General features: G+C 49.9%; 48 protein-coding genes and 1 riboswitch (1 of these 49 running past the window's edge). Of the genes, 20 read left to right on the top strand and 28 right to left on the bottom strand.

Annotated features, from left to right (window positions below):
- Positions 1 to 297: 297 nt before the first annotated feature.
- The 4 genes from ACTRXD_RS08360 to bamE all read left to right on the top strand — a co-directional run bounded on the left by ACTRXD_RS08360 (position 298) and on the right by bamE (position 3,713).
- Positions 298 to 1,044 (top strand): hypothetical protein, encoded by a 747-nt coding sequence (locus ACTRXD_RS08360; RefSeq protein WP_442431372.1) that lies wholly within the window; start codon positions 298 to 300, stop codon positions 1,042 to 1,044.
- Between the two features lie 194 nt (positions 1,045 to 1,238).
- Entirely contained in the window at positions 1,239 to 1,790 is a 552-nt protein-coding gene (locus ACTRXD_RS08355; RefSeq protein ID WP_442431371.1) for a cytochrome P460 family protein, read from the top strand.
- Positions 1,791 to 2,203: 413 nt separating this feature from the next.
- Positions 2,204 to 3,118: a vitamin K epoxide reductase family protein gene (locus ACTRXD_RS08350; RefSeq protein WP_442431370.1), complete on the top strand. Its 915-nt coding sequence runs from the start codon at positions 2,204 to 2,206 to the stop codon at positions 3,116 to 3,118.
- Between the two features lie 205 nt (positions 3,119 to 3,323).
- Complete coding sequence (gene bamE / locus ACTRXD_RS08345) at positions 3,324 to 3,713, top strand: outer membrane protein assembly factor BamE domain-containing protein (RefSeq protein ID WP_442431369.1); 390 nt, start codon at positions 3,324 to 3,326, stop codon at positions 3,711 to 3,713.
- A gap of 121 nt (positions 3,714 to 3,834) precedes the next feature.
- Here the strand turns inward: bamE and ACTRXD_RS08340 are convergent, their stop codons facing one another.
- Positions 3,835 to 4,491, bottom strand: coding sequence for a hypothetical protein (locus ACTRXD_RS08340; protein ID WP_442431368.1), 657 nt, complete (start codon positions 4,489 to 4,491; stop codon positions 3,835 to 3,837).
- A gap of 867 nt (positions 4,492 to 5,358) precedes the next feature.
- On the opposite strand from ACTRXD_RS08340, the gene ACTRXD_RS08335 reads away from it, so the two are divergent.
- The 3 genes from ACTRXD_RS08335 (at position 5,359) to ACTRXD_RS08325 (ending at position 10,005) form a co-directional block, all read left to right on the top strand.
- Positions 5,359 to 6,633, top strand: a complete 1,275-nt coding sequence (locus tag ACTRXD_RS08335) for a sialidase family protein (protein WP_442431367.1) — start codon at positions 5,359 to 5,361, stop codon at positions 6,631 to 6,633.
- 11 nt (positions 6,634 to 6,644) lie between these two features.
- Complete coding sequence (locus tag ACTRXD_RS08330) at positions 6,645 to 7,166, top strand: TlpA disulfide reductase family protein (protein ID WP_442431366.1); 522 nt, start codon at positions 6,645 to 6,647, stop codon at positions 7,164 to 7,166.
- A gap of 523 nt (positions 7,167 to 7,689) precedes the next feature.
- Positions 7,690 to 10,005: a TonB-dependent receptor family protein gene (locus tag ACTRXD_RS08325; protein WP_442431365.1), complete on the top strand. Its 2,316-nt coding sequence runs from the start codon at positions 7,690 to 7,692 to the stop codon at positions 10,003 to 10,005.
- 223 nt (positions 10,006 to 10,228) lie between these two features.
- On the opposite strand, the gene smbP is transcribed toward ACTRXD_RS08325, so the two are convergent.
- Complete coding sequence (smbP, locus tag ACTRXD_RS08320; protein ID WP_442431364.1) at positions 10,229 to 10,582, bottom strand: small metal-binding protein SmbP; 354 nt, start codon at positions 10,580 to 10,582, stop codon at positions 10,229 to 10,231.
- Between the two features lie 636 nt (positions 10,583 to 11,218).
- Here smbP and ACTRXD_RS08315 point away from each other — a divergent pair.
- The 5 genes from ACTRXD_RS08315 (at position 11,219) to ACTRXD_RS08295 (ending at position 16,058) form a co-directional block, all read left to right on the top strand.
- Positions 11,219 to 11,716 carry a hypothetical protein gene (locus ACTRXD_RS08315; protein ID WP_442431363.1) on the top strand — a complete coding sequence of 166 codons (498 nt, stop codon included), beginning with the start codon at positions 11,219 to 11,221 and terminating at the stop codon, positions 11,714 to 11,716.
- A gap of 281 nt (positions 11,717 to 11,997) precedes the next feature.
- Positions 11,998 to 13,074, top strand: a complete 1,077-nt coding sequence (locus ACTRXD_RS08310; protein ID WP_442431362.1) for a tetratricopeptide repeat protein — start codon at positions 11,998 to 12,000, stop codon at positions 13,072 to 13,074.
- 478 nt (positions 13,075 to 13,552) lie between these two features.
- A complete protein-coding gene (locus ACTRXD_RS08305; protein ID WP_442431361.1) occupies positions 13,553 to 14,872 on the top strand; it encodes a VWA domain-containing protein in 1,320 nt (439 codons plus the stop codon).
- 77 nt (positions 14,873 to 14,949) lie between these two features.
- Positions 14,950 to 15,483: a TadE/TadG family type IV pilus assembly protein gene (locus ACTRXD_RS08300; protein ID WP_442431360.1), complete on the top strand. Its 534-nt coding sequence runs from the start codon at positions 14,950 to 14,952 to the stop codon at positions 15,481 to 15,483.
- Entirely contained in the window at positions 15,480 to 16,058 is a 579-nt protein-coding gene (locus ACTRXD_RS08295; protein ID WP_442431359.1) for a TadE/TadG family type IV pilus assembly protein, read from the top strand. Before ACTRXD_RS08300 ends, ACTRXD_RS08295 begins: the two co-directional genes overlap by 4 nt.
- A gap of 327 nt (positions 16,059 to 16,385) precedes the next feature.
- On the opposite strand, the gene ACTRXD_RS08290 is transcribed toward ACTRXD_RS08295, so the two are convergent.
- Complete coding sequence (locus ACTRXD_RS08290) at positions 16,386 to 17,963, bottom strand: AAA family ATPase (protein WP_442431358.1); 1,578 nt, start codon at positions 17,961 to 17,963, stop codon at positions 16,386 to 16,388.
- A gap of 200 nt (positions 17,964 to 18,163) precedes the next feature.
- Here ACTRXD_RS08290 and ACTRXD_RS08285 point away from each other — a divergent pair, with 200 nt between their 5' ends.
- The 3 genes from ACTRXD_RS08285 to ACTRXD_RS08275 all read left to right on the top strand — a co-directional run bounded on the left by ACTRXD_RS08285 (position 18,164) and on the right by ACTRXD_RS08275 (position 20,202).
- A complete protein-coding gene (locus tag ACTRXD_RS08285) occupies positions 18,164 to 18,769 on the top strand; it encodes a c-type cytochrome (protein ID WP_442431357.1) in 606 nt (201 codons plus the stop codon).
- A gap of 25 nt (positions 18,770 to 18,794) precedes the next feature.
- Entirely contained in the window at positions 18,795 to 19,118 is a 324-nt protein-coding gene (locus tag ACTRXD_RS08280) for a hypothetical protein (protein WP_442431356.1), read from the top strand.
- Between the two features lie 472 nt (positions 19,119 to 19,590).
- Complete coding sequence (locus tag ACTRXD_RS08275) at positions 19,591 to 20,202, top strand: Slp family lipoprotein (RefSeq protein WP_442431355.1); 612 nt, start codon at positions 19,591 to 19,593, stop codon at positions 20,200 to 20,202.
- Between the two features lie 223 nt (positions 20,203 to 20,425).
- Here the strand turns inward: ACTRXD_RS08275 and ACTRXD_RS08270 are convergent, their stop codons facing one another.
- The 4 genes from ACTRXD_RS08270 to ACTRXD_RS08255 all read right to left on the bottom strand — a co-directional run bounded on the left by ACTRXD_RS08270 (position 20,426) and on the right by ACTRXD_RS08255 (position 23,783).
- Positions 20,426 to 21,277 (bottom strand): hypothetical protein, encoded by an 852-nt coding sequence (locus ACTRXD_RS08270; protein ID WP_442431354.1) that lies wholly within the window; start codon positions 21,275 to 21,277, stop codon positions 20,426 to 20,428.
- 432 nt (positions 21,278 to 21,709) lie between these two features.
- Positions 21,710 to 22,195 (bottom strand): response regulator, encoded by a 486-nt coding sequence (locus tag ACTRXD_RS08265; protein ID WP_442431353.1) that lies wholly within the window; start codon positions 22,193 to 22,195, stop codon positions 21,710 to 21,712.
- A 131-nt stretch (positions 22,196 to 22,326) separates the two neighbouring features.
- On the bottom strand, positions 22,327 to 22,995 hold the full coding sequence (locus ACTRXD_RS08260; RefSeq protein ID WP_442431352.1) for a 5' nucleotidase, NT5C type: 669 nt from the start codon (positions 22,993 to 22,995) through the stop codon (positions 22,327 to 22,329).
- A gap of 215 nt (positions 22,996 to 23,210) precedes the next feature.
- A complete protein-coding gene (locus ACTRXD_RS08255; RefSeq protein ID WP_442431351.1) occupies positions 23,211 to 23,783 on the bottom strand; it encodes a S16 family serine protease in 573 nt (190 codons plus the stop codon).
- A 543-nt stretch (positions 23,784 to 24,326) separates the two neighbouring features.
- On the opposite strand from ACTRXD_RS08255, the gene ACTRXD_RS08250 reads away from it, so the two are divergent.
- Complete coding sequence (locus ACTRXD_RS08250; protein WP_442431350.1) at positions 24,327 to 25,601, top strand: HD-GYP domain-containing protein; 1,275 nt, start codon at positions 24,327 to 24,329, stop codon at positions 25,599 to 25,601.
- A gap of 640 nt (positions 25,602 to 26,241) precedes the next feature.
- On the opposite strand, the gene ACTRXD_RS08245 is transcribed toward ACTRXD_RS08250, so the two are convergent.
- From ACTRXD_RS08245 to ACTRXD_RS08215, 7 genes are all read right to left on the bottom strand, one after another.
- Positions 26,242 to 27,201, bottom strand: a complete 960-nt coding sequence (locus ACTRXD_RS08245; protein WP_442431349.1) for an NAD(P)-dependent oxidoreductase — start codon at positions 27,199 to 27,201, stop codon at positions 26,242 to 26,244.
- A gap of 23 nt (positions 27,202 to 27,224) precedes the next feature.
- On the bottom strand, positions 27,225 to 28,754 hold the full coding sequence (locus ACTRXD_RS08240) for an agmatine deiminase family protein (RefSeq protein ID WP_442431348.1): 1,530 nt from the start codon (positions 28,752 to 28,754) through the stop codon (positions 27,225 to 27,227).
- Positions 28,755 to 28,926: 172 nt separating this feature from the next.
- Positions 28,927 to 29,808: a carbon-nitrogen hydrolase gene (locus tag ACTRXD_RS08235; protein WP_442431347.1), complete on the bottom strand. Its 882-nt coding sequence runs from the start codon at positions 29,806 to 29,808 to the stop codon at positions 28,927 to 28,929.
- Between the two features lie 391 nt (positions 29,809 to 30,199).
- Entirely contained in the window at positions 30,200 to 32,722 is a 2,523-nt protein-coding gene (locus ACTRXD_RS08230) for a TIR domain-containing protein (protein ID WP_442431346.1), read from the bottom strand.
- An 800-nt stretch (positions 32,723 to 33,522) separates the two neighbouring features.
- Positions 33,523 to 34,308: a hypothetical protein gene (locus ACTRXD_RS08225; RefSeq protein ID WP_442431345.1), complete on the bottom strand. Its 786-nt coding sequence runs from the start codon at positions 34,306 to 34,308 to the stop codon at positions 33,523 to 33,525.
- A 76-nt stretch (positions 34,309 to 34,384) separates the two neighbouring features.
- Positions 34,385 to 35,842, bottom strand: coding sequence for an alkaline phosphatase D family protein (locus ACTRXD_RS08220; RefSeq protein ID WP_442431344.1), 1,458 nt, complete (start codon positions 35,840 to 35,842; stop codon positions 34,385 to 34,387).
- A gap of 27 nt (positions 35,843 to 35,869) precedes the next feature.
- Positions 35,870 to 37,342, bottom strand: coding sequence for a YhjD/YihY/BrkB family envelope integrity protein (locus tag ACTRXD_RS08215; protein ID WP_442431343.1), 1,473 nt, complete (start codon positions 37,340 to 37,342; stop codon positions 35,870 to 35,872).
- A 158-nt stretch (positions 37,343 to 37,500) separates the two neighbouring features.
- Here ACTRXD_RS08215 and ACTRXD_RS08210 point away from each other — a divergent pair, with 158 nt between their 5' ends.
- From ACTRXD_RS08210 to ACTRXD_RS08200, 3 genes are read left to right on the top strand one after another with little or no spacing between them, the layout of a single operon-like run.
- Entirely contained in the window at positions 37,501 to 38,073 is a 573-nt protein-coding gene (locus tag ACTRXD_RS08210; RefSeq protein ID WP_442431342.1) for a tetratricopeptide repeat protein, read from the top strand.
- Positions 38,074 to 38,127: 54 nt separating this feature from the next.
- On the top strand, positions 38,128 to 39,525 hold the full coding sequence (locus ACTRXD_RS08205) for an HD-GYP domain-containing protein (protein WP_442431341.1): 1,398 nt from the start codon (positions 38,128 to 38,130) through the stop codon (positions 39,523 to 39,525).
- 52 nt (positions 39,526 to 39,577) lie between these two features.
- Positions 39,578 to 42,268, top strand: a complete 2,691-nt coding sequence (locus tag ACTRXD_RS08200) for a PAS domain S-box protein (protein ID WP_442431340.1) — start codon at positions 39,578 to 39,580, stop codon at positions 42,266 to 42,268.
- Between the two features lie 198 nt (positions 42,269 to 42,466).
- On the opposite strand, the gene ACTRXD_RS08195 is transcribed toward ACTRXD_RS08200, so the two are convergent.
- From ACTRXD_RS08195 to ACTRXD_RS08130, 14 genes are all read right to left on the bottom strand, one after another.
- Positions 42,467 to 42,670, bottom strand: coding sequence for a hypothetical protein (locus ACTRXD_RS08195; protein WP_442431339.1), 204 nt, complete (start codon positions 42,668 to 42,670; stop codon positions 42,467 to 42,469).
- Positions 42,671 to 43,200: 530 nt separating this feature from the next.
- Complete coding sequence (locus ACTRXD_RS08190) at positions 43,201 to 44,313, bottom strand: tetratricopeptide repeat protein (RefSeq protein ID WP_442431338.1); 1,113 nt, start codon at positions 44,311 to 44,313, stop codon at positions 43,201 to 43,203.
- A gap of 64 nt (positions 44,314 to 44,377) precedes the next feature.
- Entirely contained in the window at positions 44,378 to 45,331 is a 954-nt protein-coding gene (locus ACTRXD_RS08185; RefSeq protein WP_442431337.1) for a type II secretion system F family protein, read from the bottom strand.
- 9 nt (positions 45,332 to 45,340) lie between these two features.
- Positions 45,341 to 46,318 carry a type II secretion system F family protein gene (locus tag ACTRXD_RS08180; RefSeq protein WP_442431336.1) on the bottom strand — a complete coding sequence of 326 codons (978 nt, stop codon included), beginning with the start codon at positions 46,316 to 46,318 and terminating at the stop codon, positions 45,341 to 45,343.
- A gap of 90 nt (positions 46,319 to 46,408) precedes the next feature.
- The gene (locus tag ACTRXD_RS08175) at positions 46,409 to 47,734 is read right to left on the bottom strand and encodes a CpaF family protein (protein WP_442431335.1); all 1,326 of its coding nucleotides are present in this window, start codon (positions 47,732 to 47,734) and stop codon (positions 46,409 to 46,411) included.
- 36 nt (positions 47,735 to 47,770) lie between these two features.
- Positions 47,771 to 49,024, bottom strand: a complete 1,254-nt coding sequence (locus ACTRXD_RS08170; RefSeq protein ID WP_442431334.1) for an AAA family ATPase — start codon at positions 49,022 to 49,024, stop codon at positions 47,771 to 47,773.
- Position 49,025: 1 nt separating this feature from the next.
- The gene (locus ACTRXD_RS08165; RefSeq protein WP_442431333.1) at positions 49,026 to 49,454 is read right to left on the bottom strand and encodes a hypothetical protein; all 429 of its coding nucleotides are present in this window, start codon (positions 49,452 to 49,454) and stop codon (positions 49,026 to 49,028) included.
- A 26-nt stretch (positions 49,455 to 49,480) separates the two neighbouring features.
- On the bottom strand, positions 49,481 to 50,941 hold the full coding sequence (locus ACTRXD_RS08160; protein WP_442431332.1) for a type II and III secretion system protein family protein: 1,461 nt from the start codon (positions 50,939 to 50,941) through the stop codon (positions 49,481 to 49,483).
- An 84-nt stretch (positions 50,942 to 51,025) separates the two neighbouring features.
- Positions 51,026 to 51,871, bottom strand: a complete 846-nt coding sequence (cpaB, locus tag ACTRXD_RS08155; RefSeq protein WP_442431331.1) for a Flp pilus assembly protein CpaB — start codon at positions 51,869 to 51,871, stop codon at positions 51,026 to 51,028.
- A 179-nt stretch (positions 51,872 to 52,050) separates the two neighbouring features.
- Complete coding sequence (locus tag ACTRXD_RS08150) at positions 52,051 to 52,578, bottom strand: A24 family peptidase (RefSeq protein ID WP_442431330.1); 528 nt, start codon at positions 52,576 to 52,578, stop codon at positions 52,051 to 52,053.
- A 1,556-nt stretch (positions 52,579 to 54,134) separates the two neighbouring features.
- Positions 54,135 to 55,250 (bottom strand): TadG family pilus assembly protein, encoded by a 1,116-nt coding sequence (locus tag ACTRXD_RS08145; protein WP_442431329.1) that lies wholly within the window; start codon positions 55,248 to 55,250, stop codon positions 54,135 to 54,137.
- A gap of 51 nt (positions 55,251 to 55,301) precedes the next feature.
- Entirely contained in the window at positions 55,302 to 55,727 is a 426-nt protein-coding gene (locus tag ACTRXD_RS08140; RefSeq protein ID WP_442431328.1) for a TadE/TadG family type IV pilus assembly protein, read from the bottom strand.
- A 247-nt stretch (positions 55,728 to 55,974) separates the two neighbouring features.
- Positions 55,975 to 56,178: a Flp family type IVb pilin gene (locus ACTRXD_RS08135; protein ID WP_442431327.1), complete on the bottom strand. Its 204-nt coding sequence runs from the start codon at positions 56,176 to 56,178 to the stop codon at positions 55,975 to 55,977.
- 156 nt (positions 56,179 to 56,334) lie between these two features.
- Positions 56,335 to 56,505 carry a Flp family type IVb pilin gene (locus ACTRXD_RS08130; RefSeq protein WP_442431326.1) on the bottom strand — a complete coding sequence of 57 codons (171 nt, stop codon included), beginning with the start codon at positions 56,503 to 56,505 and terminating at the stop codon, positions 56,335 to 56,337.
- 95 nt (positions 56,506 to 56,600) lie between these two features.
- Positions 56,601 to 56,681: riboswitch (cyclic di-GMP riboswitch) on the bottom strand.
- An 823-nt stretch (positions 56,682 to 57,504) separates the two neighbouring features.
- Between ACTRXD_RS08130 and ACTRXD_RS08125 the strand changes: the two genes are divergently transcribed.
- A protein-coding gene (locus ACTRXD_RS08125; protein WP_442431325.1) for a phosphatase PAP2 family protein crosses the window boundary here: on the top strand, positions 57,505 to 57,671 show its 5' end (the start). 841 nt of this gene lie beyond the right edge of the window; only the first 167 of its 1,008 coding nucleotides appear in the window; the start codon lies at positions 57,505 to 57,507; its stop codon lies beyond the right edge, outside the window.

Here is a 57,671-nt window from a genome sequence, read left to right as displayed (position 1 = left end):
CATAGTCTCAATCCAATTGTGTGTCCCGAACAGACGCAGACACGCGCTCGTTCCTTCTATGCGACAGTTGAATATTTCTAATATTTGCCTTTTCAGCAACATATGATTGACAGAAACCCACTTAGGAAAAATAAGGGAGTGTTCAAAAAGGCTCGTCCAGCAAGGCCGCAGCCGCTTGGGCGAGCGTAGCGTACGAAGGAGTACGTGAGCACGGCTAAGCGGCGAGAACACCGCTGGTGGCATTTTTCAACACTCCCTCTATGCACTCTTTGTGGATAGGAATGGAGGCACTCTCACATGTGGTATGGTTACGTTAACTTTTCCCGACTCCCCTTCCGTTTCATGCTTTTGATCGTCCTTCTCATGGTTTGTCCAGGCCACGGGTTCGCGAATTATCAGGACATACTTCCCCTTCGACTAGATCCACGTCCCTTCAGTCCGGCCCTCTGTCAAAACAGCGGCCATGACAAATCCATCAGAATTCAGGTGGCAAAATATCAGGATCTCGTCATTCGCAGGGTTCCCGGACAATGGATTCCTGCCGAATCTCGTGAAGCCAGAATCAAACAGTATGTCCATTTCATCAAATTGCAGGATTTAACCGATGGAGTCGTCACCCAAGGCGCGATTGCCTTTGATCGGAATTATGCCGTGATTTTTACGGCAGAGCACCCCGAAGGCATAGCGCGAAGCAAATTTATGGCCTCACTCCCTACATCACAACAACAAATAGGGGACGCCGCCCTGAATACCTTTTTGCATCTCCGTCAGGTCCTCTACGCGGCCATCGATTCCTGCCGTTCGTATCCACCATTTGTCGTATACGGTACGGACGAAGAAATTGACCTGATTGAAGCGGCCAGGCGGGTATTCGCCAAACGGGTCAATCAATTCAATAATGATCCCACCGCCTTGTCTGCATTCACCTTCCACGAAACCGGGATGGCCGACGGATTTGTCGATCCCGATGCGGGAATGGGCACGAACGTCAGCTACCAGGCGATGAATCCATTAAATTTTTATGTGCCTTCGCAATATCCCTAACCCGAGAAGCTCTGGAAATGAGGCCGCTATACCACACAGACCATCTCGCTGTAGCAACAGGCAGTACCCGTCTGTAGACGGACTAAAGGGTCCATCGTATGCTGGAGCCACCGTGTCAACGTTCGGAATGTGCCTTGTCACAATGTGTCGGTTCCGTCAACCGGGCAAGATATCAACGAAGGAGGGGAAGAAACATGGAGAGAATGAGTATCACGTTTCTGGCTTTGGTGGTTCTAGCGTGTGCATCCACCACCATGCCGATTGCGGCCCAATCCGGCTCCACACCGAAAGACGGTGAATTGGTCTTTCCGGCCGATTACAAATCCTATGCGGCCTTTCTCCATGGGATTCAAAAACCGGACGCCGTCCGCGACCTCTATATCAACCCCACCGGGGCGAGCGCAGAAGCGGGCCAACCCTTCGCCAATGGCAGCATTCTCGTGATGACAATCTACAACGCCAAGAAAAATGCCGAAGGAACACTCGAAAAAGGGGCGGATGGAAATCTGGTGAAGGCGGATTTAGCCAAGGTTTTTGTCATGCAAAAAGGGGCGGGATGGGGAAAAGGCGCCCCGGGGAATCTGAAAAACGGCGACTGGATTTACGCAGCGTTCAAGGCGAATGGCGAACGATTGGATGTCGATTATACAACCTGCCGGGGATGTCATTTGCCCCTGGGAACATCCAAAGACTTTGTGCACCGGTATGATGAATACTTTGAGAAACGAATGCAGGCAGCCCATTAAACAAGCCCGTTCATCATTTCCTGGTTACGGGCAGAACGAATCGGCGTAGAACATCCAGGGACGGACCGGCCTCCAACCTTGGACGAGTAGGGTGAAGGTGGTTTGCGCACCCGCAGCCTCCTAGGCCTTCACCCTACTTCTATGCGCACGCCACCTCTTCCTTTCTCAACACAGTTCAGCAACCCCCAAATAAATTTCGCGGCACATAGTTTCCGCATAGGGCCTCAAAATTCCTCAAAGACCTCAAAATCCCTCTCTTACGTCGGACCTTAAAGCAACAAGCCGTTTGGAGTTTTGATTCTGTGATCAGCAATCCATCGTGGGGAATACCGGCCTGACATTACCTTGGCAAAAGTCTCCCCTACGGTCGGGAGTATTTGATACATTGTCGGGATTTCAATGGCAGGAAACCCATGTTACACTCGCTCCCGAAGCACGCAATGGCAAAATCCAAACGACAGACACAATCAGTCGGCTCTGAAACAGCAAGGAAGCCATCGAACGCTCCGTCTTCCATGTTCTCAGGTTCGAAAGCCCTCCTCGACCTTCTCATCATTATTCTGGCCGGTGCCGGACTATTGTTAACTGCTTACCTGACCTATACGGCCTCGTTCGAGGTTCATCCGGCATTTTGCAGCGAGGGCTCGGGCTGCGACATTGTGCAGAGCAGCCGATGGGCCACCTTTCTGGGTATCCCCATGGCCATGTGGGGCTTCGTGACCTATATGGTGATTGCGGGGCTGGCCTGGTCCGGCCGTGGCAAATCCGGTAGCGGAACGGTATTGATTTACGTGGCGATGAGTGGATTCGCCGTCAGCGCCTACTTGACCATCGTCTCGGTCGTGGAGATCGAAGCCACATGCCCATGGTGCCTGACTTCATTTGCCATCATCACGACAATTCTTGGTCTGGCTCTCGCTCGACGGCCTCCCGATTGGACGAAATCACTGAAAGAGGCAGCCGTGATCGGCCTTGTCATCGTCGGCGGACTTCATTTGCATTATAGCGGGGTGTTCGACGCAGCCGCCGGCCCGGAAGATCCCCAACTTCAAGCTTTAGCCATTCACCTCAATGAAACCGGTGCCAAGTTTTACGGTGCTTATTGGTGCCCACGCTGCCAGGAACAAAAAGCCGAATTTCTTTCGTCCGCCAAACGGCTTCCTTACGTGGAATGTAGTTCTGGAGGACGAGGAAGCGCTCTCACCGCTCCCTGCGTCAAGGCTGACATTAAAAGCTACCCCACGTGGATTATCGGTGAACGCCGGTTGGCCGGCCTCAAGACCCCACAGGAATTGGCACGGGCCTCCGGGTTCGATTGGCAGGAATAAACGATCCGGCTTTGTCTTCCCCTCCATCCCATCAGACCTCCGTTGCTGGCCTCCCCTGTACCCACACCTTTCCGACTCCGGAAATCGTAGATTCCACCGCATCAACCCGTTGGAGCAACCTGATCCCGAGACGTTTCCAGGATTGTGTGCCCATGGGATAGCGGTTCGTAATATAGAGGGATATTCGTCAAAAGGTTCACCGGCGATGACACGGCAACTCTATCAGAAGGTGGTCATGAAACCGGGATGGATCTATGCTTTCCTGCTTCTGAGTATAGTCCTAAGAGGTTGTGGAACGGGTAGCCATATGATCACTCCCGAGCAGCTTGCTCGGATAACCATTGGGATAACAACCCAACAACAGGTACAGAATCACCTTGGAGAACCAAAGGAAAAAATTATTGTCTTCGAAAATGAGAGGGAGTATACAAAGTGGAACTATTTACTCACGACACGGGTTCATGATCTTCAAACCGGTGTCCCACCCATCGGGGTGACGCAAGTTCCGATTACCCGTGCTCACCGCCAAACCACGGAAGTGGGGATTATCTTCGATCAGAACGGCCTCGTCACAGAATTTCGGGAAAGAATGTAGTAGAGCGAGCCATCATCGCTTCTCCCAATAAGACCACCCTTCAGAACCACGATGAGGGAGAACACGCATATGCGAATTCTCCCCCTCACCGCCGTCAATGACGAAACGCCAATGATGCTTCTCAGTCTCGATCACGAAATCCGTGTCTACGCGACTCCCCTTCCCTGAAAAATTTATTTCTATCATCGTCCTGATACCCATGGTGGTCTATGCCTCGATGGTCAAGAACACCTTTGGGGAATGTCTGCGGATCTGCCACACAGGCAAACCGGCTGCCTTGGGGATTTTGCGTTCCAGCCCCGCATACCCATACTTCATCAAAAAATAATGGCCCGGCTTGCGGGTCGCTGAGATCATTGATCTCCCCCCTGACTCTGAACCCATATGCCCCGTCAATCGTGGGTTTGAACCAGGCATTGTACCGATTGTCGGCTCCGAAGGCCTGCTCGGGTTTGGCCAGTCGATGCTCCTGAATGATCGCGGAACCCACGCTTTCTTCCTTTCGAAACTGAACCTGCGCTTCGATATCCACCACGTCTCCATTACTCACGCTGATAGGCTTCCCGTCTGATGTCCGGGTCACAAAAAAATCAAGGGCATTGACGACATCCTCAAATGCCGGTTCGATCCTAAACCCGACGGCTAAGGTATAGGGCCCGACTTCTCTTGGCTCATGAGGATTGGCCATGGCGACCGATTGCACCAGCAATCCCAATGCCATCACGATACACATTCCCGAGCCCACTCCATACCATTTACCAATTTGCGTGCACGGCATACCAGATTCCTCCTCATTGGTGAAGGTGAACATGATTACGAAAATTTTCGAAGATCCAGGCAGAAATATATCCTGTGATCGAAAAACTGGCTACCCAACCATGCTCTTGTCTGCCAATGGTTACACCATGAGTTTTTCACGCGTTGATTTCTCGAACAACAGAATGAGCCACTGACATGGCATCACGAAAGCTTGGAAAGGAAAGAAGATATTGAGAAGCTGTTTTCCCCAGCCGGGTCTGAATGTGCAACTATGCCAAAGGCTTCGAACATGTGTATCAGGAATATTTTCGACTGTTGCACAGATCAGTAAAGATCGGTAGAACAATCTCACCGGATCGGATACATTTTTCCTTGAAGCTGCGAGATCATTCCACTCTTCCAGCGGAACTCGGAGCGGCGTGATTCATCCCTGACCTACCCCGCTCCACTTCAGGGTGAAGGCATTTGGACTTGCAACCTCCTTGGCCTTCACCCTGACTTTTTATTCCAAAATTCATAAATGAATATTTTTTTCTCTCCATGATGCTCGACCTCTTGAATAATCATTTTTCCTGGCATCCATAATGCTTATTGAAAAACTGCTCATTCACCGGGTTCCTCTACTTCCCCATTGGCTGGGGCTTGAGAAATAAATCTGAAGTTTATCACTCAGTGATTTTTCCAGAAACGTTGGTTTAATGGTTCGAATTATTTCATTTAACAAAAAAACTGTAGTATCGATATGCATCCGGTGCGGAGCTGACACACACTCCACATCCTTAAGGTAGCGTAGGCTTTCACTCTTCTGGTAAAAATACACACTCTCACATTTAGGAATGATGAACGTTTTTCTTCTTCCTACATTCGAATATCCGTGGAGGCACCCATGATAAGACCTGTACTTTTTGGAGCCATTTCTCTAGTCCTCTCGATGGGCCTGGGAGGTGAAATATCCGAAGTCATCGGGGCGGAACCCTCTGCTCCGATGCTTCAGGCAGGAGCTAAACACATCATCGACCATCAAGGCATGCAAACCACCGGCCCAGCCGCTCAACTGAATAAAGACGGGACTCTTCACCTCGCCTGGGGCGGAGAAAAGCAGGAAGATCGAGGAGTCTATTATCTCAAGGTTCCACCTCAACAGGAACATTACCCAGAACCCATCAGAGTCAATCTATCCAGTCCACCCGCCACCTCCCTCCACGAACCACCGGCCTTGGCGTTAGGCATCAAAAACGATGTGTACATCACCTGGACAACACCTCACCCCGAAGCCGGCGGTAAATTATTTACCAATCTTCTTCTCCTGAGCCGGTCACTTGATGGGGGGAAAACCTTTCTTCCTCCTGTTCGAATCAACGACGACGACGCCGTCACCGGCCATTCCTTTGACCATTTGACCGTCAGTCCGAATGGTTCCGTCCATATCGCCTGGCTTGATGCCCGGGAAGGGAAAAAAGATCCGGCCACCTATACGGTCTTTTCTCAAGACCAGGGCAAAACCGTTTCACCAAACCTAAAAATTGACGAATCCAGTTGTGTCTGCTGCCGGACCCATATGACTACTGCCTCTGATGGCACCGTCTATCTGGCCTGGCGCAAGGTCTTGACCGGTGCGGTCAGGGAAACGGTGGTGTCTCGTTCCACCGATAACGGGAAATCGTTTTCTCCCCCGGTTATCGTGGGCAATGATCAATGGGTCTACGAGGGCTGTCCCCATCGTCCCGCCACCATGGGAGTCGATCAGCAAGGGCGCCTCTATGTCACCTGGTACACGGAAGGCCCTGATGATACTCCCGGTGTGTATCTAGCCTATTCCGATGACCAAGGAAAAACCTTTACCCCCCGGCGCTTATTGAACATATCGAAAGGCACGTTTCCGGATCATCCTCAACTGGCCGTGAATCAGGCAGGGCATCTACTCGTCTCATGGGAAGAGCAATCTCCGGTACGACGTGAAGTCGTGTTCATCTATTCCCTCGACAGAGGGCAAACATTCAGTGCCCCGAATAAGTTAAATGAGAAAAAAGCCAAAAGTCCGTCCGTGGCACTAAATGATAATGGACAAGCTGTCATTGCCTGGTCGGAGCAAGTGGCTTTCCCGGGATGGAGTACGGTAGTCCAGCCTCTTTCCTTTCCCACCTCGCGGACGGCTCAATAACAGCCAAAACCATGACACCGCTTTCTCTACTGGCTTCAGGGATCCTGGGAATGGCGGTGGCATTGGGAAATCCCTCTTCCACCCCGTGGATTCTTAGCAAATTCGATAGCGGTCAAACTCTCCCTCCTTTCCAGCTCCGCACCCTGCAGGGCGCATCTATTCATTCGGATGAATTAGAAGGACGAGTTCTCATCTTAAATTTTTGGGCCACCTGGTGTGGCCCTTGTAAGGAAGAAATGCCCTCGTTAGAACGTCTTCGTCAAAAGTTCTCTCCAGACCGATTGGCCATACTGGCGGTTACCACCGATATTCGTCCTCGAGAAATCAAAGTATTTTGGCAACAACTCAAGTTGCATTTCGATGTCCTCCTGGATGAACAGGAAGAACTCTCTCAAGCGCTCATGGTCAGAAATCTTCCCACAACGGTGATTGTGGATACTCACGGACATCTGAGCCAACGAATCATGGGGCCCAGAGAATGGGATAGCCCTGAATCCGTCGCGTACATCCACAACCTCCTCAACCCCAAGTAAATGCACCAGCGGCTTCAACCGACTGCTCTCCTGACATCAAGCCTGTTTCTCGCCATGCTCCTGGCATCCACGGCGTGCATGGCCGTGCAAGACCTCTCTCTCGATTCTCCGGAATCCCATCACAGCAATACGAAACCTCTTCATGGGGTTCTTTGCAACTGGGCCTGTCACATCGGAAAACTTTCCTCAACGTCTCCCATCACCTCTCCGTCGTGGCATTCGCCATTCCAGGAATTGGGCGCCGTCCTTTCTTTCTATGCCCAGCCTGGCTTACTCCCTTTTCTTCCGAGCAAATCTGCCAGGGCTCCTCCACACATCCTCTTCTTGTTTTCCTCTTAAATGATTCTCAAGGCTCCGTTGTGGGTTGCGGGAGATTCACGCCTCCTTCCACATACTCATGAATCCTAACCTGGGTCTCACCCGAAAATTCCTTCAGTGAGCCTGATTCTTAGTTGCTGGCCACATGCATAGCCGGTTGGCTCATGCGTGTTCTATTTACCTTTTTTTGTAAGGAGATTACCTCGTGAAACAGTTTCTTTCTGTCTGTTCGTGGAATTGGTCATGGCCAATCTTCGTCCTACTCTTCACCGTACAAACCATTTCCAGCGTCTCCTCTCAAGCCGTTGCTGCATCAAGCGACCCTTCTACGGTGACCCAAGAATCCCTTCTTCAGCAACAACAGGAGTTGGAAGGTGAACTGGATCACATCAACAGCAGGCTAGAAGAAATCAGGGAACAACTTAGGGAATTACATCAAATACCTGCTTCCCAACAAACCGTTGAACAACGCCAGAAACAGACGACCCTCCAGGAAGAGGAAGTGGTGACACTCGAAGAGATGAGTATTGTCAGCACCCGGATTTTAAAACGTCCCGAAGGCCTGACACTATCCTCCACCCCTCAATCGGAAACCGAATCCCAACCGACCCGAACGATGAAAGAATCCATGGAATCTCTTCCCGGCGTGGTACTCCGCCAGGCAAATGGACCCAGAGACTTCAGTATTTCCATTCGAGGATCCGGAATCAAAACGGCCTTCGCCATCCGGGATATCAAAGTCTATGAAGATGGCTTTCAGCAAACGCAGTCGGACGGATTGTCACGGCTCGATATCCAGGACCCGTGGTTCATGAGATCGACCGAAGTGATCCGTGGAGCGGCTTCCTCACTGTATGACAATTATGCCCTAGGTGGAATGGTGCATTTTAAAACCCGACGGGGCAGTGACATCAATGGAGTCGAGGGGTTTTTTGCCGGAGGATCATACGGATATAACAAACAGGCGGGCGCGTTCGGCCAACACTGGAAAAATCTTGATGTATCGTTATTTGCCAGTAACGCCGCTGAAAACGGGTATATTGATCATAGTGGATATAACACCCAGACGTTGAATTTGAATTTCCGCTTCACCATTGACGAAAAACAGAGCCTGTACGTCAAAGCCATCACCAACTGGCTGGATACAAAGGTGCCGACCCGGCTTACCAAGAGTCAATTTAACGCAAACGATCGACAGGCCGGATCTGGAACGAAAGCAAGGGATCAATCTCGGCTCGACCGCCGCACCATTATCGGATTAATGTATGAACGGCAGTTGACACCCAACCTCATCTTGACGACAGAAGGGGATTATGACGTCAAAGATATCAACCAGTATTTCAATCAAATCTTCGATAATGTGAATACCAATTGGAAACATTATACCGATTTGCGCCATACCGGCCACATCTCAGGCATGCCGCTGAACAGCTATCTCGGGTTCTTCATCAATAATATGGAACAGGAGGGGCAGACCTTCCAAAATTTGGATGACGGCCAAGGCACGCGCGGCACGTTGATCCAGAATAACCGGGGAACCATTCGAAATATCGGAGGACGGTTCCGAGAAGAGCTGACATTCATACCGAACTGGACCGTCGCCGCGGGTCTGGGTTTTGAACAGTCCATCGTGAGTATCCAGACGATTAATTACACCAATGGGGTGGTCTCCAGCCGTCCCTCCACCACCAAGACCTACTACAATTGGGCTCCTGAAATGTCTCTGACGTGGAAACCCAGAGCAGGCTATCGGCATTGGATCAGGGGATCCACCGGATATGGCATCCCGCAATTCAGCAACTTGACCCGCAATCCCCTCACGGGTCTTCCCGGATCCAATTTTGACTTGAAGCCCCAAAAAAATGTGAACGTGGAATTCGGCCACGAAGCCCAGCTTCATAATACCTTCAATATGCAACTTGTGGGATTCTGGATTTTCTTTCGCGATGAAATTATTTCGCAAAACATTTCAGGTACGAACACGGCCTCCGTCAATGCCGACTCTTCGGAATATCGGGGTGTCGAGGTCTCCGCAGATTGGAGACCGATACCCGGTTGGCAATTTCACGCTGCGTATACCCACATTGATGCTAAGTACATCAACTTCACAGACCGGTATCTGGTAAATGGCGTGGCCACCGAGGTCAAACAGGACGGCAATGACGTCCCCAACGTCCCTTCGGATGTCCTTAACATGAAGGTCATGTATGATGATGCGAAAAATGATTGGGGAGCCTGGCTTGAGTCTAATTATTACAATAGCTATTTCCTGAACAATGGCAATACCGTGGGAATTCCTTCCTACTGGATTCTCAACGTCAATCTTCACAAGACCTTTACCTTCAACAATGATTGGTTTCGGTTTGCCAAGTTCTTTTTCGAAGTGAACAACATTGCGGACAAGACCTACGCAGCGTCCGGTCAGGTCGTGTCCGACGCGACACCCGATGCCAACAAACAACTGTTCTTTGCCGGATATGGCCGTTCCTTCTACGGAGGTGTGACAATAGGGGTGTTCTAAATATTCAATGGTTGTTTTCGGAGGGTAGATCCTGGTGAGGGAGGCCTGAGTGCTCCCTCCCCTGGCCGATCGGAACCCGATTAGCCTGCAGCCAATTTGTATGGAAGACATGATCGAATGGAATGAGGAATCCCTGACCTCAACCCTTCTCATTGATTTTCGACCAAAAAGAGGCGGGTCCTATTCAGTGACCCGCCTTTTCACATCTGAAATTAATCGAGATTTAATGGCCCTGTTGGAGATGCTTCAAAGCTTCCTGACTATGCTCGCCCGCAACTTCGCCGTGTCCCTGTTTGCCATGATCCACCGCCTCCCCGAGATGACTGATGCCTTCATCGACATGGGCATTGGCACCTTCCTGCTTGGCCGCATCAGCATGCGAAAGGGCCTCCTCGGCATGCTTCGTTGCTTCACTGGCATGTCCCATTTCTCCATGGGCTTTTGCCTCACCGGCATGCCCAATCGCTTCATGCAAATGTTTATCGGCTTCCGCCAATGTGACAGCCGGAATTGCCAAAAAGCCCAGCACTCCAACACAACCCACCATTCGAATGAGTGTAGAAACTTTACTGATCATTCCTTCCCTCCTTTGATTTATAAGTTACCACTATGCAAACAGCATTTTCCGGACGGTACACCCCGTACTATCTTCTACCAACATGTTTGCCATCATCCTTTATGCCCCTTACATAAACTTCCCATTTAAGGTTCCTTACCCGACAAACTATGTCAACTGCAAGCTAATTTTAGATTGGTACGAAAAGGACTCCTTATTCATAACTGCGTCGCTCTGGCACATGTATCATTAACCACACATAAGATTTTCTGACACTTCATAGAATGCAATGGAAAATGTGTTGCATACATGAGCAACCGTCTGTAGACGATTTTTATGGCTAGTCCTATACTCTGCCCAAGTCAGATAGCCCTTTATTGTGCTTTTGTTACAACCTGACCTAAAAGAAAACCCTGACGAAGGTTAAATTGTGTTGCTCTTTTGGATGGAAGGTGCGAAAGGGAACCCTGACCCCCTAGAAAAACCTTCTTCCTTCTGTGGAGAACGATCGGGATGGGGCCTGGTATCGCCTACCTCCGCTTTTCATCCCGGTCTTCACGGAACCTGAAACCTGGAAACAAAAGCATGAGATACATGCCGATACATGAATCTACAGACGTGATGTTCAATCACTATATGGTTTCCAAAGGAGGATTTATGATGCGTGGCTCTGTTATCTTTTCAGGGTTTCTTTTGTTCGGTCTTTTGTGTGTCGGATCACCCGTGTTTGCGCTTCAATCGGGTGGCGTTGAAATCGGTGATCTCGAAACAGGTTCTGTGACAGGACAACCCTTTAAGCGTCTTGATGTAGATCTCGCATTTACGGCGATGCAAATTTCCGGGAAAAATGCGTGGTACCCCCCAACAGCTATTCTTAGCCTTGTCGCAGGTGGAACGGGCGGACGAGCCGGACGACCGGTATTATTTCAAGTGACCAATACACTGTCTACAGACTATACGTTTCATCTTTCAGCTGACTCGGCAATGGCCGGACCAACATCCTTAAACACCACCCTGGTTTTAAAACCAGGAGAAACAAAGTATATCGGCATCCCAACGAGCGATCTGACCTATGTCACCGCCAATAATTTATTAATCTATGGCAATCCAGCAGACAAGGGTGGCCTTTCCGGGCAATTACTGGTTATCCGATAAGTCCCGAGGGCCCGCAACTGATACAGCAGATAAGCCCTGCCTTTCATCATGAAGGCAGGGCTTATCTGCGTGAGTGACAGAGGGTGGTCGCACACTAATAGAAGAAATTTCCCCGGTTCGAACTATCTGTCAGGAGGACAATACCCCCTGACTTTGAGGCTTACTTTTTCCATCCCCCTGATTCACATTCTGGCAAATCCGCAGGCAATACGATACAATTTTTAATCTTAATTTTTCTGAATCTTCCCGATTGAAACCACTTCGACTGAAAGAAGATCCTCATGCGCAATCCGAGTCATGGCATTCTCTCTCACGCTAACTCACACAGCATATTGTGGCAGAGAATGTTCCTATGCCTTATATTCCTCTGGCCCTTGCCAGCGTTCGGGCACCAGGCCGGAAATTTTTATCGAGACGCCGTTGCAGCCATTGAAAAGCAGAATTTCAAAACCGCCCAAACATTACTCGAACAGGCCATCCAGGAATTCCCAGGTTTTCCCGAAGCCCATCATTTGTATGGTCTGGTGATATTTCAACTCACCCAGCAGCCTGAACAGGCGATTTCCGCCATCCAAGAGGCCATCCGCCTTAACCCGAATTTAGCTCAAGCGCAGTATGACTTGGCGTTACTCTTTATCAAGCAAGACCATATGGAAGAAGCTCAAAAAGCCGTTCAGCAGGCACTCGCTGTCTATCCACGTTTTTGGGAGGCTCGGCTCACCCTCGCAAAACTCCTGGATAAGCAGGCACTCACGAATCAGGCTATTCAGGAATACCAGGCAGTTCTCACTCAACAACCCTACCAGGAAGAAGCGTTGTATCATCTGGCTACCCGGTTTATGCAAGCTCAAGATTACGACCAAGCACAGGTCCTCCTTACCCAATTAACAGAACACCACCCAAACCAGACAGACGGATGGTTATTGCTCGGCCGGATTGCGGAGCGGCAAAATCAACCCTCATTGGCCTTAAATGCTTACCAACAAGTCATTCAACTCAATCCGGAACAATCGGAAGCCCACTACAATCTTGGATTTCTTTACCAACAACAAGGCAACCTACCAAAAGCCATCGAGCATTTCCGACGCGTCAGTGAACTCAGGCCTCAGGATGCCGAGGCCTTTCTCAATCTTGGAGTCCTCTTCGCAGGAAACCATCAGTTCGTGGAAGCAGAACATGCGTACCACACGGGAATCGCCTTGCAACCGAATTCCCTGGAGGGCCATTTCAATCTTGGCGCCTTTTACGAATTCCACAAGAAGGATCTTTCTCAAGCACGAAGCCATTATCGGAAATACCTTGATCTTGGCGGAACGGACACCCGAATCCAACAATTACTTAACCAACTTGAGCAATAGATTGTCCCTCTACGTTCAAAAAATTCCTCGAATTCTTCTTTAGGACCTCTCCTGCCGAACAGCCTGCTATCCACTCCATTATCTTCGTCTTCCCATATTCTTCCTCCTTAGGCTCACGGGCTTCGCTCGTTGACACTTACAAATCCTCAAGGCTCATTCAAAGCTGTCTCATCTCCTCAATCTGATCCGATACCTCTCGAAAACCGATGACCACAATTGGCCTTGAACAAGGGACAGGAAAATAACGTTTTTGTCCAAAAGACCTGTTGCCAATTTTCGAAAAGCACTCTCTTCCAAGCACAACTAGACACAAAATGTGAAAAACTAGCCATTTGGACAGTATTTCCAATCGGCAAGTTTTTCAAGATTCAGTCGATATTCTCCTACCAAAGAACCTCCGCGTTGAATCAATGAGAAATGATTAATTGCTGTGAGGTTTGCGAGGTTATTGATCCTTTTATCCAGGGAGACAGGGAAAATGGGACGCAATTCAAACAAAGGGATACAGAGTCCGTTACGAAACCAATGCGGCGCCTACATCCTGATTACCGGCATCGCTGTTGTGGCCTTGTTCGGATTTGCCGCCCTGGGGATTGAAGTCGGACGGTGGTACGCCATCCAGGGAGAAATGAGTAAAGCGATAGATGGGGCTGCCTTTGCCGGAGCCAAGAATGTAAACAATCCAAATATTACGGACCTACACGGGTTTGTCGAACAAGTGGCTCAAGCCAACTTTCCTCCAGGACTGTTAGGGACAGACACGCCAACGTTCGTGGTATCCGACAACGGAAATGGGAAAATTACCGTGCAAGGCACCACGAATTCCATCAATTCACTCTCGAGAGTGGTTGGGGGAAACCATAGCACGACCGCTATCGCAGCAGACGGGTCAGCTAAACTTCGTAATGCAGAAATCGCCTTAGTTCTGGACGTGTCGGGGTCGATGGGAGGCAGCCCCATCAGCGATTTAAAAGACGGGGCCAAGAGCTTTGTAGAAAATTTTACCGACCAAGAAGCTGATAATAGATTCGCCTTGTTGACCTTTGCCACAGGGGTCCAAAAACCATTTCCTATGGACCATGGATACGTCTCCCCCATGACTTCAGCTATCAATGGATTGAGTGCCGGTGGGGGAACCAATGCCGAAGATGCGTTGGCCCAAGCCCTGACCCTTCCCTGGTCCGATCAATCCGGCGTTCCCGCGAATGAACGCACCAAACAAGTTGTCATTTTTTTCTCGGATGGAAATCCATCAGCCTTCCGTGGCCAATTTAAGCATGAAGGAGTAAATTATGATGGAGTGGCGGCCTTGGATGGAGGCTATGTGAATGTTTATGGTTCTATGGGATATCCCGAGCCACAGGCATCCTATGAGAATTCAATTAAAATCACTTATACCGGAGATGGGAAAAAATCGGGGACGGCTTGTTCCCAAAAAAACTTTAGTGGCCAGTTACATTATTCGGTCAAATGGTACATTTTCCAAGATAGCTCATATGGACTGAATAGCTTCGGCCCAACTTACGGGATGAACCCTGAACAATGCGCTATAACCAATCCCACTCCCTTGGGAGACTATGTGAACTACCTGGTTCGTCAAATGGCCATAGACAATGCACAAAGCATCAAAAACAACGGAATTGAAATTTATACCATCGGCTTGGGAAATATAGACCAAAACTTCTTGAGTGCTCTCTCCAGTGGGCCGAAATTTGTCTACTACACTCCTGATTCATCCGAACTTGAGGGGATTTTCCAACAAATTGCTAATATCCTCAAACTTGTTCTCATTAGTTAGGCAACCACGATGCCACACGTTTGCAGACACAACACGCGGGCCCTGAATGATACATCCACATGCAGGAAGGCTCCACAATGAACAGCTTGGTCAGGTCGTTACGAAAACTGATGTCTCCATGCCAAACCGAATCGGGAATCTCAGCCGTGGAATTGGGAGCGACCATGCTGGTGTTTCTCACCGCTCTCTTCGCCGTAGCGGAAATGGGTTGGTTTTTTGTGCATCAGAATACCCTCACTTCTGCAGTACGAGAGGGCATTCGTATTGGAACCGTTGGCGCGACTTCAGTCGATGGCAATGGGAATGCCTTATCCCGTGAAAATTCAATCAAACAAGCGATTCAACAGAGCGCCTCTGCAGTCATGGATATCGACCCGTCAGATATTTTCATTTTCCCCGTCGATGCCGATTGGACCGATCCTGATGATCCGGCAGTTGTGGCAACGGCAAGCGCCGGGGGTGCCGGAGCCTTTATGCGAGTCCGGGTGAATTTCACCCATCAGTTTTTCACACAATTGATTGGTGGGTTATTTGGACCGGGAGATTCCATTGTCATTTCGTCCGAGGGGACCTACCGCAATGAAAATTTCATCTTAGGAGGCGGCTCATGATCCCATCCTTGTTACAGCCGGGACGAAATGAACGGGGAACCGCTTCCATCGAACTCGCCTTTTCTCTCATGATTTTCCTCTTCGTCGCATTTGGCATCGTTGAATACGGAAGCATCATCAATGAACGCAATGCCCTCACACAGCTAGCGAGAGAAGGCGCAAGCTTAGCCTCGCGAAACCTGACGACCAACCAAAACATGATGGACCTACTCGGCTCCACCGACAATGCACTGGATTTTAAACACCATCCATCCAAATACCATATTTACTTAGCCCAAATCACTGCGGGGACCGTCGCGAACAATAATCCCACCTGTGCAGTTGTTGAAGAGGGAGGCTTAAACGGCTCGGGTGTAGCGGCTCCAGCGCTTCCGAATTGTGATTTACCGCAAAACCTTTACGACTATTTGGTGTATGTTCCCGGTACCGGTGCAACAGTACAACAATTTACCGTGTTAAAGGTCTATTATGAACATGACCCGATAACCCCTCTCGGGGCATTAGCTACGCAATTTGGATGGGGGGCAGGCACCGTGGGGAATAGCGTGACCTTGTTTAGCCAAGCGATTTTTTGACCTATGACATCAAAAGTTTGTTCAGGAACATTCTCCCGCACCATATACTTTTAGATTGAATAAACCGCAATCTGTCATAAGACTTGTGAAGCAATTAGACGGAGCCAACACACCCTTCACAGTCGTTCTTCACATATCTTCCATCGTTAAGATCAATTAGGGTTGATAGAGAAGCCTAACCTTCCTGATCTTCCTGATGCATTTCCAAAATTGAGGACTGCCTACCATCTCAAATCTATACACACGTTGCTCAAATTTCCTACAGCGCGAGAATACCACGCCAGGACCAGACCATCGAATCACTTTCGCTTATTTCCTATTTTGGCTTTAATTTGCACTATTTTTTCGCTGTTCAAAAAGGCTCCTTATTGTAGATCTGAACGTTTCCAAATCGGTCGAATCCACGCGAATGGTCATGTCATGTTCAAGCTCGGTTAACGGCTCCTCGTTGGCCTTTTGCTGCTCCATGACTCCAATCGTTGCGTCAGAGGCATCGGACTTTTGTTTGGCCCGACTTGCTATTCGCTCCGCCAACGCTTCCTCTGGCGCACAGACATCCAAAATGACAATAGACACATGACGCTCATGAGCGAGCCGGAAGAATGATTGTCTTTGTGCGCCCTCAAGAAATGTAGCATCCACAACCACAGAATAGCCCGCCTGTAACATCGTATTTGCAAGATCCCATAACCGATCATAGGTTACACGAGTCATATCTGACGCGTACAACCTCTTTGATGTTTCCTGACCAGCGGCGAATTTACATTGTTTGGCATGAATCCGCTTCCGTTCCACATCGGATCGTACGCGCACGGCACCCAAAGCTTTCACCACTTCATTCGAGACCGTCGTCTTCCCAGTCCCGGATACTCCGTGCATCAGCATCAACAGGGGAGGAGCAGGCATCACCAATCGATGTGCCAACTCCACGTATCGGATTATTTCTTTTAGAATATCCTCCTGTACCGGGCCTCCTGGTTCGACCTGAGCTAGACGCAAGCCAGCCACTTTAGCTCGAACCAGTGCCCGATAAACCTCATACAGTCGGAATACACTCATCCCGGCATAGTCACCCGTCACTTCCAGATAACAGTTCAAAAACCAATAGGCCAAATCCCCTCGGTCCCTGCTCTCTAAATCCATGACCATAAACGCAACCTCACTGATGACATCAATCCAACGCAACCCTGGTTTAAATTCCAAGGAATCAAACACACAGATCCGGCCCTCAAATAGGGCAATATTTCCTAAATGAAGATCACCATGACATTCTCGAATCTGCCCTGAAGATTTGCGGTCTCTGAGTTTTGTCTTCAATCGTTTCCATTCCTGATTTGTCCATTCCTCGATATCCTTCAAATAGAATTGAATCCGCGCAGGGAGGGCCGCCAGAGGAATGTCCTCAAAGCACTCAGCTATAGGTCCCCATACCCTATCCGGCTCTCCATAGGAAAGGGGATCTCCTGCAGATTCAATCCGGCCATGAAATGTTCCAATATCTCTGGCCAGTTGACCGACCACAGATTCATGCAGGTTGCCCGTCTCAAGGAGATGGTGAAACTCCTGATCGGGAGGAAATTGTTTCATTTTGACGGCCCATTCAAAAGGGCTTCCGTCCCCATCCATGTGAGGATCTGATGGGGACCCGGTGATGGAGACCACCCCCAGATATAGCTCTGGGGCTAACCGTTTGTTGAGACGAACCTCTTCTTCACAAAACCATCTCCGTTTTTCAATCGTCGAAAAATCAACAAACGAAAACAACACCGGCTTTTTAATTTTGTAGACATACCGACCGGTTAACAACACCCACGAAATATGCGTTTCCACCACCGTGACCTGACTCACAGGGTGTGAATAACATTTCGGGTCCTGAAGCGATGCGACTAACTGGGAAGAAGTCATAGCCATCACATTGAGACCATCGGCTCTATCAGAAGAGATAAAATTACATCGTTTGGAGCCGAAATTACTGAATGCATTTACCCATACTACCCAATTTCACTTCTTTCCCCAAACAGAAAAAATGACCCACTGATGATGAACGTTCATTTGACTTGTGAAGAAAATCCCCGAACAGGTACACTATAAAAAGCTGACCAATTATGTTGAGACGAATCAAAATCTTTTTTATTATCATTCTTCTCCTGTTGGTCGGGTCCACCTTGGCTGCGCTCTGGTTGTTGCCGGGTACTTTCTCCGCGAAAGCCACTCCGCCCGAGTGGGAAGTGAAAGCTGCCAGGTTTATCCGACATTTGGCAACGCCGAGCCACTTTCTCAAAATGTCAAACCCCGTCCCTTTTTCTCCTGAAAATCTTGCACAAGCCCGGCACCATTTTGCCGATCACTGCGCCACCTGCCACGCCAATGATGGAAGTGGGAAAACCCATATGGGTCCGAATTTCTATCCTCCTGTTCCGGACCTCAGAGCCCCAGCTATTCAAGCCATGGCTGATGGAGAATTGTTTTATGTCATCCATTACGGCATTCGATTTACCGGAATGCCGGCCTGGGGGAAAGGTCTGCCGGAAGAAGATTTCGATAGTTGGAAATTAGTTCATCTCGTTCGACATTTCCCCAATATCACTCCTGAAGAAATTGCGGAGATGAAACAATATAATCCTCTTACCCGTGAAGAACGCGAGCAACAAGAAGCCATTGATCAATTCTTATCAGGAGAAGATGTCTTTCCCCAAGAGCACCAACATTGATTTTATCATCCAAGGAGTCACTATCATGAAATATTTCAGTATTCTAGCCGCTTTGTGCTCCATTTTTCTGACCATCCCCGCCTGGGCCCATGGCGATGCTCCTCATGTAATGGGAACCGTCACTGAATTGGGAAATGACCATGTGGTGGTCACAACTCCAAAAGGGGAATCCCTCACTCTCGCCTTTCATCCTCAAATTACGTTTCAACAAAATGGTATTCATGTCGAAAACGCCCGGCCGCAGGTTGGGGACCGACTGGTGGCCGAGGTTTCAAAAAAGGGCGTCCCTGAAAACCGAGATTGGGTTGCGACGGAAATCACGTTTTCCACACCAAAAAAGAAGCCTTGACTGCTGAACACGACTCACGACGGAAAATGAGAAACACAAATTATTCAGCTTTTAGGTAAAGCCGAATCCATGCTTCATCCGGATTGACTGACCCAAAATTTAATTCTTCCCATATCCTCATTATCTTCTCAAGATAAGTGCCTTTTTCGATCCTCGGGGAATTTGATCATTTCCCGCTGCCTTTAGGAGTCCATGACAATTGCCTACCCATAACTAGCTCCCAGATTCGTAGCGATACCTCAGAAATCCCGACGAACGGTCTCATAAAAAAGCAGGGCAGAGCCAAGATTGAGCAATTGGGCCGGGGTGGATAACCTGAACGGGAGGCGATCTGAGGTCCCATCTTGGAGAAAGGGAGCCAGACCTGTTACTAAAAAAGACTCTCGGGTCAACCATATCATCAGATGAATCTGCTGTATTTGCATCTCTCAACGATGGAGGAATATGCTGTAATTATTGATGAAGGAGCAAGATGACTTACTCGAGCGCCATTAATCTCTCACCTGTATTTTTTCCCCATAAACTGGTTTTCCTTTTATTCCTCACCGTGCTTTGTACCACAGGATGCTCTAGCCCCTACAGAAGCACCCTTCCTCTAGATCTGGCGGAACAAATCGACCCCCAATTACTGTTCCCGCGCATCAAAGAGGACCCTGACAACTTCAAGGGAAAACTAATCATACTTGGAGGGCAAGTCCTGTCGGCAAAACGATTAAAAGATTCAACCAAACTCACGATCCTTCAATTACCCCTCATCGATGAACAGGAACCCACAACCGAGCTTACGCAATCCCAAGGACGATTTATTGCCGAACAGGAAGAATTTCTAGATCCTGCCACAGTCCCTCCTGGAAGCCGGCTCACCCTGGTTGGAGAACTGTCCGGCTCCGTCCAACAGAGTCTCGATGAAACCATATACACCTATCCCACTCTCATAATTAAACATTTCAAAGTTTGGCCAGCCTATCCGCCTGATTACACCCGGTATGGACCCTATCCTCAACCCTTGTTCTATCCCTATGCCTTTCCGTACTGGGGAGGATATGGCCGGTTTTATCCCTATTACCCTTTTGGATATTGGTAAAATCCTCTCCCCAAGCCACAGACTCTCTCTCGCCACTGGTTTTCCAAAGAGGCCCAGGCATTCAAGCATCCCATAATTTCTAGAAATTGAATCCACCCACGAACTTCATTGGGCGGCAACCCGATTCAACAGTTGAAAATTTTAGAATAAAAAAAAGGAGGAGGCATGGCCTCCTCCCACAATACACGAGTATTTCAACTTAGCTGAAAACTGGGCAGTGAATTTACAACTTTGTGTCCGGTTGATTTTCCTGGGATATGGGTTCAGTTGGCATCTCTTCCCCAGACGGGGCTTCCATTGAATGCTCTTCGCTGATAGAGATTTTTTCAATTAAAGTCTCTTCCACAGGAGGAATTTCCTCAATTACCTTGGCTTCCATTGAGGGGGGAGCGATGACTGTCACGCTATCAAAATCAGCCATTAACCCTATCGTATCCTCTCCTCCGTCTAACAGAAGCGTAATATTTGTGGTATCGTTCCGCCATTCCGCCACCATCTTTAAATGGCCACGAAGCAGGGCTTGTCCCCAGAGACTTTGATCATATTGGTACAACGTATCCAACCAGATTTCCTGAACCGACGTCGGCATACCATAGGACTGGGTTATCCAATTTTGGACCGTATGAAAATCGTTCACATAGTCCGCCGCATCATCATGTTTGGGTTCAAATAAATAGTTTGCCTGAGCAAGTTGGTCTTCATAAAACGTGTAGGTTAACGACGCATCAATTCCTTCGATTTGACGACGATACCCTACCCGCTGCTCGTAGGGCTCCAATACCGGAGATTGGAGTTCCCAAACCGGTTGCACCGGTTCATTCAGCTTGACCTCCTGAGCATTCATTCCCCACTCGGTACTTCGCCGTTCAAACGTCTGAGGTTGGGCAGGAACCACCGTTTTTTGAATCACGGAAGGTTGCGATTGGTGGTGGGTTGGTCCCGCCAGCAAATGACCATTCGAATCCCGGTGACGGGTCAACACCAAATATTCAGAGGCCTCATAGGCAAAACTTGTCGTCAGCAATGTTGTTCCCATCATCATAACTGCGCCCGTCAAAATAGAATGTGTTTTCATAGCGTTTCCCATTGTCCCCAAGGTTTTCAAACGCAAGGAATGATCAGAGGATCCCTGAAAGGATGATTGCACAGGTGTATCTCCCCTTATCACTACTCGTTAGTCACTATAGGATAGTGTCGGTTGTTGAAGAGAGAACTTAAGGGGGAGGAGCAGAAGCCGATTATCAGGACAGAGCTAACATTCCCAAGCCCAAATTAGGATGGGAAGTATTAAAAAGCAGGACCACTGGAAGCGAAGAATGCACGTTACGAAAAAGAGGAGAAATCGGTCAATTATGAAGAAACCTAATTGAATTCCGCATACCTAACCTTCACCAGGGACAGGAAAAACCAATATAGAGCAGGAGCGGTTACAAGAAACGAGGCGAGAAGAAAGAACAGGCACCAAAATTTGCCTGGAAGAATGGCAGATCCCCCAAGGCACCGACTTTTAACACCAGGCAACATTGGTAGAGGAATCCCCGCCACTTCCAGCCAACGGTTGTGCAAGAATTTCCGCCCAATGCGTTCTCAAATTAGTAAACATCCGGAGATATCCGGTATAAGAATTGGGTTTTTGTATGTATCCGTTTACCCCCATCCCGGCGGTATGACAGATATCCCTTGGAGCTTTTGATGTGGTCAACACCACAATTGGTATAGATGCAAACGATGGATCCTTCTTGATTTCGATGAGAGCCTCCCCTCCGGTCATGTGAGGCATATTCAAATCCAGGAGAATCACACTGGGACGTGGGGCGTATTCTCTCCTCGAAAATTGACCACGGCAATACAAATAATCCAGCAATTCGGTGCCATCATTCACGCACCGCAATTCCTGTCCTACCGGGATCTCGTCCCACGCCTCTTTGACAATTTCACAGTCATCGGGATTATCATCAACAAGCAAGACCGTGTGGATAGGAAGAGTCATCATTAGTTTTCTCGAGTTAGCTAAACAGAAGATCACAATCTGTGCGGGGCCAAACCGCTTCTCAACAGCAAAGTCCTCTAACCTCTATCGGCAATTTCCATTAAATACTTTCCTGCCCCCCAACCCTCGCACGCTTATGGCTGTGAGATTCCCGTCGAAACACCGGCCGCCGTCAAAGAACAACCATTGAGATGAACCGAGAATAACTGTCGAAAAGCAGGAGACTCCGGGATATGTTTGGGCCAACTAGGAAGATGTCGGACATGCAACCACTGCAACAGAGCATCCCAACCACTCACCCGAATAACATCAGCGTGAGGAATAGCACGATTCCAGGGTTGATCCATGACAAAGACTTGTCTATCGAGGGCTCGATAGGCCTGAATATGGTGAGGATGATCGTCAATCGCGGCTGTAATCGTTTCGGGAATGTCGGTTTTTTCCTCAGTGTGGTACAACGCATCAAAAGGGAGACCATGCCTTTCTAACCAACGAAGAGTCTGTGGTCGTGAATACGGACGCCGGGCTGTCACGATGATAACCCGATAGCGACGATGAATGAGGGTCAAGGCCTGTTTTGCTCCGGGAAACAAAGGTAGCCGTGGGATAGACTCCTGGTGGAACCGGCAGAAAATCTCTTCAAGGAGCTCAGGCGCTAATTGGCTAGCATCTAATCCACCGGCACTGCCATACAGACCCACAGGCCATAACCTTCCCGTCAATTCCTGAAATAAACGCTGCACTTCAGGCTCAGCCCGGCCTAAGACATTATCAATATCAACCGCAAAACATGGTCGGATCATAGAAAATTACCCCTAGATATTTCCTTCAGCACAAAAACCTGCAAAAGAGAAAGGCCCAAGCCAGAAATTGCTCCTTTCCCTTTTTTCTACCATAGAAATATTCGAACTAAACAAGCAAGCGGAAGGCAAAAACCCCTTTCATCCACCACACATGGGAAATCTCCTCCCTCACAGAGATCACTGTACACAGGACGGAATGTTCAATAGGAGTGAAGTTAGTGGGTTAGGCTGACAGCAAAAGACTGGTCATTAAGATGGCTTCGAAGAGGCCGATGGGTCAACGCGAGATAGGCGTGTTTGATGGATCCCACCGGTGTCACTTCCATCAGAAACGGGGTTTCCCAATCATCATCCGCGACGTCCGGTTCCTCTGGAATAAGCACCCGTCGATACCGTTGTTCATACGCGGCCAAAATCTTTAAGGGGACTCCTCCCACAGTTCCCACATGTCCATCCGCCGTGACGGTGCCCGTCAAAACCGTCTCCTCATCCACGGGCTCATTTTTAGCAAGAGCAACGACATTCAGGGCCGCCATAGCCGATAAACTTTCCCCGTACAACGTGACTCCCGGATAGGGCAAAATAAACTTGACCGTCCATGAATCAGGGTTCAGCCCGGCTGCTTCCACCACCAGAACTAAAGCGTCTTTGACCGATTGCTGGGCATAGGGTGAAAACTTCCCTGGCCTGGAAAGAAATTGAAGATCCAAACCTTTGTGATCCCGTCTCTGAAGAAATTCCAATTGAATTTCCGCAACAATGCCAACCTGTTCAGATTGTGCATTCATCGTGGTCCCAAGAATGGGAATCACGGTTCGAACATGTTTGATTGGTGGACTCGATTCAGAAGCAGCATGGCCGAGGGGAGGAAATCCCCATGACAAAAACACGAAGAAGAGGCCACATATGAGGAAAGACCAAGATGTCGAAACGACATCTCGTTGAGTGTCAGGCCCAGCAGAGAAGGAATCTGAAGAACCCCCGTGAAATGATGCTCGACATCCACCCATCGCCATCTCCCATGAAAGCTGTCTTCCCCTTTTCGGCCTGGCAAGGAGAACACTTAAATTTCATGAGGTCAGGCACTATGTTTTGCTGGCTCTGATGATCCCTGGGCCTTATCAATTCACAGAATTTTCTGTCATTGCCCAACAGAAACATCTCCCCTATCACAACACATCCTTAGACATAACAAGCCCTTCACTCCCACCACGTGTTCACTACTGAGGATGAGGTTAAGAACGGGCAAAAGGACGCCGATGAGGACACCAGGCATTCCCCACAATGAAGAAATGAAATTTCCTTCCTAAGAACCCCTCATCGGTATACATATGGCCATCAAACGAATTCCAACGACTTCCGCTCAAGTGGGAATGTACCTCTGTGGAATCGACCGCTCATGGATAAAAACCCCATTCCTCCTGCACCGGTTTCTCATCAAATCTTCCAGCGATATTGCCAAATTAAAACAGGCCGGCATTCAAGAAATCGCCATTGATACTGATCGTGGGCTTGACATAGTGGCAGACTCTGAACCGCCACCCACCCCTGATGACGTCTCATCCCCCCCGAATTCACCTATCCTTGATTCCTCCCGCCCCCCCGCAGTCACACGGGTTGACCAGCTTTCACCCTCTGTGCAGGGAAAATCACTATCCGGTGAACTCACTACGATGAAGATGGTGCGGATGTATATGCTTGAAGGCATCCAGGATATCCTCCACACACTGCAGAAAACCGGACGGCTCGCCATGGAACAAGTTCATCAGATCACTGAATCCGTCATGGCCGAATCCCTCCGACATGAAGAAGCCTGCATCGCAATGATTCGGACCAGGGACTTTTCTCCGGCCTTATTCGATCACGCACTCGCGGTCAGTACATTAGCCGTTTTATTGGGACGAGCTGTGGGGTTGGACAATACAGCGTTACAACACCTGGCAAGCGCAGGCCTTCTCCATGACGCAGGGCTCTTGAACATTCCGCAAGTCCTTCACCGACCGCTCAACCAGTTATCTGACGCAGAATTAGTCATGTACCATAAACATCCCCATCGGGGTGTTGAGATGCTGTCCCAGCAGTCAAGTCTTTCGGACGAGGTTGATACGTTAATCCGTGAACATCATATTGCCCTGGATGGCACGGGATATCCTGCGAATAGCGATCCAGCCAAAATTCAACCATCCAGCCGAATCCTTCGTATTGTCGACGAATATGATGAATTGTTAACCGGTCATCACACAGGAAATCCCCTCCCGGTCAGAATCGCTCTCCAATCGTTGTATCAACAAGGCAAGAAAGGGCTATTAGATGGCGCATTAGTGGCGACATTCATTAATCTTATTGGAATCTATCCTACCTATGCCCTGGTGGAATTAAGTACCGGGGAACGGGGAATCGTCACTGCGAACTCCAGAGATAATCTGCTTCAACCCACGATCCTTCTTATCCAGGACGCAATTCATCAACCCTTGCCTGAACCGATCCCGTTCAACTTCTCTGTACTCTCCTCTCATGAATCGCGGCCGGAAATTGTGCGGGTCCTTGCTCCAGAACAAGTCGGCATTGACCTTGATTCTGCTCTGGAAAATTGGATGACGTTGTAGCCATCCCTGCCTGTCGGTCAGAAAGCGATTACTCCCTCCGTCCAACCCGAAAGAACATGTTCCCGCTGAAATCACCCGCAATCCACGGCAATGTCAAGGAAGAAACGCCACTGAGCCTTCCCGCAAGTTTCAAACAATAATGTCGATACAGGGCGAAGCATCACCCAAGGATGTCTCACCGCATCAGCGGCGGAACGGAGGGCTCAAAAATGGAACAGATCCGTCAGCAACCGACCACAAAAACATGGCGTCTCCTAGGCCTCACCGGCCTGGCCCTCTCGGTCGCATTCGTCCTGAATGAAGGACACGCCCGAGAGCTGCCCAGGCCTTCCCCCATTCACTCCCTCAACACCCACAGGACTCACCCCACCAACATGACATCAAAGGCCCACCCTTTAGAAAAAAATCGTACGTCCCAATCCACAAAATTCACCAACTACAGTGAGGCAGGTTCAAAGGAAAGAGATCACGAAGATAGAACACAAAAGAAAAGACTCGGGTTAGCAATTTTATTTCTCGGGACGTTGGCCGAGAAAAGCTAATACGTTGTTTTCGAAACGACCGAACATTAATCCGGAACGGGAGCGTGGCCCCTATCCATAGGAACAAACCATTGAGGAAAGGCGGATCGGGATTGGCACTACTTTGACAAAGCGTGAGGAGAGGAATCTGCAGGTAAAAAAGTCGGAGATAAATCTTCCAGCGCCAACAACAACGCATGCGTCCCCGAACGACCGTGACCATTGGTTTGAATCGCAACATAGAGCTTTCGAACCAGTGAAAGCCCTGTCAGAAGTAAGCCCATTCGTTTGGCCTCATCTAACGCCATACCCATATCCTTAATAAAATGCTCCACGAAGAATCCGGCTTCAAAATCCCGTTTCAATATCCGTGGCGCCAGATGGTCAAGTGTCCAGCATCCCGCAGCCCCACTGGATATGGAACGCAACAAGGTTTCGCCATCCAACCCGGCTTTGTGGGCATACAATAACGCTTCACACACACCGATCATCGTGCCCGCAATCGTTATTTGATTACAGAGTTTGGCATGCTGCCCGCATCCGGCCTGGCCTTGATACACCAGAGTTCTTCCAAACACGGATAGGATCGGTCTGACCGCTTCAAATACCCTTGAATCCCCACCCACCATAATGGACAACGTGCCACCTCTAGCCCCGACGTCACCGCCGGAAACCGGCGCATCCAGAGCGAATGCGGATTTTGTAGCGGCCACACTGGCTAATTCACGAGCCAACGTCGGCTCAGAAGTGGTGAAATCCACGAAGACCTGACCAGGACGGGCCTGGGGCAGCAGCCCATCTGTTTGGAGATATATCCGACGAACATCCTGAGGAAAGCCCACCATTGTACAAACCACATCGGCCTCCGAAGCTACAGCGGTCGGAGACTCTCCCCACCAGGCGCCTTGATCCAACAACACCTGCGCTTTAGAAGGGGTGCGGGTATATACCGTCAAGGCATACCCTGCACGAAGGAGATGTTCGCACATTGGCGCGCCCATCACTCCAGCACCAATCCATCCGATTCGAACAGGCGAAGGAAGAACAAGAGGATCGGCCGCAGGGAAAGAGGTATTCATGAATGCTCCATGAGGATCGATAATTAATCAGAGGCTGGCTGTTGTTGCGTCAAGCAATGAATGGTCCCAAATCCCCAGACCAGATCCACGGCATGAATACCGACCACCGTTCGATCAGGAAACAGGTCAGACATAATCCCTAAGGCCACCCGATCCTGCGGATCATTAAAGGTCGGCACCAACACGACAGCATTCCCGATATAAAAATTGGCATAACTGGCGGGTAGCCTTCGTCCTTCAAAATAGAGCGGCCCAGGCATCGGCAAGGGGACCACCAGTAACTTTCTCCCGTCTTCCACCCGCATACCCTCTAATCGCTCGGCATTTTCAGCCAAGGGGCGATAGTTTTCATCGGCGTGATTGGACTCCTGACACAGCACCACCGTATAGGGATCCACAAACCGGCATACATCATCCACATGCCCATGCGTATCGTCACCGGCAATGCCTTGTCCTAACCAGAGAACCTGGGAAATGCCTAAATGTGTGCCAAACACTTCCTCATAATCCTGCCGGGTAAACCCGGGATTCCGTACCTGGACCTGCTCATCCAACACACATTCTTCCGTCGTCAACAACGTTCCTTGGCCATTCACATCGATGGCGCCACCTTCCAAAACCACCCCTTCACCATTTCGCTCAACAGGGACCACAGGAATCTTAAGTTTCCGGCCTAATCGAACCGGGATACGATCATCCAAATGCCAATCCGGATACTTAGCCCAGGCCGTAAAACGAAAACGGGCAATGGCCACTTGCGAATCAGGCTGATCCCGTTTCACGAAAATTGGGCCAAAGTCACGCGCCCACCCCCGATTGGTCGGAACACGAAAAAATTGAATACGGGTCATATCAACCCCAACTTTGTCCAATACCCGTCTGGCTTTCAATTCATGGGCTTTGTCATTCACGAGAATTCGAACAATTTCTCCACCGGAGAGCTTCCGAACCATCTCCCCATACACCCAGGAGATCGCTCCCATTTTCCCGGGCCAATCTTTCGTATTATGGGGCCATCCCAGCCAAGTCGCCTCGTGTCGCTCCCACTCTGCTGGCATCCGAAACCCTAATTCAGATACCCTCGCCGGATGGGAGACTTTCTCTTGATTAGATAAAGTTCGAGTATGGGAATCCTCGAGTTCCATCTCCCTGCCAGAGCTCGGCTCTGAAAAGATGACGGGGCTAGGGGGAGAATGAAGGTTCTTAGAATTTTCCATGACTCTCACAATCTCCTCCACCACATCTTCAGTCTTCGTTAGCACATCATCATTGCAAAATCGAAGGACCCGAAAACCCAACGTCGTCAAATAATTGATGCACTCCTCATCAGCTGTTTTCTGTTCTGAATGTTGCTCCCAGTCCAGCTCAATAATCAGCATCCCTTCCAAACAACAGAAATCAACAATACTCCCACCGATTGGATGTTGCCGCCTGAACTTCCATCCCTTAATCTGACCATCTCGAATCCGACCCCAGAGCCGTTGTTCAGCATCCGATTGATTCCCACGTAACCTGGCCGCAATGGATCGCCATCTCGGTGCAATCCTCTTCATCTCTACCCTCACCCCAATCCTTTCCCCAAAAGGAGGAGGAATATTGCAAGATTGGAAAATATGCTACCCATTTGGAAGGTACAGCGCTTCCCTCTTCCTAGAAGAGCTCGGCCTCAAAGAAAAGATAAGGCTAGGGTAAGGGTCAACGCCGCAAATTTGTACAAAGGCCGGATTAATGAGACTCATCCAAAAATCGCTTCGTGATCCCCCCATACGCATCGATGCGACGATCGCGAAGAAAAGGCCAATTGCGGCGAACTTCTTCAATGCGCTTGAGATCAATATCCACCACCAGCCCTTCTTCTTTCTCAACAGAGGCCTGCGCAACCACCACCCCAAAAGGATCACAGACAAACGAACTGCCCCAAAATTCCAAACCATCCCCGCCAGCAGGAGCCTCATGGCCGACCCGATTTACGGACACCACAAACACGCCGTTCGCAATGGCATGGCTGCGTTGGATCGTCATCCAGGCTTCACGTTGCGCCTGGCCTTCTTCAGTTTTTTCTTTGGGATGCCAGCCGATGGCCGTAGGGTAAAATAATATCTCCGCTCCTTGTAGGGCCGTCATCCTCGCTGCCTCCGGATACCACTGATCCCAACAGATCAACGGCCCGACCGTTGCGTGGGTGGTCCTCAGCGCCTGAAACCCTCGATCCCCAGGAGTGAAATAAAATTTCTCGTAATAGGCTGGATCATCCGGAATATGCATCTTGCGATACAGTCCGGCTACCTCTCCCTGCTCGTCCAACACGGCAATGGAATTGTGGTACACCCCTGCCGTCCTCCGCTCAAACAACGACACCAAAATCGTGACACGATGGGATTTGGCTATTTTGGCAAAGGCCTCGGTGGAAGACCCAGGAACGGATTCTGCCAAATCAAACAGAGCCACATCTTCCTGCTGACAAAAATATTGGGAGCGAAACAACTCAGGCAGGCAGATGACCTGCGCCCCGTTTCGCGCCACTTCCTCAACCTTGTCCACCGCATGCTCCAGATTCTCACCGGGATTGGCGGAGCAAGCCATTTGAATCAATCCGATTTTCACCATATTGTTACCCGTATTTTATGTCCCCCTCCTTTGTAAGGAGGTTTAATTCCGAAGAGGAATTAAAGGGGAGGTAGAAATACTCCCGAGTCACAGTTAACACTTATACATTGCCCTATCACAGTTCATAAGCCATCTGGCCATTCTACCCCACCTTGATCCTCCCCTTACAAAGGGGAGGAAAGAAAACGAAGCCTAGTTGATTTTTCAACGAAGGACAAGACCGCAATCTCTGAAAAATATGGAACGTCATTATTAAACAATGGAGTTACCACGATATTGCTTAGTCACTCCACAACCTATTTGTCATTCTAAGCGATTAGCGAAGAACCTGTTTCCAGATTAAAAGATAAACGGATTGACCAGATCCTTCGATGCCGGCAGGAAGACATAGTCAATCAATGCCTTCCAGACGGAGAATATGCACCCGGCCCGCATGCTCCCCAATCACGATCGTTCGGCCATCGGGAGAAACGGCACAACAAGAAATTGGGCTTTCTCCAGTAAAGGTGGCGATTTCCTGCCCCGTCCCCAGGTCCCAGACTTTGCACGTCGCACCATCCCCCGCCGAGATCGCCCGCGTCCCATCCGGCGTTACCGTCACGGCCCTCACCGAAGGACTATGGCCGCTTAAGGTAAAGACTTCTTCACCCGTCCCCAGGTCCCAGACTTTGCACGTCGCATCGCCCCCCGCCGAGATCGCCCGCGTCCCATCCGGCGTTACCGTCACGGCGTTCACCCGACCACTATGGCCGCTTAAGGTAAAGACTTCTTCGCCCGTCCCCAGGTCCCAGACTTTGCACGTCGCATCGCCCCCCGCCGAGATCGCCCGCGTCCCATCCGGCGTCACCGTCACGGCGTCCACCCAACCACTATGGCCGCTTAAGGTAAAGACTTCTTCGCCCGTCCCCAGGTCCCAGACTTTGCACGTCGCATCATCCCCCGCCGAGATCGCCCGCGTCCCATCCGGCGTCACCGTCACGGCGTTCACCGAATCACTATGGCCGCTTAAGGTCCGAATGAGGGGCCCTCCCGGAGCAATGAGACTGCCTTGAAGGGGTCGGAGCCACGGATGTTTCCTCCAGCGTCTGGCCTGTTCCAGAAGGCATTGAATTTCTGGCGGCTTCCCGGTTTGTAGACGGCCCATGAGTTGCCCGATCAATTGTGACCGGAATTTCCCCACAATATGCGCTGAAAGACTGATGGCTCCTTGAACCAGACTGAGAGATTTTTCCCGGTCCAACCACTCAAAATCGGAGAGCAGAGCCGGGACGTCCAACGTTTCCAACTTGGCATAGAGCCAGTCCACATTCAGGAGGAGCTTCTTCAACTCGTCCCACCGCTCGGCTTTTACCAGATGATAGGCCAGAAATCGGCAAAGATATGGATCTTTCGCGGCTTTCACGGGTTCAATTTGAAGGTTATAGGCATCCAGAAATCGCCCATGGAGCGTCGGCAATTGCGAAGCGACGCGCTCTTCCAGGTAGGTCCGCACCACGTCATGCAGTTGAATGCGTTGCGTGGTGGGATCGTAGCGTAAAAGCAGCGACAATTGGTTCAACCTGGTGCAGAGCTCTTCCGAATCAAAGTCGTCAAGGCCTCCAGTGGCTGCCCACAACTTGGTTACGACGGACAATGGCACTTCTTCATCTTCAGGAAAGATGGCCAGTTCCTGATAGCGGGCTAATTCGTCTTCTTTCAGATGTTCGAAAGAGGCCCCCAGTGTAATGGCCACGGCCTGATAGCGTTCGACCGGATTTCTGGCATCGAAGGCGGTGAGGCCACGCTTCGTCAAGGCTTTTTGCACATAGGCCAGCGCATCTTCTAACGACTGTCCCATAGTGTTAACGCGCTCCCGCAAGACGCCATTGGCTAACTTCAACAGGAACGGCCATTCGCCTAATCGTGCGGCTAAAGCTCTCAGGTCTACCGTTTCGCTTTTTGGCAGATCGTAGGACAAAAGTTCCAAGGCTTCTTTCTGTTGCATGGCATCCACCGGCACCCGCAGTCTGGCGGTTTCAGGAAGTGTGCCGCTGTCTCTGGTAGTAATGATCCGCGCACACCGTTTGCCTCCACGCAGGAACGGCCGCAGATGGGCTCCATTCCAGACATCATCAATGACCATCAAGCAATCCTTGTCTGCCAGGACTTCCGCCAGCCTGGCCGACGCATCTTCTTCGTCTACAAAGTTGGGACGTTCCTCAGTTAAGGCTGCATAGAGTTTCGTCAGTCCGGCCATAATATTCGGTTGTTCCCCCAGCGTGACCCACAAGATGCCATCGTGGAAGGCATCTTGTATCCGTTCATCATGACAAAGAGCTTTGGCCAGGGTGGTCTTTCCATAACCTCCAGCGCCTTTCAGGGCGGCGGTGATGGCGATCGGGTCTTCCTGCTGCGGGTCCAGCAGATTCCCCGCCAGCTCCTCGAATTCTTGGAGCCGCGGCACATAGTCGGCGGGCAGGTCATCGGCCATGAACGGCACCCTGGTACCCTGATGAGGACTTTCCAATGTGCGGATGAAGCGGGTCCATTGTTCAGGAACGTCGGTATTGACCCAATGCACATCCCGCATCCAGCGAGGAAGTTGAGACAGATCCAGGTCGGGTTGGCCGAAGACGGGAATGACACCAACCCCTTCCTGACGAGCCTGTCGCCATTCTTTTCTGACCATCGGTGAGGCCAATGCGGCTTCAGTCATGACCAGCACCATATATTCCACTTTCTTGAGGGCTTCCAGGATTTGATCCCACCAGTCTTTGCCCCCTTCCATTTGGGTGCGGTCCTGCCAAAGGGAGAATGGGTGGTCGGTGAGTTTTTGACGGAGATCGCGTGCGAAGTCTTCGCCATCATTCCTGGCATAGGACAGGAAGATTCGTGGCTGATTTCCAGAAAGGGTGGGATTCGTTTTTGTTGGCATCGAGAGTGAACTCGGTTTGGTTATCTAACGCTGAGGGCCTCTCACATTTATCTTCTGCTTCTTCAGTTGAGCCAGAGAGTCCAACGATTCTGCGATCACTTATGATGGACAGAGCCACGAAAAAAGTAAAGTCTGTGCAGAAGGAATGGAACAGGAATATTTCAGTTACTTCAAATAATTCCAAAGCATTCTTGTTTCTGAATCATGCCAGAAGCGCCTGCCATGCAACATCGAATCCCTTGAAGTCTCTCGCCCTTCCTTTGCCCGACGCCTGCCGCCCGTCCCCCTGATCGGACGCTCTTTGTCTTGGCGGGCCTTGTCTGAGCCCTGCGAGTTGGCCCGCCTTCCTCTTCTTAGCGTCCGATCAATCTCATGAGGACGGGTGGGGCGTCACTGGTTTTGGTCACTTTTGCCGAAACAAAAGTGATTCGGCTGCCGGGCCGAAACCCGGCATTTCTCAATCGTTCAAATACATTCCAAAGAAGGACATGTGGCAAACATCATGTTTTTATGCCACGAACATTGCGGAAGTTTCTTTTGGAAGTGATGGCAAAGGCCCAAGAATACGGGTATTTATTTTAGGACCGCCTACGATTGGGGAGGAAGAAAAAAACTTGGGACTCGGCGGCACAAAGAGGAAAAGGTTTTCGCTTCGAGATACCAGAAAACACGGTGTCATTCCCAGCATCGTTCATCGGGACTCCATTCTTATTCTTTTTAGATGGATACCCCCTTACTACTACTGGGATGACCGAATACCTGCCATGGCCAACACTGTTACGTCCCCATGCAAATCGCACCTATTCGTCGCAGCTGGCCATGGCACACCCGCGGTCACGAGCCACAAACATCCCGGCCACTTGCCGGTCTTGTTCCTTGAACGCCTTGTGCCACCAGCAGGCCGCATTCCAGAGGTGCTCCGGGGCGCTGTTGCGCTCGGAGGTACCCGGAGTCACACCCAAACCCACGCCTTCAAAGATGAATTCAATATACGACGAGGCGGCGATGGGCATACCCTCCCGCAACGGATTGCGCTTGGCCCCTTGCGACCAGAGATAGCTTTGCCACACTCCCAACATCTCCCAAAAGTTGTAACGGACACGATCCTGATTCCAGTCCCTCGCGCATTTTTTAAGCTTTTTGGCCTCCTCATCCGTCATACTGACAGCCACAAGTCCGACATTCGCATCGATGTCTTTGTCCTCATAAAGCCCTAATGTGCCTTCATTAATGCCATTACATTCCGGCCTTGGGAACATCCCGTTGCGTGGATGCAGAGGAACTTCAAGAATCGGCAGAGCCCGCAATGACGTACGAGAGGTCACGGGTTCGGCCACCACAAACACATGCGACCAGAAACTCGGGCGGAGATCCCAACGCAACATGGACTGAGCCGTTCGCAACGTATGTCCGGGAAGGTCCCGGCTGCCGATCAATCCCACGGTCATCAATCCACGATTGCCGATGTCCTGTTTTTGCAAGGCGGCAAACGCATCATTGAAAAATTGCAGGTTGGTGCGTTTGCCATATTTGCTGGTCCAGTCTTTGATGGCCGGATTTCTGGTTGAGGTTTGAGAATGGCGCATGATGAATTCCTTTCTTCACATCACTCCAAGAAGGATCTGAATGGATAACCTGGTTCTGTGAAAATCTTCCGTATCGCTAACGAAGCCGCAACTCCTTCTTAAAGACACACTCTAATGGACCTCCTACTCCTTGAGGAGGAGGGTCTTCATCCCAATCCAATTCAATACGCTTAGCCGGCAACCGCCACAATTCCAGCTCGAATCGCACGCGAGGCGTTCCTCCAACCTGGCTGCCGGGAAACATCCGCACGATACCGACATTGTTCTGAATGGTCATGATCTCGACATTTTTCTGTGGATTAATGTTCCAGACAGATTCACCGCCCTGGGCATTCGGCTTGACCCGAATCCGTTGAGGGGGTGCCTCCGGTCGAGTATTACCCGGACTAATCATCGCGGCGGGAGAAGCGATGAATTCCGGCACGCCATACGGCGCATCGGGGAAAGGACCATGTGCTTCAGCATATCGGCCGGTGTGAATATCCCCCGAAAGGATCAAAATGTCGTGTGGCACTCCCTGCGTGTTCTTTCCGCCCAAACTCCGCTCAATCACGCGCCAGAGACGGGCATAATCTTCCTTGAAATTGGATAAAGAATGATCTTTGTAATTCCCGTCTTTTTGAAAAAGAGGTTGACCCAATACCAGCACGCCAGGCCCCTGCAATCCTTGTTGCCAGTCTTCTAGTGCTTTCCATTGATCGTCCAAAATGAAATGTCCGGCTCCTTTGTCGCGGCACTCCTCCCGAGTGGACCGGGTATCGGTAATAAAAAAAGAAACGGGATCGATCACAAAAGAATACCAGCGGGCTTCATCAGGATTCAGGCATTGCTGATATTGATAATAGAGTTGATCAGCAACAGGACCATAGGTCTTGCAGTGTGAATCAGTCCATGCCTGAATTAAATGTTTTTGCTTTTCAGGATAATCGTTCCAATATTCGTGATCATCACACGTGATAAAATTTGGGTTGAGCTGAAGGACTTCCCGGTAATGTTCGTCTTCCCAATATTGCCGATATCGTTTTCCAAACAGCTGAATCGCCTCCTTATCAGCAATATCCCAATAAAGAGGCCAGTCGAGATAGACCTGGTCCCCAATCAGCATTTTAAAATGCGGCTGACATAATATTTTCAACTCCCTCATGCCTGCGCGGTAATATCCATCCCGGTCGTTGTTCTGCCAAAAACAGGAGGAAAAGAGAAACGTGACGCCTTTGTCAGTCACGTTCTGAGGAAGGGTCGACCAGAAAAACGTTTGAACGTCGGCGTCATGGTTCGTCCCCACCTGGATCTCAAAGGTTGCACCTTGAGGTGGCGGGGAGCTTTGTAACCGCACAGACATTATCCCCATCCGTCGTTTTAACCCTGATAATGGCGGCAACAGCTTCCATTCAGTATGAACGGGGACCATGGTACCACCTTGTCGCACTTCAATAGCGGGTGGAGCAAAACTGCCTTCCCCTTTTTGCGAGCACCAAATGCGCCAGCCTTGACCATCATTGAGAGGGGCACCCGGGACAATCCACATAGTCATCTTCTTACCCTTATCAGCGCACGTTTATTATCTTGCCCTCCCTTTCCTGACAACAGGAGGATCGGCATGTGTGGTTTCTTGGAGAAAGCCTGGAGGACCCAATGCCTCACCCTTCGACTCGGAGTGAACTGCCCCACCGGGATCGTGACCCTGGGCCTGATCCATTCCGTTCTCTTCTTCAATGACTTCAGGTTGACGTCGTACCAAATCACGCAACGTCGTGCCTTCCAATGCGGCTTTCACCGCCGCATCCCTCCGTTTAAGGACCCGACTAATGGAATCTGAACCCACGGTAAATGCCTGGGGCCCGTCATGAGATTGATGCTGAACCACCCGTAACACCTCGACTACCGGAATATTCTCTGGTGCCTGCGCCAAGACCAATCCTTTGGGCTTATCGCCTTTCACGACCATCTGGCCTTTTACCAGATCATCGATGAGCGATTCCACCAGCGTAAGGGGAACCCCTTGTGCGCGGGCTAACTGCTCTGCCCTGAGAGGCGGCTTCCCCGATAAAAACCGGCGGGTAATATGGGTGAGCAATGACAGGGTGAGGTATTCTCGAAAGAGTGGAGTCTGATTTTTTCGACTTAAATGTAAGAGGTATGCGGATGGGTGCTGATGATAATAGGCGACTTGAGCTCCTGCCAGCACAATGAGCCATCCGACATAGAGCCAAATGAGAAAGAGAATAAGCACGGCAAAGCCTGAGTATATGGCGCTATACCGTCCTGTCCCGACGACGAATGATGCAAACGCCAATCCGGCCACTTGCCAGAGCAGTCCTGCCGTCACTCCTCCGATCAGCGCTGAGTTAAAATTGACCTTTGTATAGGGCAGAAACTTGTAGAGAAATGTAAACACCAGGCACATAAAAATGAAGGGCAGCAGATTGGTGAGCACGACTATTAGATGGCCAAGCGGCTGGACTTCAAGAATTTTTTGGACAAGCCAATGACTTTGCGCCGAGGCAGTGAGTCCGAAGGCCGTAAAGACAAACACAGGGCCCACGAGTACGACACTTAAATAATCGGTGACCCTTCTGGCCAACGGGCGACCTGCATCAACCCGCCAAATCGAGTTCAGAGCCTCTTCAATTTTTTCAATCAGGGAATATGTCGTATAGAACAGGCCCGCAATGCCCACCGCTCCCAAGACCCCAACTTGCATGTTGTCGACAAACTGGATGATATTCGTGGTAATCTCAATTCCCTTCGGCCCGAGCGGATCCAATGCTTGCGCCAGAATCGGTTGGATCTTTTGATGTATGCCGAAGGCTTTGAGGACCGAAAAGGTCACCGCTAAAAACGGAACCAGGGAGAGGAGAGTGGTATAGACCAAACTGGTGGCTCGAATACTTAGGACACTTTCCTGAAATTCGGCGACCGCCACCAATACCAGACGCAGAGCTTTGACCCCGAACTGTCGAAAACCAGTTAACGAATTGACATCCTCCTTCCACACGTCATGCTGGCAATATCGCAATACCTGGTCAAGCATCTTCATCTCCGTCACGGGCCCTGCACCAGGGTACCCTACAAAGAGTGACAGAAAATGTCCAGAATGTCACAGGATTTCCCCAGGTTGCTCAATTCTAACGGGAGATTTCCTTCACTCACTTGGCCCTTCAGTTAGATGTGAAGGCGCGTCCGACACGTATGAACCACATCGCAAACCGAACATTGATTATAAGGTGGCTGCTTGCAGGTCTCATCTGCCTGCTCACCGGATGCCCGACATCGTCCGAATGGGATCGGCAATGGGAACAGATCCATGCGGCTCTCTCCAGTGGACAATTGCAAGAAGCCAAAGACCTGCTTCATCGTCTGTTACCATCGGTTCGAAAACAGGGGCCGACCGATGAACGATATGCCCTGGTGATTTATCAGCTGGGAGAAGTCGCCCGGTTGGAAGGACAAGAGATTCAGGCCGAAGCCTATTACTGGGAAGCCTTGCCCTTGTTGGCTCAATCTTTGGGTTCTGAACATCTTCGGATGGCCGATCCTTTAGCTGCCCTCGCCTCGTTATATCAGCGGAAAAACCAATTGGTGATGGCCCGCCCACTTCTCAAACGAGCCTTAGCCATTCGTGAAAAATCCTGGGGACTTTCTGCCCCGCAATTACTCCCCACCTTGCAAACCTATCATGCCCTCCTACTGGCTGGTGATCACCAGGAGGAAGCGACGGAGATTGCCGGCCGCATTGATCGGATTCTCAAACGCTCCTCCTAATCCTTCTCCTGTTTTCCTCCTAAATTGCCGGTCGCTTCGATCTTGAAGCAATCAATGGTTTCATGCAAGCCCGCAGGAGATGGCTCGCCTTCGCCCTCTCTTGCCCTTTTACCGGAATATCGTTACCATTGGCGCGATTCTATCCAGTCTCCGGTTGATTGGTACCCATCTGTACATCTCACATCTCATCTGGTGCGTTTTTTATCCCCTTTTGCCCAACCCTGCACCATGAATAAACGTATTTCTATTCATGACCTGCGGCCTGGGATGTATATCACGGGCATGGACCGATCATGGTTTAAAACCCCATTTCTCCGTCACAAATGGACGATCAAACGAGAGGATGAGATTGCCCTATTGCGCAATTATGGAATTAAGGAAGTCCAAATCGACACGGAAAAGGGATGCGATCTTGCCGAGATGAGTAACATTCAGCATACGTCAGAAGACCAAGACCTTTCTCCCTCAACCTCGTTAACATCCCCCAGGGTGGGGTCAGGGCCCAATCCGGAAGATATTGAGGCCGCGCGTCTCCTTCGCGCAGAAGCTATCTCCACAATGGAGGTATTTTTCCGTCAAATGGAGACGCCCACTCCACAACACATCCAGGAAGTCCGAAGTGTGGTCAGCATCCTGCTTGATGGAATTTTAGACCACCAGGCCGCCATGGTATCGCTAATTCAAATGCGTCGCTTCGATCCTAACCTGGCCTCTCATGGGGTCGATACGGGAATGTTAGCCATGGCCATCGGACAAGAACACGGCTGCGATCCCACACAATTAAAACTCGTTGGGCTTGCCGCTCTTCTCCACGACATCGGACAACTTCGTCTCCCGTTAAATATGATCCGTAAGGTGGAACGATTCACACCGCAAGAGCAGAAACTTATGCAGGCGCATTGTGAAATGGGCGTGGCCATTCTTAAGCAATTTCCCGATATTCCTGACGAGTCGAAACGGATGGTCTTGGAACACCATGAGCGGCTTGACGGATCCGGTTACCCCAGGGGATTACGAGGCCTTCAGATTTCGGAACTCACCCAAATACTGAGCATTGCCGATACGTATGACGCGCAAATTAGTGGACGTTGCAGCTGTCCGCCCGTGCCCCCTGCCCGGGCTTTATCCGAGCTGTATCAGGCTGCTGTCGGAGGGCAATACCAGCTGTATCTCGTCCAACGATTAATTCAACTCTTAGGGGTGTATCCAATTGGTTCCCTGGTTCGGCTGAATACCGGCGAACAGGCGGTTGTGGTGTGGGTTTCTAGTCATAGCCGAATGACCCCTACCATTAAATTACTCAAGGACTCCTTGGACCACCCTTATCCTGAACAGGAAATCATTGATCTGGCGGCACAAAGCCCAACAACACCTCATCGATCGATTGTAAAAGCCTTGGATCCTATTCGGGAAGGATGGGATATGTTTAAAATCCTTGAAGCATTATGGTAAGACGAGGTATCGTTCACACGATGTCGTCACTATGATAGGAAGGAATCGCTGAGTGGATCGGCAACATTTTTTTCAAGAACTCAAACAAATGGACATCCCGGGACTAGAGACGGCATTACGTTCATCCCAAGCCTTTGTGCATACCCTGATGGACTCCATCAATATTGGCATCTGCCACGTGAATACCCAAGGCCAGATTCTTTCCCTCAACCTGGAAGGCGCTAGGATTCTTCATCGAACTGAAAGTTCATGCCTCGGGCAATCCTTTCATGCACACGCGGAATGTCTCCATATTGATCTTGTCACACAAGAAGAACATTGCCCGATCACGAGAGCGATCACCACGGGAAAATCCATATGGAGGCCTCAACTCCTGATTCGACGGCCGAGTGGGGAAACCCGTTGGGTGGAATTCCAATCCACTCCACTAACGAATCCACGCCACTCAGGTGCGCTGATTATTTTTCGTGATCTCAGCCAGGAACTCCGGCAACACGAAGCGCATCAACACCTTGCGTCGATGCCAGAAGAAAGCCCGAATCCCATCGTGGAAGTGGACGCCCAGGGACATCTGGCCTATGCCAACCCTGCCATGATCCGCCTTCTCGACACCTATGGGTTTCGGGAAGACGGTGTCCCAATGGTGCTTCCAGCCACACTGACACAGCTCGCCCTGGGATGCCTCAAAACCACAACCCCTATCAGAGGTCTCACGGTCATTGTTGAGCACCACCACTTCGATTGGACCTTTTCGCCTCTCCAGGAAAAAAGTCTCGTGCGGGGATATGGCCTGGATATCACGCATCATGTGCGGGTCAGCCAGACCATGACCGAACTCCATTCTCAATTTTCCTCGTTGGTAGACTCCGCCCATGAAGGGATCATTTCTGCCGATTTACACGGAACCATTGTCTCTTGGAATCCTGCAGCCGAGTCAATTTTCGGTTATCAGCCCGACGAGGTCCTAGGACACTCGATTGTGACCTTATTGGAAGAAGGCTATCGGGACATGTACCGAAAAGAACTGGGAGATATCAGTTATGGTCGATCTTCGACCTTTCCTCTTCAGCAGCCCTTGGAACTCACCGGCCTACGGAAAAGCGGCGAATCATTTCCCTTGGAAATTTCATCCACAAGTTGGAAAGTCGGCATGGACACCCATTACGGCTTTATCCTTCGAGATATTTCAGACCGGAAACGCCTCGAACATGCCCTCATTGCTGAAAAGGATCATCTGGTCACCACGCTTCAATCAGTCGCGGAAGGCATCGTCACAACTGATCGAGAAGGACGCATTTCTTTCTTAAACCCTTTGGCGGAGCAGATCACCGAATGGACAACCCAGGAAGCCTTGCATCGACCATTCCAGGAAATTTTCCGTCTGACCGGTGATAGCCAAAAAATTGTTGAGGAGCCGTCTTTGCAGTTTTCTTCCAGAACCCTTGTCCTCTCTGAGCTGGATGCCCCTCATCAATTACTGACCAAACATGGCCGGCAACGGAAGATTACCCTGAGAGAGGGACCAATCCGCGATCATAGCGGTCACCTCCTAGGTACGGTAATAGTCTTCCGAGATATTACCGACCAATCCCGTCACCAGGAAGAACAACAACGGATCAGCAAACTCAATTCTCTGGGGGTCTTGGCGGGAGGACTGGCTCACGATTTCAATAATATCCTGACGACGATATTGGGAAACGTGTTCGTGGCTAAATTGCGAATGGTGTCCAATGACCCTCTCACGCAAAACCTCGAGCAAGCCGAGCAGGCGTGCTTGCGCGCCAAAGAATTGACGCAACAACTCCTGACCTTTGCCAAGGGCGGAGCGCCGATAAAGACATCCATCGCGTTAGGAGATCTGCTTCGAAAAAGTACGATTTTTGCGCTATCAGGGTCATCAATCAGTTGTCATTTCGACATCCCCGACGACCTTTGGCCTCTTGATGCGGACCCCGGTCAAATTCGGCAGGTTTTTCAAAACATTACCCTCAATGCCAGACAGGCCATGCCTCACGGTGGTCACTTAAGCGTCAAAATAAAAAACGTCGGACTGCAAGATCCCTCGGCCCTTCCTTCATCGTCACTCATCCCTGGAAACTATGTGCAAGTGTCTTTTGAAGATCAGGGAAACGGGATTGAGGCCCGCCAACTGCCAAATATTTTTGATCCGTATTACACCACCAAACCGGGCGCATCCGGGTTGGGGTTAGCCACCGCCCATAGCATCATCCAGCAGCACCATGGACATATCAGCGTGACATCACAAGTCGGAGTCGGCACGACCGTTACCGTGTATATCCCATCCACATATGTCACCCCGGAAGGTGAGGCACAGCACATTTCAGCCATTCCCAGAAAATGCAGAGGACGGATCCTGGTTATGGATGACGAACACAGCATTCGCCGTATGGTTGAGGATGCCCTGACGCAGTTCGGCTATGATGTCGTCAGCGTCCCGGATGGGCAAACGGCTATTGAGCTGTTTTCCAAGGCACTGTCGGATGGAATGAAATTTGAAGTGGTCATCCTTGATCTGACCATCCCGGGCGCGATGGGTGGCGTTAAAGCCATTCAGCATCTGAGAAATTTAGACCCTCACATTAAAGCTATTGTCACTAGCGGCTATTCAGACGATCCCATTATGTCCCATTTTCAAGACCATGGATTCCAGGGAATCTTGATCAAACCCTATAAAATCTTCGACCTCGCAAAAACTCTTGAATCCATGTTTTCTCGAAACTAGCGTGAAACAATCCACTGATCTTCTCAAGACCCTCATGGTATTGAGTAGATCATCCGACTCAAGTCACATTCTAAAAGACGGATTGCCCAACCCTCATATTCAATATCAACCAGTCACAAAGAAAGAACAAAGACGAAGGCATGTATCTCAACTTAAGACTGGCAGAATCGACTTAGACGAAAGATTCCTCATTATTCCCTAACGAGAGATCACATGTTTATCGTCCTGATCCTTTGATCCGGAGAATTTACGCTGGAACGGCTTTAAACAATCAACAAACCTGCTTTTAATGTACTCTTTGAAGGATGCGTCTCCCGATATTTTTGCCTCAGTGTAGCCCCGGATATCTTTTAGGTTGAGTTCGGCCACATCCAGTGAAGCCTTATACTGTTCGTCGTTCATGGTCGAGTCTGGCAACAACCTAAACGCCACTCTACTCCCCTTGGAGTTCACAGCCACACCTAAGTTGGATGTCCTTCATGACTCCGGAAGAGAAAAAAAAAGGCATAGATGACCGGGAAATTAAGAAAAAGCAAATATCCAACCACGTGTTTTGGACACATAATCGTGTTCCACCTTCCCCCCCGATCAATCGTAAACCAGGAAAAGGCACATGCCCGGAAACCAGAAGGCTTACCCGTCAAGCCACACGCCCAAGCCTACAGAACAGGAACTATTGAAGTCATAGAGTTTCAACACGAAGAGTTGAAAGGATAGAAGGACCAGCGGATTTTTCATCCTGATAGGAGCGAACTCCACCTGGAGGTGATTCGAAGAGGATCCTCGTAAGGATCATTTCAACTAATTGTCATAAGCGGTCCATTTCTTACACAACAGATGCTCCCCCGATCACCCCAGTCAAGCATGACTCAAGCCTAGCAATCAATTCTAGGCAGAAGACACTGCCGGGACGATTCCATCAATGAGATCGGTCAAATTGCCCCGACACACACGGGGTCCCGTCGGATTAATACTTGCTGCTGAACCATAGGAAGTTTCGCCAGCATTCGATTGCTGAGCATTAAATTCTCTTTGGCTTTTTCATAAAAGGTCGGTTGGGTTTCAAGGGCTTTCTCAAAACAACGGGAAGCTCGCGCAAACTTCCCAACTTCCAAAAATGCCACACCCAAGTTATTATAGGCCTTGGCCGAATCCATTCCTCGTGCATAGGCTTCGTATGCCAGATCGAAATGCCCAAGTTTGGTGAGAGCTAATCCGAGATTGTTTGAAATTTTATCGTTGGATCCACCAACCTGAATCGCACGCTGAAAAGTTCTGACCGCCTCTTCATATTGGGTATCGAGGTAATACGCCATACCTAAATTGTTCAAAATCGAAGGATCATCTACCCTTTTTTGCAGGGCGACTTCATACAGGTGGATCGCCTCTTTATGATCATGACGCCGATCGGCCACAATACCAAGGTAATTTTCGGAGGTCCACATTTCAGCGTCATACATTAAGGCCGCCTGGAATTCCTTTTCCGCCTCCTGATCCTTCTCCATCTTCAGCAAGGCCCGACCCATCCCCTCATAGGCTGGAGCAAAATTCAAATCATAATCCAGGATTTGGTGAAATTGGTCATAGGCATTCTGAGGGGATCCTTTTTCCAAATAAATCACCGCCAACTTGTACCGTGCAGGAATCTGTTCGGGTGAAGCCTCTAACACTTTTTCATACTGAATTTTTGCCGTCTGGAAATCGCCTTGTTGTAGATGGGCATCTCCCAGTTTTTCAAACTCGTCGCTGTTCATGACCTGAGTAAGATCCACAGGCGCTTGAGATTCCGGATTGATCCCCGCCTTTTGTCGTTCCAGGATCTGCTGGTAATGTTCATCCTGGAGAGTGAACATGGATTTTTCTTTTTGGGCACACCCAACGGCACCCAAATTCATTAATATGAACACAGATACGAGGAGGCTCGCCTTCTTCATTGTGTACCTCATCTGAAAGGTTTTATTTACCGCCTGTAACGCAATCGACCCAACGGTCATATTCGCTGTTGAACTTTCCTGTTCTGGTGTTTCGTGGAATGGAACTCCCATGTTTTGTCTTCCTCTACGTTCTTGAATGTTTATCGAATCTCTTGTTCGAGGCTCTCTTGGGTGTTCACCCTCCCATAGCCGGCATTAAATTTCGCATCAGGCTGATAGCACCGGGACCAATAATCACCACCATCAATGCCGGGAAAATGAACAATATAAGAGGAATCATTAGTTTTACGGGAAGCTGTGCCCCTCGTTCTTCAGCTTTAAGCCTTCGTTTTAACCGCATGGAATCGGAGTGAACTCGAAGCGCCTGCCCAATACTCGTACCAAATCGATCCGTCTGAATCAGCAGGGCGACTAAACTACGAATATCCTCGAGATTTGTCCGGTTGACCAAATTCCGGAGTCCTTGTTCACGGCTTAAGCCGGCACGGAGCTCCAAGTTTAACAAGATAAATTCATCGCCAAGATCGGGATGGCCTTGCTTGACTTCCTGTCCCACCCGGGAAATGGCTTGATCCAGCCCTAACCCCGCTTCCACGCACACCACCATCAAATCCAATGCATCAGGAAACCCATTCACCAAGCGTTCTTTTCGTTTGGTGATGGCACTGCTCAACCACAGTTGGGGACCGTAAAATCCCACCATCATGACACCAATCAGCACAATGGGGAAAAACATGGGATCTTTTCCCTGCATGACCTCGGAACCCAAAACAAGAAAGATCAGGCCTAGCAGAATGGCCAAAAAAATCCGGGTTCCCAAAAACACCACAATCGCTCGTGGATTTCGATAGCCTGCCGTTGCCAATGAAGCACGCAAACGAGTGGAAACGGCTTGATCCTTGGGCTTATTGACCTGACCCAATCGCTCGAGAAGATTCATCCCTTGATCTTTCAAACTCGTTTTCTTGTCATTTTTTTGCGAGGAATTCTGCGAAAGGGACTGGCCCTTCGCCCGTATACTCCAGTCCTTGACCCTTTCCTGAGACTGCATATAACTCCACACACCCCAGCCGACAACGAGAACCCCCAAAAATACCAAAAGACTGATCAAGAATAATGGATCCATCATGCCATCCCTCTAGACTTTAATATCACACATATTTTTCATCACATAGGCTCCCACGAGCATTAACAGACCTGAAGCTAGAGCCATCATTCGACCAATCTCATCCTCAATCAAAATACGCATGTAAGCTTCATTCAGGAACCACAACAGAAAGCTCATAACAATGGGCATGCAGAATAAAATAATCCCCGACATCCGGCCTTCGGCCGAAAGCGCTTTGACTCGCCCCAGCAACTCAAATCGTTGCCGAATAAGTCGAGATATCGCCTCAATGATTTCTGCTAAATTTCCTCCTGTTTCTCGTTGGACGACTAAGGCTGTGACAAAGAACTTTAAATCGGTACTGATCACCCGACCATTTAAATTGTTCATCGCTTGAGGGACATCGATTCCAAACGAAATTTCCTCAACGGTCCGACTAAACTCAGGACCGATCGGATCCGGAAACTCATCACCGATCATCTTCATACCCACGGAAAAAGCATGGCCTGCCCGAAGAGCCCGAGCCATCAAATCCAATGCTTCGGGCAATTGGCGTTCAAATTCTTTAAAACGACGCTTCCGCTTCCGTTTCATCTGAAGCAATGGAAGACTCATGCCTATAAGACTGAGACCCATGGCAGCAAATATCCCATAGTCTTGAAAAGTGGCAACCAGTAACCCTGCTCCTCCAAGCACTCCGGATAAAAGGAAAAACACGGCAACAGGCATTTGACTATTGGCCTGTTGGAGCAATTTTTCCAGTCCCCCCAAGTTGGTCATAGAACCCAACAAATTTTGGATCCATGGAATGTCGCTCATTTTCCGATTTCGAAGGATTCCGGGTGCTTCTTGGGTTTTTTGAAGATCTCCCGGTCTTCCTGATCCACCACGCAAGCGCCGCTTGAGATTCTTATTGTGGGGATTCATATACTGGTGGTAGCAGTAATAGGCTCCCTCCACAAACAAAATAATGGACAGAAATATTCCAATACTAATGGCCACGGTCATGACACGCCCTCCCAACTAGATGACGAATCAACAAAACAAACCACCACAGCAAAGGCCATCGTGAAAGTGAAACAATTTAAAAAATGGTTATTACACTTCATAAATTTTCTCGGGGTCGAAGATACTTGGATCACAAGTAATTCCTAATGCTTTAAACCGCTCGACAAATTTCGGCCGCACTCCGGTTGCTCTAAATTGGCCATGCACCTTTCGCTCTTCATCCAGTCCGGTTTGTTGAAACAGGAATATTTCCTGAAGAGTAATGGTTTCGCCTTCCATACCCACAATTTCCGACAAACTGGTCATTTTCCGTGATCCATCCGACAAGCGAGTCATTTGGAGAATGACGTCGATGGCAGAACTGATATAATGGCGAAGCGCCTTCGTAGCCAGATTCAACCCGGCCATGGCCACCAAGGTCTCCACCCGCGTCAGGCAGTCGCGTGGGGTATTGGCATGAATCGTAGTCAGCGATCCATCATGCCCCGTATTCATGGCTTGAAGCATGTCGAGACATTCCCCACTTCGCACCTCACCCATCACAATTCGATCCGGTCGCATGCGCAAACAATTTTTGACTAATTCCCGCTGACTCACTTCTCCCCGCCCCTCCACGTTGGGAGGGCGGGTTTCGAGCCGGACCACATGCTCTTGACGCAATTGCAACTCCGCAGAATCCTCAATCGTTACAATGCGTTCGTCGGAGGGAATAAATCCTGACAGAATATTCAGAATGGTCGTTTTTCCGCAGCCCGTTCCTCCCGAGATCAGGATATTTAGCCTAGCTTCGACAATCCCGCGAAGGAGCTCTGCAATCTCGGGAGTAAGCGAACGTTTGTTCACCAAATCCGAAATCTGCAACTTATCCTTGGAAAACTTTCGAATTGAAATGGAAGATCCATTCAGAGCCAATGGCGGAATAATGGCATTCACGCGAGACCCGTCCAGCAAACGAGCATCCACCATGGGGGACGATTCATCAATTCGTCGCCCGACGGCCGACACAATTTTTTCGATAATTTTTCGGAGATGGGCTTCATCACGAAACTTCACATCAGTCAATTCCAGTTTTCCGGCCCGCTCCACGTAAATTTGGTCGGCCCGGTTAACCAGAATATCGTTGACGGTTTGATCCTGCACCAAGGGTTCAAGTGGACCTAAACCCATGACTTCATGCTCAATGTCGGCAATCAGACTTTCCCGCTCTTTCATACTGAGAGGGATGGATTCCTTCTCCAACATTTCCTGGACAAGCTTAGTCAGCTCAACCTTGAGCAGATCGTTATCCAACTTCGCGACCACGGCCAGGTCGAGGGTATCAATCACCTGACGATGAAGCCGTTCTTTCAATGGACCCAGGTTTAATGCCCCCAAGCCCGCTGCCGCACCCACTTCATCCCATTTTGTCTCATACATAAACCGGCTTACCTCAACAACATGAAATGAATAATATTATGCCCCTGACGGGGATGATTGGACACTCCGGCTTTTAAAGGGATTCAACCACCCGGCTAACGATCCCTTGCTTGCCGATTTGGCTGGCTGCCCCCCAAATGAACTGGCCAGATCCCGATAGGATTGAGCCACGGCCGACCGGGGAGCCACATCGATCAACGCCTTTCCACTATTCACGGCTTGACTTGCTGAAGGATAATCGTTGGGGAGTAGCCAAAAGGCTTTTTGTTTTAGAATTTCTTCCGTCTCTTTCAATACATCCTGTTCCGCCGATAAGAATCGATTCATTACTAACCGGATTTTTTCAGCAGGAAATCCGGATCCACGCAACAATTCTAAAATACGCTTCGTTCGATGAACCACGGGGACCATCAACGTGGAGGTCACCAAGATTAACGTCGCAAGCTCCAGTGCCTTTTTTGTCGTCAAATCCAATACATGTCCACAATCGAGGATGACATAGTCGAAACTGGATTGAAGCAGTCGAAGGGTCGCTTCCACACAATCCGGACTTAATCGGCCTGTGCTGAGATCGTCATATCCCGAAGGGAGCACTTGAATGCCCAATTCCGTTTTGGTCAGGACACGAATGAGAAAGGCCTGGTCTAGTCGGGACAAATCGGTCGAAATATCCCGGAAGCTATGGTTCGGTTGAAGATCGAGATATAAGGGAAGATCTCCCCCATGCTGATTGACATCCACCAGTGCGACGGACGGGTTGTTCGGCCCTTTTTTGATAGCGGCGGCCAAATTGACCGCGATACTGGTCGTTCCCACTCCACCTTTTCCCCCAAAAAATGCCAGGACCTTTCCCGCCGCGCGTTGTCCGTCACCCTGACGAACCGGAACCGTGGCTCGCTCCAAAAATCGCGTAATCGCATCGCTCACTTCTTGCTTTTGGAGCGGCTGGGCCAAAAACTCTTTGGCGCCGGCCCGCATGGCTTCCAATAAAATATTTGACTCCAACCGTGCAGCGGTAAGGAATATCTCCATCCCTTTATTCAATTTCAACATCTCTCGAATCAGGGAGAACGTGTCTTCAGGCTTCTCTTCTAGTTCCATAATCGTGAGTGCAGGAACTCCGGGATCCTGACCGTCTTTGAGCCGAACACCGTCAATCTCCCGAATGAAGCTCTCCAGTGTTGACTTACAGTCAGTTGACCGAATGGAAAGCTCAATGACCGGCATATCGGATGAGGCACCTGAGGAATCTGCGCCTACACGTTTTGGCTTCCAAGTTTTATCCTTCATGTTAATATCCCTCCGAAGCGACCCCAATGGACGCATTGCCGCCTGATGAACCACCACTTGATGAACCACCGCCGGAGCCACCCTTCAGCTTGAACGGGGAATACGGCGGACTTTGAAACATCAACTGATACCGGGCCAGACTCTGTTGCAGAGCCTGTGAATCGGCCTCTCCGGCTATGGGGCCGAGATTGTTGGCGGCTGCGGGATTCGCGATTTGATTCTCGAGTGCCTGTCGATAGGACAGACCATACTCCTCACTCAGATGGACGGGTTGAGGTGCCCATGGCAAGAAGACCTGATCACTTTTCCCCATCGCTTGAGGACGCCGACCATTCTCCTCCGTCATGACTGGCCACACTCCACAACCACCCATCCCCACCAGAATCAGGCCGACCAAACCGGCCATTGTCACAATTGATTGGCGTTGCATGCTATGCTCCTTTTTCATCAAATTTCCTATGGGGCCAGATGCCCGAACATCCCTTCCATCCCACCTTTACGGTACGGCATTCTTCCTGCCACCCTCGGTGACCTAAGCGTGTAGGCTTCCCTTGGCCTGGCGACATTTGACTCAGGAAACGCCCCTTCCATATAGCCCATGAGCATCAACTCAAAATCATTGGGTTCCAAATAATGATCTGTGGGCAGGGTCTGCTTCACCATATCCAGAGGTTTCACCAAATGAGGGGTCACAATCACAATCAGTTCGGTCTCATTTTTTTGGAATGCAGTGCTCCGGAATAACGCTCCCAAAATCGGAACATCCCCGAGGAACGGGTATTTTGATACCGTTTCCTTGATATTTTCCTGGAGAAGCCCCGCAATGGCAAAACTTTGTCCATCACCCAATTCCACCACGGTCTTTACCCGTCGGGTCGTCAGAGCGGGTATTTGAAATCCTTGAATGACAATGCCGTTGGCAAAATCTAATTCGGATACTTCCGGGTTCACAATCACAGAGATGCGGCCCTCCGAAAGCACCGTCGGAGTGAATTTCAATCCGACACCGTATTCTTTAAATTTCACCGTCACCTGACCGAGTTGCTGCGGAATTGGAATCGGATATTCTCCCCCAACCAGAAATTCCGCGGCTTGCCCGCTCTCGGCAATCAAGGTCGGTTCGGCTAAGGTTTTCGAGAGAGAATGTTCCTTCAGCAGGTCTAAGAAGAGGGTCCATAAATCATCACCAATCCCGAATCCTAAAATCAGATTCGAGGCCAGCGTTCTCACGCTCGGAAACTCCAGAGTCGTCGTTTGTGAGGATTGGGCATGCGCAAACGGTTCGAAGGCATCAACCGTTGACAAATCATTAATGAGTCCGATGGAAAAATCACGATGATTTTTTTGAGCCCGTTTAAAATTCACCCCGAGACGCTTCATCAGCCCACGCTGCATTTCAGCGACTTTCACTTCCATCATCACTTGTTGCACGCCACCCACCTGAATCAGGTTAATAATTTTATCCGGAGCATAGGGCTCGGCCAGAGTGAGGGCTTTCGCCAAGGACTCCATATTGGTCACATTGCCCGCCAGAGTAATGTGCTCGTGACTATTCATCACTTCAATGCCAGATTCTTCCGGCATCATCGTATGAAGCTGCTCCTTCAAGCGAGTAACATCGGGAGAGACCCGAACCTGGAAAACATTGGATACCTGCCCATCTTGCCCCCATAGAGTCAAGGTGGTCGTCCCAACCTCAAGCCCGGTCAAATAAATTTGCTTGGTGGAGAGCACAATTTGGTCCGCCACTTTAGGATTAGCGACCGACGCGCGTTTAAACGCCGTCTCCCGTTCCACAATTTTTGATTCTCCGACCGTTAATCGGAGGCTTTGAGGCTCATTGAGGTGGACCGCCTGGGTTGTGAGACCTTCTCCAAAGGCTCCTGTGTAGCCCACAAGGACCATGCTCAGAGCCATCAACATGCTCCTGAATGGAAAACCATGAGTCTGATTCATAACGTTACCTTTCATGCCGATCATCGCGTCACCATCGACGCCTCCTTAAAATTTCATCGTTTTTCGATCCGTCCCTTTGATCACCTCAACCTGATTTTGACGCTTGCGAACCGTTTTGGGCCTCGGAGGAATGAGTTGGTGTGAACTCATCAAATCCTTAAAGTCCGCCCCCTTCGTTTTCTTCACCTCGGGATTGAGGGGACTCCGCAGGGCCAAACGTAACTTTCCACCATTTTCGGCCATGGCCAACTTCTCAGCTTCTTCCAACGACACTTCCAACGTTATGACTTTCACGGGAGTGGGCTTTTCCTCTCCGTTGGCTCTCTCCATTTGCGTATCGATCGCCAACACCAGGGTATTCTCAAGAACCACTTTCGTGACTTCCTCTCGGCTACCACCACCCTCTTTCTTCTTCCCCCTCGGATCATCAAACGTCGCCATGACATCGACCCGATCGCCTGGCTGCACAAAACCCGGAAGCCCGACGACTTCGTTGACTTTTACGGCCATCGCGCGTTTATTGGGATCCATCACGGCCGACACGCCCCCCGTTTTAAGATCGATTGGAGCCAATTTCGATTCTAATATGGGCTCATTCTTTTTCAGGTTCGTCAGTACAACTCGACCATTTAAGGAAGCCGTGTCCTTAAAGTGACCCACGGGGACGCCCTCTTCAGGGTACATCATCACTCGAACGGCTTTTGCACCGAGTGGCGTCCCCCAGGGGATATCGGCACTGGCCACTGCGACACTCACACCCTCCATCACCACTTCAGGGGCATCGACTTCGATCATTCGTTGCCCTTGTAGCCACCGATACACCATGACCGTCGTCACCAGGGCAATAATCATCGCAATTCCTAAAAATACGAGTGGCCGTTTTTGTCCCATGAGACTTCCTCCCCCTTCTTCACCGAATCCAGACCGAAATTTTTATTCATGCCTATCAAACCTGAGGTTTCAACTTGTCTACCTCTGCATATCGGATGACAAATGCCATTCTTAATAGACAACGAGAAGAATCTTCTCCGATTGCTCATTTCCCACTCGTAGACCTCAGCGAACACGAGTTACAACACATCATAATAAAACAACGTTTTGGCGATTACGGTTCCCAACCCTAACACCAGGGCATACCGCAACTTAGGTTCGGTGGGAATTGGGGCATCAGAAATCGGAATGGTCCTGGTCACCTTCAGCGTTGACAGAAGGAGAAACATCCGATCCCAGGCATGACGCATGCCACCCTGGTTGGACAATAGGGCTAGGCTATACAGTCCACCCAACATGGCTGCAAATGCAAACGCAAAGACCACCTGGCCCGGACCCAGGATTGTTCCAATGGCTCCAAGCAATTTCACGTCTCCGGCACCCATCCCCCCTTTGAGATAAAAAAATATCAAGCAGACCAACCCCATGATCAGACCTCCAAGACCGAACAGGAATCCTTCCCAACCATACGCCAGGCTATTCACTCCAATTCCAAAGACTGCCAAGGACCCCGTCAGCCAATTGGGAATCCGCCCCTCCCGAACATCAGTGATCGCTGCGACCACTAACCCCAAGGCTAATCCACATAACAAAAATGAAGAACTCATAATTTCAGGTTATTCCCTCAATTAAATTCATAATCGACCTTTCAAACAGGTGCCCCGACCACGACACCTCCCATTGCGTACGCAAACCATCATCGGTTATGAAGCTTAAGCACCGGGAACAGTTCATGTTTCGGTGGGTTACCTGACTTTCTTAAGGCATGCCCTCAACAAGTATGTATGATTGAAGACCGGGTGCAAGAGTATGTGTATATTTTAGATTTCCCCGGTCGGACGTAGACCGACACGAGATGCGTGGGCAAGGCCATCACTGCACGATCCTCCTGAACCAGCGAAAGGAATCTCTGTCCCGAGGAAGCCAATAGCGTTCGCGGAATTCCTTCGTTTTCCTCAGAGACCCATGGTTTCTCGAAAGCATGGGTGCATGTACCTTCTTTTATTTATGCGACCGTCTCAGCAAGGTAAAGAGTGACGTGTTCTTGTTGGGGGGAGAAAAGCTTTAGGCGCCAACTACAACAGAAAGATCGGAAGAAAAGTTATGGGCTGTGTCACGAAAAACCTCTCCCATCATCATGCTCGACTTTGATCCTGGATACGCCATCCTTTTGTCTCTCCATCATTTCCATACGCCCACTTTTCCTATCCCCTCTCCCTCATCCCCGCCAGTCATCAGCGGAAATCCATCAGAAGTTAGTGACAGATGAGTTCCCGAAAGGGAGTGTTGAATAATAAGGATGTTCAAGGGCAAATTTGCCCAGGATTAGATTACTCATCAAAGGCTCCGGGTCGGTTCAAAAAAGTCCGTCCAGCAAGGCCGCTGCCGTTTTTACGCGCGGAGCGTACGCTGAGTACGTGAGCACGGGAAAATGGCGAGAACGCCGCTGGCGGCTTTTTTCAACAGACCCCGAAAACAAATGTCGAGCGTAATAGGACCAGATGAATACCCACTCGTATTTGAGCCCACCTCGAACATATCTTCGGCCATCAAGTGCCCGCGATGAGCGGCAACCTGATTCGAACCGTCAAGCTTGTGCGGGCTCGCATGAAGATTGGGATGAAGAATTTTAGATATAACTTCTACCGGGTCCTGGAACTGGCTTCGCCATAGAAGGCCCAGGGTGCGTAAGACAAGGACAAGGAAGCAGGGTGAATGCCTCGACGACCTCCCCCTCCTCCTCATTCCCATGGCCTTAATCCGTCCCTCCAAGCAAGAGCCAGGAATGCGGGCCAAACCAAGGGTTTTCAAAGGTGCCCTTTATAGTGCTGGTATGGTTTTCCGCATTCGTGGGCATGCTGGAGGGACAGACTCCAGGAAACGGCTAAACAAAATGATGGGAAGAGGCCAAGAGGGAAAGACCGGGACGTGGGGGGAAAATTTTTCTCTGGCTCCGAAACCAAACAACAATGAGTCCTTCGTCAGCTTATTCTTTAAAAGGAATGCGCATGTCGGGGAAATGAGCAGACGTGCAATTAGACGCTTGGAGTTTAAGAGAGGGAGCCCATAAAAAAGTCCCTTTGAGCCCGACTCAAACATGACCGACCCAAAGGGACCAAGGTTCCCGGGAGACGCTCTTATGCTCCCGGCTGTTGACTCGTCATCACGACACTAGCCTTGGATATACCGATAGAGGCTGAAGCGCCCCAGCCCCCCCACCAGCCTGGTTAGGATTTGGCGTTCCATCAAAGAAACCATCACATTTCACTTCCGCTTGAATATCATTTTTCTTGACTTCCGTGACCACTGCTTTCGCATACCCAACGATGGTAATAGACTGATTGGGATTGTCACAAGAGGATGGAGAACTGGCTTGGTACACGGGAAGATTGATATCCCATTCATACCGTCCAGAGTCATTACTCCATTGCTTCTTCGCATTCCAAAGATCAATTAAATCGTTAAATGCCGACGACACTTCTCCACCGGTAAATGTGAATTGAGTCTGCCCTGGGATGATCCCTGGACTCTGATAGCTCCCGTCATTTAACCCAACAATAGTTTGTCTGAGCTTATTGGCATTGGCCGGTGTCTGATCAAAGACGTGCCATCCCGCACAGCCATTGGCCCCGGTTGGAGAAAATTGAATGCCCCCGTCGCAGGTGGCAACCCCGTTAAACCAATTACTGGAAATCGCAAACGGCACATCGGCCACTCCCGGTGGGACAGGTCCCCCTGAAGTCCCCAATGCGGCGATCGAACTTGTCGAAATATCCATGGTACTCACACCCAACATACCGGCAAAAAATGTCGGCATCGCACCATTTGCCGCACCATCACGTCGGACAGTCGCGCGAATGGCATTCGGCCGGTTCACTGTGGGGTTGAACGTCTGCGCATTGAAATCCCATATGCCAAATTCAACATCTCCCTGCGAAAGCGATAAGTTACTGACATCTGAGGCACTGTTGGCAAATGCCGCAGCGGTCGCCTGAGCCGTTACTTGTGATTGTTCATTGCCGGTCAATGCCCGCCCCATGTCCTGTTGCTCAGCGATGGGCAAGGTAAGATAGGTCACACCCAATTGTCTCGCAGCGGCCAGCGCGGCGGCATCCGAGGCATTGTGCAATTCATTTTGTGTAAGTAAGGCATGCCCGACATCAATCGTCACGCCGGCCATGATACCCATTACGACCGCCATAAACGCCCCGTTGATAGCCGCAATGCCCCGTTGGTTCAAGAGCGGTGAGACAATAGACCATCGTTGTTTCTTCCGCATGTTTGTATCTCCATCACATTGAAGTTCTGATTGGGACATTTCTCCCTCGTCTTATTCCATCATCATGGTCACAGAGGCTTGCAGGTTAGGAGTCGAAATCGCAGGAATGAGTTTATCAATGACAAAATAATTCCAGGGGATGGTGGACACCACAGTTAACGGTTGTCCCTGTAGGCTTCCAACCCCATTGGCCACCACCGAGAGCCCGGATGGATCCACCCCTCCCGCGGTAAGAGAAGCCGTGATGGCTGCTTCGATTTCCGCCTGGCCATTGCCGGAAGCAAACAATGTCCCCTGGCGCGCTCCCACACGGGTCGCATTCACCAGGACTTCCTTAAACCACAACATGCGCCCAAAATCGATGGCCCCAAATGCAAGTGACGCAAGAATCGGTAGAATGAGGGCAAACTCTACAGCCGTCGAGCCGCGCTCGGATTGTCTTAAACTTGAAAATCGTTGACTTGGAGGTGTTTTCATAACACTTTTCCTCATCCGGCTAAATGGTTTTGAGGTATCGATCAGACCATGTCCACGCATGTTTAAATGGTGTCAGCCCTCCCCAGACATTTCTGATAGATCTCGTGTTGTGTCCCTCAAATACCATTCCACCTCCCCTTCCCCTTGAACTTCTCGAAAGATGAATGATTTCAGGTAGTGGATATTTCGAATGGTTCTTCGACAGGATGAGCATGAATGAATGAGAGAGCAGTTAGGGGAAACGCCACTAGCTCCCCAGAGCTCCTGCGATGATACCCATGGCCCCCTCGTACATATTCACGACGGCCGTTCCCATGGCGGCTTGAGCTGTCAACACCGTCATGCCGATGAGCGCTGCCATGAGACCATATTCAACCGCCGTGGCACCCTCCTCATCAACAAGAAGGTTTTTTATCCAGTGATGACAGTGATTCAGGAGAATCGTCTGCATGATGTTGTCCTCCCCTATCCCTTATCTGAATTTTCACATCTCTTCATTCATCAATACTGTACCCGCCCTTAAAAGTAGCCTTCGGCCGAAGTGCCGTTCCGGTGACCTGCCACCAGAACGGCACTGCCAGGCAATCCTGCAGAGGCGAGCCCTCTTTTAACTCGGAGCAACGGCCGTTGAAATGTTGGTGAACGTTGTACTGAGGGCAGTTCCGACCGCAGTCACAGCAGTCACAATCACCGCGGCGATCAAAGCCGCCAACAACCCATACTCAATCGCGGTGGCTCCCTCTTCATCATTCACGAAACGCATCACTTGGTTAACCATAGCGCATCTCCTTAACGGGCGAAGGTAAATACGTGCATTACGCCAGACTGCCCGGAATATTCTGACGCAGACGTTGCCCCTTGGCTCTCCGTGCCTTCGGCAACCCGGCTATCAGGGACCAACCCTGACCCGTGGTTTTGCGCCCACGCCTTACGACGTGTTCGCCGTTCTCGGGAAGGGGCACCCGACCGAATCCATGCTTCATAGTTATGCATAAATGTTCGTGGACCCAAGAAAGTTTTCCACCTCGCATTCTGTGGCTCCTCGTTTTCATGTTTCATTATCGACTTACCCAGAAAAAACTTGCCGATGTTTTTTGTTGAATATGTTTCATATTAGGTAAGGGTAGGATGGATTGCCTCCCTTTGTTGACCAAGGAGATCGAAATTGTTAAGAACAGCTTAAATTTTTGGATGGAATGCACATGAGAAAACGTATGGGGTGAGGAGTGAGACAAAAGGAAACAGGAGAAACGCGCCGTGAAACCTCAGACGGAATGTGAAGAGGGGCCGCTGACTTTTTCTTTGGTTAAGGGGATGAATGAGGATTTGGTACAAAGGAAACTTTGCCACATTATCAAGATAATGAGGGAATATACCGAAAAAGCCTTTGCCTGAAGGCTTAAAAGCCATTTGCATAAATGCCAAGTCCAATACACCATAGCCATTCCCGATGCCATTTCTGACTCCATCTCCAACTGGGTCCACCCAACTGGACCATGAGGTAGATTAGTTGAAAATTTTTACGGGTAACCGCTAGCCCTCCATACCTACTTTCTTAAGTTAAGCTCAAAAATCGGACCAACACATACACGGATGAAGACAATTCATATGAGATTCAGTGCAAACAAGTGGCAGGACTTCTGTTCATGATGAGGATTTCGAGGTCGATCAGGACAAGTTCGTTGAACCGTGCACAACAGTATAGACACTATTTTACGGCACGATCAGTACCTGCTCACAACTACATTGGCACAATTCGAATGCGAGGATATGCATAATGAGAGTGGGAAATTTTACCCTGTCTAAGCCTTTCCTATGGCCCGTCGAACGTTTTTTACGCAATACCATTTTCGTGCTGGCGGTCTTCGATCTGGCCATGATCCTTGTTCGCAATATTGGCTTCGATTGGTTTTCCTATACCCTTTTTTTTGCCTTGGGAATTTT

The sequence above is a fragment of the Nitrospira sp. T9 genome (genome assembly GCF_052156535.1).
Classification (GTDB): Bacteria; Nitrospirota; Nitrospiria; order Nitrospirales; family UBA8639; genus Nitrospira_E.
This window is presented reverse-complemented; position numbering and strand designations above follow the sequence as displayed.

Bases quoted from the DNA above. Each gene is read 5' to 3' on its own strand.
- ACTRXD_RS08360 (WP_442431372.1), top strand. From the start codon at position 298: ATGTGGTATGGTTACGTTAACTTTTCCCGACTCCCCTTCCGTTTCATG.
- ACTRXD_RS08355 (WP_442431371.1), top strand. From the start codon at position 1,239: ATGGAGAGAATGAGTATCACGTTTCTGGCTTTGGTGGTTCTAGCGTGT.
- ACTRXD_RS08350 (WP_442431370.1), top strand. From the start codon at position 2,204: ATGTTACACTCGCTCCCGAAGCACGCAATGGCAAAATCCAAACGACAG.
- bamE (WP_442431369.1), top strand. From the start codon at position 3,324: ATGACACGGCAACTCTATCAGAAGGTGGTCATGAAACCGGGATGGATC.
- ACTRXD_RS08340 (WP_442431368.1), bottom strand. From the start codon at position 4,491: ATGCCGTGCACGCAAATTGGTAAATGGTATGGAGTGGGCTCGGGAATG.
- ACTRXD_RS08335 (WP_442431367.1), top strand. From the start codon at position 5,359: ATGATAAGACCTGTACTTTTTGGAGCCATTTCTCTAGTCCTCTCGATG.
- ACTRXD_RS08330 (WP_442431366.1), top strand. From the start codon at position 6,645: ATGACACCGCTTTCTCTACTGGCTTCAGGGATCCTGGGAATGGCGGTG.
- smbP (WP_442431364.1), bottom strand. From the start codon at position 10,582: ATGATCAGTAAAGTTTCTACACTCATTCGAATGGTGGGTTGTGTTGGA.
- ACTRXD_RS08315 (WP_442431363.1), top strand. From the start codon at position 11,219: ATGATGCGTGGCTCTGTTATCTTTTCAGGGTTTCTTTTGTTCGGTCTT.
- ACTRXD_RS08310 (WP_442431362.1), top strand. From the start codon at position 11,998: ATGCGCAATCCGAGTCATGGCATTCTCTCTCACGCTAACTCACACAGC.
- ACTRXD_RS08305 (WP_442431361.1), top strand. From the start codon at position 13,553: ATGGGACGCAATTCAAACAAAGGGATACAGAGTCCGTTACGAAACCAA.
- ACTRXD_RS08300 (WP_442431360.1), top strand. From the start codon at position 14,950: ATGAACAGCTTGGTCAGGTCGTTACGAAAACTGATGTCTCCATGCCAA.
- ACTRXD_RS08295 (WP_442431359.1), top strand. From the start codon at position 15,480: ATGATCCCATCCTTGTTACAGCCGGGACGAAATGAACGGGGAACCGCT.
- ACTRXD_RS08290 (WP_442431358.1), bottom strand. From the start codon at position 17,963: ATGACTTCTTCCCAGTTAGTCGCATCGCTTCAGGACCCGAAATGTTAT.
- ACTRXD_RS08285 (WP_442431357.1), top strand. From the start codon at position 18,164: ATGTTGAGACGAATCAAAATCTTTTTTATTATCATTCTTCTCCTGTTG.
- ACTRXD_RS08280 (WP_442431356.1), top strand. From the start codon at position 18,795: ATGAAATATTTCAGTATTCTAGCCGCTTTGTGCTCCATTTTTCTGACC.
- ACTRXD_RS08275 (WP_442431355.1), top strand. From the start codon at position 19,591: ATGACTTACTCGAGCGCCATTAATCTCTCACCTGTATTTTTTCCCCAT.
- ACTRXD_RS08270 (WP_442431354.1), bottom strand. From the start codon at position 21,277: ATGAAAACACATTCTATTTTGACGGGCGCAGTTATGATGATGGGAACA.
- ACTRXD_RS08265 (WP_442431353.1), bottom strand. From the start codon at position 22,195: ATGATGACTCTTCCTATCCACACGGTCTTGCTTGTTGATGATAATCCC.
- ACTRXD_RS08260 (WP_442431352.1), bottom strand. From the start codon at position 22,995: ATGATCCGACCATGTTTTGCGGTTGATATTGATAATGTCTTAGGCCGG.
- ACTRXD_RS08255 (WP_442431351.1), bottom strand. From the start codon at position 23,783: ATGAATGCACAATCTGAACAGGTTGGCATTGTTGCGGAAATTCAATTG.
- ACTRXD_RS08250 (WP_442431350.1), top strand. From the start codon at position 24,327: ATGGCCATCAAACGAATTCCAACGACTTCCGCTCAAGTGGGAATGTAC.
- ACTRXD_RS08245 (WP_442431349.1), bottom strand. From the start codon at position 27,201: ATGAATACCTCTTTCCCTGCGGCCGATCCTCTTGTTCTTCCTTCGCCT.
- ACTRXD_RS08240 (WP_442431348.1), bottom strand. From the start codon at position 28,754: ATGAAGAGGATTGCACCGAGATGGCGATCCATTGCGGCCAGGTTACGT.
- ACTRXD_RS08235 (WP_442431347.1), bottom strand. From the start codon at position 29,808: ATGGTGAAAATCGGATTGATTCAAATGGCTTGCTCCGCCAATCCCGGT.
- ACTRXD_RS08230 (WP_442431346.1), bottom strand. From the start codon at position 32,722: ATGCCAACAAAAACGAATCCCACCCTTTCTGGAAATCAGCCACGAATC.
- ACTRXD_RS08225 (WP_442431345.1), bottom strand. From the start codon at position 34,308: ATGCGCCATTCTCAAACCTCAACCAGAAATCCGGCCATCAAAGACTGG.
- ACTRXD_RS08220 (WP_442431344.1), bottom strand. From the start codon at position 35,842: ATGACTATGTGGATTGTCCCGGGTGCCCCTCTCAATGATGGTCAAGGC.
- ACTRXD_RS08215 (WP_442431343.1), bottom strand. From the start codon at position 37,342: ATGCTTGACCAGGTATTGCGATATTGCCAGCATGACGTGTGGAAGGAG.
- ACTRXD_RS08210 (WP_442431342.1), top strand. From the start codon at position 37,501: ATGAACCACATCGCAAACCGAACATTGATTATAAGGTGGCTGCTTGCA.
- ACTRXD_RS08205 (WP_442431341.1), top strand. From the start codon at position 38,128: ATGGTTTCATGCAAGCCCGCAGGAGATGGCTCGCCTTCGCCCTCTCTT.
- ACTRXD_RS08195 (WP_442431339.1), bottom strand. From the start codon at position 42,670: ATGAACGACGAACAGTATAAGGCTTCACTGGATGTGGCCGAACTCAAC.
- ACTRXD_RS08190 (WP_442431338.1), bottom strand. From the start codon at position 44,313: ATGGGAGTTCCATTCCACGAAACACCAGAACAGGAAAGTTCAACAGCG.
- ACTRXD_RS08185 (WP_442431337.1), bottom strand. From the start codon at position 45,331: ATGATGGATCCATTATTCTTGATCAGTCTTTTGGTATTTTTGGGGGTT.
- ACTRXD_RS08180 (WP_442431336.1), bottom strand. From the start codon at position 46,318: ATGACCGTGGCCATTAGTATTGGAATATTTCTGTCCATTATTTTGTTT.
- ACTRXD_RS08175 (WP_442431335.1), bottom strand. From the start codon at position 47,734: ATGTATGAGACAAAATGGGATGAAGTGGGTGCGGCAGCGGGCTTGGGG.
- ACTRXD_RS08170 (WP_442431334.1), bottom strand. From the start codon at position 49,024: ATGAAGGATAAAACTTGGAAGCCAAAACGTGTAGGCGCAGATTCCTCA.
- ACTRXD_RS08165 (WP_442431333.1), bottom strand. From the start codon at position 49,454: ATGCAACGCCAATCAATTGTGACAATGGCCGGTTTGGTCGGCCTGATT.
- ACTRXD_RS08160 (WP_442431332.1), bottom strand. From the start codon at position 50,941: ATGGCTCTGAGCATGGTCCTTGTGGGCTACACAGGAGCCTTTGGAGAA.
- cpaB (WP_442431331.1), bottom strand. From the start codon at position 51,871: ATGGGACAAAAACGGCCACTCGTATTTTTAGGAATTGCGATGATTATT.
- ACTRXD_RS08150 (WP_442431330.1), bottom strand. From the start codon at position 52,578: ATGAGTTCTTCATTTTTGTTATGTGGATTAGCCTTGGGGTTAGTGGTC.
- ACTRXD_RS08145 (WP_442431329.1), bottom strand. From the start codon at position 55,250: ATGCGGAAGAAACAACGATGGTCTATTGTCTCACCGCTCTTGAACCAA.
- ACTRXD_RS08140 (WP_442431328.1), bottom strand. From the start codon at position 55,727: ATGAAAACACCTCCAAGTCAACGATTTTCAAGTTTAAGACAATCCGAG.
- ACTRXD_RS08135 (WP_442431327.1), bottom strand. From the start codon at position 56,178: ATGCAGACGATTCTCCTGAATCACTGTCATCACTGGATAAAAAACCTT.
- ACTRXD_RS08130 (WP_442431326.1), bottom strand. From the start codon at position 56,505: ATGGTTAACCAAGTGATGCGTTTCGTGAATGATGAAGAGGGAGCCACC.